Here is a 57671-nt window from a genome sequence, read left to right as displayed (position 1 = left end):
GAGCACTTCTCCTGCGCCCAGAGAGACTGGAGTTGCGCAAGGCCGGAACCGATGCTGGATTGCTGCGTGGAATTGTCCTGGACATGCATTTTCTTGGGAATACCACCGATGTCGTCGTGGATCTCGGACAGGGCGAGACACTTTCGGTCAAGCTGCCGTTCGGCCATCCGGTGCTCGCCGAAATCGGACCAGCCGCCATGGTGAATGTGACATTCGATGCCTCTGCCACGCATCTGTTCCGCTCGTAACGCTATCTCCCTTGAAGGAGATGGGATAGAGGGTCGTGAGGTTCACATGGACAGCAAGCTGCTGTGATCTTCGGTCGAGATCCCATCTCTCCATCTTTCGACAAAGCGTTGCGACGAGTGCTGCCAGATGGGGCAGCGCTCGTCGCTCTCGGCTCTGAGCCTCTGAAAGCAGCCGGATGATCAGCTCATGCCGGACCCGCTGGATGGCGGCACATCAGGGCAATCTCCTCCACCAGGCTTTCGACGAGGCTGCGCATGACGATCAGTTCGAACACGTCCGCCCCTGTCTGGGTGAGATGAACACCGATATGCCCGATCATCGTCGTTGCCGATCGTTCAAGGGCCACAGGGGCGCCATGAAGGTCGAGCCCGGTGGCTTGCGCCAGAACGGTCTGAACGTTCCGTCCCTCGAGTTCCAGCCGAACCCGGCCGTGGCTCTGGTCGACAACATCCATCCCTTCCCGCAGCGCTTCCGCAATCGCGGCGTGATCGAGCAGATGGTCTGAGACGAGCAACCACTGGCCGGGGCTGAAGGCTCTCAGATCTGCGGGCGATCTTGCATCGAGATGTTGCCCGATCCAGTCTTTGTCGACACAGCCAGGACGCGAGAGCAGCAGCAGCAACGTGCCTTCCGTCAGCACGTTCAATCGGGTGCCGTCGCCCAGTATGCGGGCAAGCTCCGCCAGTGGCAAACGGCGCTCGATGTCCATGGACCTCAAACGGTCCGGGGAGGTAGGAAATTCAGACATGAAGCTTCTCGTTCTGAGGATCTATGAAAATTGGGCTCACCAGTCGCCCCATGGCGAATTCGTTGCGCAGCCCGTTCCAGATCTGGACTTCCTCCCCGTGGCGGGATGCGCCACCCTTCACCAATGCCAAGCCAATGGTCGAGCCGACATGCGGCGAGAAGCAGCTTGAGGAGACGTAGCCTTGATCGTTTTCCAGCGTTGCGGCGGCGGTTTTCTTGAGGATATGGGCTCCCGTTCGGAAGCTTGCGGATGGGTCGAGTGGCACGATGCCGACGAGTTGGAGGCGGTCTGGATCGACCAGTCCCTCACGCAGCACCATGTGTTTGCCGATGAAGTCCGGCTTGGTCATGGAGACCATCTTTGCCATGCCAAGATCGGCCGGGACGACAGTGCCGTTGATTTCGTTGTGCGTGACGTGGCCTTTTTCGATCCGCAAGACCGACAAAGCCTCGACGCCGTAGGCACAGATGCCATGAGCCTCGCCTGCCCGCATGATGGCATCGGCGACGCTCTCGCCGAAATCGGCCGGGACGGCGAGTTCGTAGGCGAGTTCACCCGAAAAGGAAATGCGAAACAGCCGTCCTGTCAGCCGTCCGCCGAAGAGCGATACCTCCCTGGCGCCAAGGTAGGGGAAGGCATCATTGGAGATATCCGCATCGACAATTTGCTGCAGCACGGCGCGCGCCTTTGGTCCGGCTATGGACATTTGCGCCCATTGGTCGGTGACGGATGCCAACCTGACGTCGAGCTCGGGCCAGAGCGCCTGGGCACAGAATTCGAGATGGTTCATCACGCCCGCCGCATAGGCGGTCGTCGTGGTCATGAAGTAGCGGCTCTCGCCAAGCCGACTGGTGGTGCCGTCATCATAGATGAAGCCGTCCTCCCGCAGCATCAGGCCATAGCGGGCCTTGCCGACCGGCAACTTGAGGAAACCGTTGCAATAGACCCGGTTGAGGAATTCGGCGGCATCCGCCCCGCAGATCTCTATCTTCCCCAATGTCGAGACATCGCACAGGCCGACATTTTGTCGAACATTCCTGACTTCCCGGTCGACGCTTTCCCGCCAGTGGGTTTCACCTGCCCTCGGGAACCAGGCCGAACGATACCAGAGCCCGGTCTCGACGGAGGCTGCGCCTTGCTGTGCCGCCCAATCATGCAGTGGTGACTTGCGCACCGGTTGGAAGTGTTTGCCGGTCGATGCCCCGGCCAAGGCCCCGAAGGAGACAGGCGTATAAAACGGCCGGAACGTGGTGGTGCCGACCTCGGCGGGCGGGATGCGTCTTGCTTCGGAGAGAAGTCCGATCGCGTTGATGTTCGACAGCTTGCCCTGGTCGGTCGCCATTCCATTCGTCGTGTAGCGCTTGGCGAGCTCCACGTGCCCATAACCTTCCTGCACCGCTAGGCCGAGATCCTTGACATGAACATCGTTCTGGAAGTCGACGAAGGCCTTGCTCTTGATGCCGGGAATGGACCAGAGCGGTCGGGCCGGCGCGGATACCGTGTCTCCTTCAACCGCTGGGATATCGCAGGCCCGGGTAGAAATGCCAAGCTCGGCAAGAGCCTTTGTGGTCATCTCGTTGGCCGATTGCATGGCGGCCCTGATACCCGATGCACCGGCAGCGGCACCCGCGATCTGCAGATCCGCCAGTCCGTCCGGCGCGATGAAGGCTGCGTGGTCATCCGACCAGCGTGGCTTGCCGCCGCGATGGCAGGCGAGATGGATCACGGGTGAGAACCCGCCTGACATTGCAAGGCTGTCCACCGCAAACCGCTCGGTCTGCCCTTCGCGCCAGATCTCGATCGCTTCGACACGCTTGTTGCCCGAAACGTTTGCCACGAACCCGCCCTGCAAGCGCCGCCCGTTACCCTTGAAATCAATCGCAGCGTCGCGGCGGCTGTCGACGACCACGGCAACCTCGACACCGGCTTTTTCCAGGTCCGCAGCCAGGGCATAGCCACTATCATTTGTCGTAAAGATTGCGGTTTTCCGGCCGGGTGCGACGGCATGGCGGTTCAGATAGGTGCGCATGGCACCGGCCATCATGACGCCGGGAATGTCATTGCCGCCGAAGACCAAAGGGCGTTCTTCCGATCCCGTCGCCAGGATTGCCTTTCTAGCCGCAATCCGCCAGAGGCGCTCGACCGGGCGGTTTGCGTCCGGGCAAGCAACATGCTTCTGGACGCGCTCCACGGCACCGAACACCTGGCCGTCGTACCAGCCGAAAGCCGTCGTGCGCGGCATCACTCTGACATTGTCCAGCGAGGCAAGTTCATTGACGACACCGGCGACGAAGGCCGCTGCCGTCTGCCCACCGATGTTTGCCGTCTCGCTCAAGAGGAAACCGCCAATAGCGGCGTTTTCATCGACAAGGATGACGCGTGCTCCGGCGCGCCCGGCTGTCAATGCTGCCATCATGCCAGCGGCACCACCGCCGACAATCAGCAGATCACAATGGGCCCAGCATTTTTCATAGGCGTCAGGATCAGCCTCGTAAGTGGCACGGCCAAGCCCCGCCGCCTTGCGGATGACGGGTTCATAAAGCTTCTCCCAGAACTTTGCCGGCCACATGAATGTCTTGTAGTAGAAGCCCGCGGACAAAAAGGGAGACAAAAGGCCATTTACGGCACCGATATCGTAATCGAGAGAGGGCCAGCGGTTCTGGCTGCGCGCCTCGAGGCCTTCGTAAAGCTCCTGCATCGTGGCACGGCTATTCGGCTCGGTACGGCCGCCGCTGCCAATTGTCATCAGGGCGTTGGGCTCGGCCGATCCTGCCGTAAGAATGCCGCGCGGGCGGTGGTACTTGAAACTGCGTCCCACAAGTTGCCGACCATTTGCCAAAAGCGCGGAAGCGAGCGTGTCACCGGCGAAGCCGCTCATCGCGCGTCCGTCGAAGGTGAAGTTGAGCGGAGCGGTTCGGTCGATCAGGCCGCCATTGTCGAGACGGTGAGAGCTCATGCCGTCACCGCCTTTGCGTCGGATGCATCCCGGCAGGACTCGATCTCGTGCGTCGCCGTATTGCGTGCCACGACCAGCCAGCGTCGGCAGCCGGCCGTGTGGTGCCAGTATTCCTCGTACGCACCCCGCGGGTTGTCGCGCAGATACACATAGTCGTGCCAGGCTTCCGCTCCGGCCTCGGTACCAGGTCTCGTCAAGGCGGCGCCCTTCACGGTGAATTCTTCCTTGGGACGAAGCCCGCAATGCGGGCAAGGGATACGGCTGGCCATCGTCGTTGCGCTTTCGGAAAACTCAGTGAAGGTTCGGTTGGGCACCCTGGCCCTTTTCATCGATCAGATAACCGCGGCGGAAGCGATCAAGTCGGAAGGCCCGCGCGGTCTCATGCGGCTCGCCCTTTGCAATCAGATGGGCAAAGCAATAGCCGGAGGCCGGCGTCGCCTTGAAGCCGCCATAACACCAGCCAGCATTCAGAAAGAGGTTGTCGAGATGGACGCGGTCGACAATGGGCGATCCGTCCATCGACATGTCCATGATCCCACCCCAGGAGCGCAGCACGCGGATCCGCGAAAGGGCAGGGATCAAGGCTTTGCCCGCTTCTGCGACATGCTCGACGGTCGCAAGATTGCCGCGCTGTGCATAGGAGTTGTAGCCGTCGATATCCCCACCGAAGACAAGCCCACCCTTGTCAGACTGGGAGACGTAGAAGTGCCCGGCGCCGAAGGTGACGACTCCGTCGATAAAGGGTTTGAGCCCCTCCGAGACAAAAGCCTGAAGCACGTGACTTTCGATTGGCAGTTTGAGGCCCGCCATTTCGGCAACCCGCGAGGAGTTGCCAGCGGCTGCGACGGCCAGCTTGCCACAGCCGATGAAGCCGCGTGTCGTTTCCACGCCGATGGTCCTTCCACCCTCGCGGCGAATAGCGGTGACCTCGCAATTCTGCAGAATGTCGACACCCTGGCCGTCGGCACCGCGGGCATAGCCCCAGGCTACGGCATCATGGCGTACCGTTCCGCCGCGTCTTTGCAGGAGACCGCCCTGGATGGGGAAGCGGGCATTGTCATAGTCAAAAAAAGGCAACATCGAGCAGACAGCCGCACGGTCCAGGAGTTCTGCATCCACTCCGTGGAGCCGCATAGCATTGCCGCGTCTCGTATAGGCGTCGCGCTGCGCATCCGAGTGGAAGAGGTTGAGGACGCCACGTTGCGAAACCATGGCGTTGAAATTGAAGTCCTGCTCGAGGCCCTCCCAGAGTTTCATCGAAAACTCGTAAAAGGGGTTGTTGCCGGGCAGCAGATAGTTGGAGCGGATGATGGTGGTGTTTCGGCCCACATTGCCCGAACCGATATAGCCCTTTTCGACCACGGCGATGTTGCGGACGCCGAATGTCTTCGACAGGTAATAGGCTGTTGCCAGTCCATGACCGCCGCCGCCGACAATGATCACGTCGTAGTGCGGTTTCGGCTCTGGCTGGCGCCAGTGGGCAGCCCAATTGCGGTTGCCGAACAGCCCATTGAGAAAGATCGAAAGTGCCGAATATCGCATCCGTGTTTGCCCGGTTCGAAGAATGATGCTCAGCCTAGGGGTGCGTCGGAAACTTAAATTGCAGATTAGAGCCGTTTTGGGATAGATTAGAGACATGACGGTCTCCCTTTCCACCACCCAGCGCTACGGTTTCGTGCTGGTCCCGAATTTTGCGTTGATGTCCTATGCGTCGGCGACAGAACCCCTGCGGGCTGCAAACCTGCTCGCCCAGACCACACTTTACGAGGCTAAGCCGCTGTCGATCGGTGGCCGGCCGGTTCCATCCTCGTCAGGTTTTGAAGTTCCCTGCGGTGACCTCGCCATCGTCGGCACGCTCTGCCACACCGTCTTCGTGGTCGCCGGAGGCAATCCGGAAGACTGGAGCGAAACGGCCAACCTTCTGCCGCTGCTGCGCCGACTTGCCCGCCAAGGGGTGCGCATCGGGGGCATTTCCAGTGGATCCTTCATTCTGGCGGCTGCCGGCTTGCTCGATGGTCGAGATTTCACCATCCATTGGGAACACGCTCCGGCCTTGTGCGAAGCGTTTCCGAATTTGTCACCGCGTCAGGCGCGTTACGTCATTGATGGTGACCGGGTTACATGCGGCGGTGGCGTCGCGCCGCTCGACATGATGCATGCCGTCATCGGAAGTCGGATGGGCTCCGCTTTTGCCCGCCGGGTCAGCGACTGGTATCTGCATACGGCCGTTGCCGAACCGACGGCGCCTCAACGGGGATCTTCCAGCCAACGCTACGGTACCCATCACCCGGCTCTGATCACCGTTCTTGAGAAAATGGAAACGACAATCGAACAGCCGCTTGACCGTCGCACAATGGCACGTATCGCGGCCGTGAGCCCGAGACATCTTGATCGGTTGTTCGCGGAGCATATAGGCATCAGTTTCCACGCCACTTATCGGAGGATCAGGCTCGATCATGCCAGGCGCCTGCTGGAGCAAAGTCCGCTCTCGCTATCTGAACTTGCTTTCGCCACCGGCTTTTCGAGTGCCTCACATTTTTCCCGCGTCTTCAAAGACCATTTTGGCCTGACGCCAAAATCCGCTAGAGCAAGCAAGCATATGTCTTGAGACGTGCCGAGGCTGGGAGGAAGACAAAAGATGGCAAAGAGCGGGAAACAACAGGCGAACCCTGCCAAGGCGGCACTTGCCCAGGACCCGCACGCCGTCCGCGAACCACGCGCCAACAATCTGGAAATGGCGATCGGACACGAGGTGCGCATTTATCGCAAGAAACTCGGCATCACAGTGGCCGACATGGCGGTGGCGACCGGCATGTCGGTCGGCATGCTGTCGAAGATCGAGAACGGCAATATCTCGCCCTCGCTGACCACATTGCAGGCCCTGTCGAAGGCTCTGGGCGTACCGATTACCGCCTTCTTTCGCGGCTTTGAGGAACCGCGCAGTGCTAGCTTCGTCAAGGCCGGCGAAGGTGTGAACCTGGAGCGCCGCGGCACCCGTGCCGGTCACCACTACAGTCTACTCGGCCACATCGAGAACAACACCTCGGGCGTCGTCGTCGAACCCTATTTGATCACGCTGAACGCGGAATCGGACGTCTTTCCGACCTTCCAGCACGAGGGCATGGAGTTCCTCTACATGCTCGAGGGCGAGGTGATTTATCGCCATGGCGACAGCCTTTACCGGATGGCAGCCGGCGACAGCCTGTTCTTCGACGCAGATGCGCCGCATGGGCCGGAGGAACTGGTGAAACTGCCGGCGCGCTATCTCTCGATCATCGCCTATCCGCAACAGCGATAGTTGCCTTAAAAGAAAAATTTATTCTCTAAGGTTGATTTTGTTTTCGGCCACTGCTAGGTCTGTCTTCACGGAAAATTGGAGAAGACAGCCATGTGCGGCATCGTTGGTTTGTTCCTCAAAGACAAGGCGCTCGAACCGCAGCTCGGGACGCTGCTGTCCGACATGCTGATTGTCATGACCGACAGGGGGCCGGATTCGGCCGGCATCGCAATCTATCGCGGTGCGGCCCAAGGCAGGGCCAAGGTCACGATCCAGTCGGCGGAGCCGGCAGTCGATTTTGCCGGGCTGGAGGCCGATCTCGGCAAGGCTGGGATTTCCGCATCCGTCATTGTCAAGAGTACCCATGCGGTGGTCGAAGTCGACGTGTCTCGGCTTGCCGATATACGCGCCATCTTCGCCGGTATCCGTCCAAACGTGCGTATCATGGGCTCGGGGGAGAGTGTCGAGATCTTCAAGGAGACCGGCCTGCCGAAGGATGTCGTTGCCCGCTTTGATGTCCGCTCGATGTCGGGCTCGCATGGCATCGGCCATACGCGCATGGCGACCGAAAGTGCCGTCACCACGCTGGGCGCCCATCCGTTCTCGACCGGCGCCGACCAGTGCCTGGTGCACAATGGCTCGCTGTCGAACCACAACAACCTGCGCCGCGAACTGGTGCGGGAAGGCATGGCCTTTGAAACGCAAAACGACTCGGAAGTGGCCGCTGCCTATCTCACCGCTGAAATGGCCAAGGGCAAGGATCTCGGTCAGGCGCTGACCGGCGCGCTCGACGATCTCGACGGCTTCTTTACCTTCGTCGTCGGCACAAAATCAGGATTCGGCGTGGTGCGTGATCCGATCGCCTGCAAGCCTGCCGTCATGGCCGAGACCGATCAATATGTGGCCTTCGGCTCCGAATATCGCGCTCTGGTCAATCTGCCTGGCATCGAGACAGCCCTCGTCTGGGAGCCGGAGCCGGCCACCGTCTATTTCTGGGATCACGGCAAGGCTGCCTGATGCCTGAGCCCGTTACGTCAAGGAAGTTTGCCCGATGCCTATCTTCGATCTTTCCCAAACGCCGCTTCGCGAACTCAACAGTGCCCTGCATAAACTCGGCCAGGGCGCCAATGATACAGCCTTTGAGGTGATCAATCCGCGCGGCAGCCATTCAGTTGCCGTCGGCATCGACACACCGGTCACCGTCGAGGTCAAAGGCTCGGTCGGTTACTACTGCGCCGGCATGAACGATGGCGGAACCGTCACCGTGCATGGGTCTGCCGGCCCGGGCGTGGCCGAAAACATGATGTCGGGCACCGTGATCATAGAGGGAGATGCCTCGCAATATGCTGGCGCCACCGGGCGCGGTGGCCTCCTGGTGATCAAGGGCAATGCGGCGTCCCGCTGCGGCATCTCGATGAAAGGCATCGACATCGTCGTGCATGGCTCGATCGGCCATATGTCTGCTTTCATGGGCCAGTCGGGTCATCTGGTCGTCTGCGGCGATGCAGGAGAAGCGCTCGGCGACAGTCTCTACGAGGCAAAGCTCTTCATACGCGGCACGGTAAAAAGCCTCGGCGCCGATTGCATCGAAAAGCAGATGAAGCCCAAACATCTGGCAAAGCTTGCCGAGCTTCTGCAGCAGGCCGGCATCACCGACGTCAAGCCGGAAGAGTTCAAGCGTTACGGCTCGGCCCGCAAGCTCTACAATTTCAACATCGACAACGCCGACGCGTATTGAGGCGAGGAACAGCCATGAGCTATCACAACCCGTTCACCCCGCCGCGCAAGTCCGCCACCTTCGATGACCATACGCTGGCCGAAATCCGCCGTGCGGCCGCCACCGGCATCTATGATATCCGCGGCGGCGGCACCAAGCGCAAGGTGCCGCATTTCGACGACCTGCTGTTCCTCGGTGCCTCGATCTCGCGCTACCCGCTCGAGGGTTATCGGGAAAAATGCGATACGTCCGTGGTCCTCGGCACCCGCTTTGCCAAGAAGCCGATCCATCTGAAGACCCCGATCACCATTGCCGGCATGTCCTTCGGCGCGCTGTCTGGCAACGCCAAAGAAGCGCTTGGCCGAGGTGCAACGCTTGCCGGCACATCGACCACCACCGGTGATGGCGGCATGACGGACGAGGAACGCGGTCACAGCCAGACGCTGGTCTACCAGTATTTGCCGTCGCGCTATGGCATGAACCCGAAGGACCTTCGCCGCGCCGATGCAATCGAAATCGTGGTCGGCCAGGGCGCTAAGCCCGGCGGTGGCGGCATGCTGCTCGGCCAGAAGATTTCCGACCGCGTTGCCAACATGCGCAACCTGCCCAAGGGCATCGACCAGCGCTCCGCCTGCCGTCACCCGGACTGGACCGGCCCGGACGATCTGGAAATCAAGATCCTAGAACTGCGCGAGATCACCGACTGGGAAAAGCCGATCTACATCAAGGTCGGTGGCTCCCGTCCCTATTATGACACGGCCCTTGCGGTGAAGGCCGGTGCAGACGTCGTCGTGCTCGACGGCATGCAGGGTGGTACGGCCGCCACCCAGGACGTGTTCATCGAGAATGTCGGCATGCCGACGCTTGCCTGTATCCGACCCGCCGTGCAGGCGCTGCAGGATCTCGGGATGCACCGCAAAGTGCAGTTGATCGTCTCCGGTGGCATCCGCTCGGGCGCGGATGTCGCCAAGGCCTTGGCACTGGGGGCCGATGCGGTCGCCATCGGCACCGCGGCGCTGGTTGCGATCGGCGACAACGATCCGAAGTGGGAAGAGGAATACCAGAAGCTGGGCACCACCGCCGGCGCCTATGACGACTGGCATGAAGGCAAGGACCCGGCCGGCATTACCACCCAGGATCCGGAACTGGCCGCGCGCCTCGACCCGGTCGCCGCCGGACGCAGGCTTGCCAACTACCTCAAGGTCATGACGCTGGAGGCCCAGACGATTGCCCGGGCCTGTGGCAAGAACAAGCTGACCAATCTCGAGCCGGAGGATCTCTGCGCACTGACCATGGAAGCTGCCGCCATGGCGCAGATCCCTCTCGCCGGCACCAGCTGGTATCCCGGGAAGGGAGGCTTCTAACACCTGAATGGCCGCATCCTTCTCCCAGGGATGCGGCCATTTTTCTTTTCAACCGATGTGTCTCAATCCATAAAAACAGGGGAACGACGTGACACAGGATCTTGCAGGCTTCGCCGCCGAGCGCGGCATCAAATATTTCATGATCAGCTATACCGACCTCTTTGGCGCACAGCGCGCCAAACTGGTGCCGGCCGAAGCGATCGCCGACATGCAGAAGGATGGCGCGGGTTTTGCGGGCTTTGCCACATGGCTCGACCTGACGCCCGCACATCCCGACCTCTTTGCCGTTCCTGATGCCTCCTCGGTCATCCAGCTTCCCTGGAAGAAGGATGTTGCCTGGGTTGCCGCCGATTGCGTCATGGATGACAGACCGGTGGAACAGGCGCCGCGCGTCGTGCTCAAGCGCTTGGTCGCGGAAGCGGCAGAGCTGGGTCTGCGTGTGAAGACCGGCGTCGAACCGGAGTTCTTCCTGATCTCGGCCGATGGGGAGAAGATCTCCGATGAGTTCGATACGGCAGAAAAGCCCTGCTACGACCAGCAGGCGCTGATGCGCCGCTATGATGTGATTGCCGAAATCTGCGACTACATGCTGGAACTCGGCTGGAAGCCCTACCAGAACGACCACGAGGACGCGAACGGCCAGTTCGAGATGAACTGGGAATATGACGACGCGCTGAAGACGGCCGACAAGCACTCCTTCTTCAAGTTCATGGTCAAATCCGTGGCCGAGAAACACGGGCTTCGCGCCACTTTCATGCCCAAGCCCTTCAAGGGCCTGACCGGCAACGGCTGCCATGCCCATATCTCCGTATGGGATCTCGACGGCAAGATGAACGCCTTTGCCGACAGGGACATGCCGTTCGGCCTGTCTGCCAAGGGCAAGACCTTCCTCGGCGGCATCATGAAACATGCCTCGGCGCTGGCCGCGATCACCAATCCGACGGTCAATTCCTACAAGCGCATCAACGCGCCGCGGACAATCTCCGGCGCGACCTGGGCACCCAATACCGTGACCTGGACCGGCAACAACCGCACCCACATGGTGCGCGTGCCGGGCCCTGGCCGTTTCGAGCTGCGCCTGCCTGACGGTGCGGTCAATCCCTATCTGTTGCAGGCCATCATCATCGCGGCGGGCTTGAGCGGCCTGAAGAGCGACGCCGATCCGGGTCCGCATCACGACATTGACATGTACCGCGATGGCCACCTGGTGAAGGATGCGCCGAAGCTGCCGCTCAACCTGCTCGATGCGCTGCGCGCCTATGAGGCGGACGAGGATTTGCAGGCTGCGCTCGGGAGCGAGTTTTCCGCTGCCTATCTCAAGCTGAAGCGCGGAGAGTGGAATACCTATTGCTCACAGTTTACCGCTTGGGAGCACCAGACCACGCTTGATGTCTGACCTTTCTGTCTCAACCAAGGCCATGCCCGGACCTGTTCCGGGCATCGGCTTAGCCGAGACCTTACACTGTCCACGCAGACTGATCGTGACCGGGGGCGGCGTGCCGTGCCTTCCATCCGCATGGTCGTTTCCGGAGCATGACGATGAAATATATATTGACCGTTTCCTGCCAGTCGACGCGCGGGATTGTCGCCGCGATCTCTGGCTATCTAGCCGGCAAGGGCTGCAACATCGTCGACTCATCGCAGTTCGACGATCTTGAAACCGGCATGTTTTTCATGCGCGTCTCTTTCATCTCGGAAGAGGGCACCAGCCGTGCCGAACTCGACCAGGGCTTTGCGCCGATCGCCGAGAAATTCGGCATGACCGCCGAGATGCACGACAGCACGCATCGCATGAAGGTCATGCTGATGGTCTCGCGCTTCGGCCATTGCCTCAACGACCTGCTCTATCGCTGGAAGATCGGTGCCCTGCCGATCGAGATCGTCGGTGTCGTCTCCAACCACTTCGACTATCAAAAAGTGGTGGTCAATCACGACATCCCGTTTCACCACATCCCGGTGACCAAGGCCAACAAGCCGGAAGCCGAAGCTCGCATCATGGCCATCGTCGAGCAGAGCGGCACCGAGCTGATCGTGCTGGCCCGCTACATGCAGATCCTGTCCGACCAGATGTGCCAGAAGATGTCCGGCCGGATCATCAACATCCACCACTCCTTCCTGCCAAGCTTCAAGGGCGCAAACCCGTACAAGCAGGCCTTCGAACGTGGCGTAAAGCTGATCGGTGCCACCGCGCATTACGTCACCGCCGATCTCGATGAAGGTCCGATCATCGAGCAGGACGTCGCCCGCATCACCCATGCCCAGTCTTCCGAGGACTATGTCTCGATCGGTCGCGATGTCGAAAGCCAGGTGCTGGCGCGGGCGATCCATGCCCATATCCATCACCGCACCTTCATCAACGGCAACCGCACGGTGGTGTTCCCGGCAAGCCCCGGCTCCTACGCCTCCGAGCGCATGGGGTGAGGCATGACGATAGTTATCGATGGAAAGGCCGCCGCCCGCTTCGGCGATCGAAGCGGTAACTTTAGCGACAACCGGGCTTGAGGCCTTCGGCTAGCAGTCTGTGCTTGAGTTTGATCTGCTGTCATTGGCATGATTGGCCTCCAGAGAGTTTTCTAGCGACCTCACTCTGCCATTGTGCAGGCCGCTACTCACCCCTGATGGGGTCTAAAGGCGGTCACATGGTTCTGCTACGTTGGAGGACAAACGCCATGAGTTCAGAATGTCAGATGACGGCTTCGCCACCATCGACAACCAGGATCTGGCCGGTCATGTAGGATGAACGGTCGGAGACGAGGAAGAGGATCGACTCGGCGATTTCCTCGACCTGGGCCCATCGCCCCATCGGCACCTTTTCGCGCACATAGGCTTCGATCGCATCGCGCCCGCCCATCTGGGCGATGAAGGGGCCGTTGAACGGCGTATCGACCCAGCCGGGGCAGAGCGCATTCACGCGGATGCCGAAACGCGCATAGTCGCCGGCCATCTGCCGGGTCATGGCGATGACGGCGTGTTTGGTGGTGGTGTAGGCGATCATTTCGCGGTCGTAGAGCACGCCGGAAGAGGACGAGGTGTTGAGGATGACGCCGGACCCTTGCGCCTTCATCGCTGGCATGGCGAGGCGGGCGGCCATGAAATGGGCGCGCACGTTCAGGCTCCAGGAGAGATCGAAGCCCTCAACCTCCACCTGCTCGAGATCTCCGGCAATCTGCGCGCCGGCGTGGTTGTGGAGGATGTCGATGCGGCCGTGGCGTTTCAGAACGGAAGCAATACCCGCCTCTAGCGAAATGTCGTCGGTGACGTCGAAGATCAAGCTTTCGGCGCTGCCGCCAGCATCGCGGATCATCGACACAGTCTCTGCCGCACCCGGAGCATTGCGGTCGGCGACGGCCACGTGGGCGCCTTCGTGGGCCATAATCATAGCACCCGCCCGGCCGATGCCGGAGCCGGCGCCAGTAACGATGGCGATCCGGTCTTTCAGGATCATAGTCTACTCCCCGGCCTGCGCTTTTATTGTCTTGTCCCGCATCAGTACGCGGGCGATGAGGATGAGCAGAAGTGAGGCGACCAGAACCATGGTCGCGATCGCATTGATCTCCGGCGTCACGCCGCGGCGGATCGAGGCGAAGACATAGATCGGCAGCGTCGTCTTCGAGCCGGCGACGAAGAAGGCGACGATGAAATCGTCGAACGAAAACGTGAAGGCGAGCAGGAAACCGGCGAGCACCGATGGCAGGATCTGCGGTAGCACGATCTGGCGGAAGGTGGTGAACGGCGTGGCGTAAAGATCGCTCGAGGCCTCGACGATATCGCGGCCGAGGGTGGCGATGCGCGCCTTGACGATCATGGTCACCAGCGACAGCGAGAACAGCCCGTGGGCGGCAATGATCGATCCATAGCCGAGGCCAAGCTGCGGCGGCTTGTCGCCGGGCCAGGTCGAAGCCAGCGCCGGATTGAGGAAGGAGAAGACCTCGACCAGCGCCACCAGCGTTGCAATGCCGATGACGACGCCGGGCACGACGATGGCAGCGGCAAACAACCCGTCGAAGATGGCGCGGCCGCGGCTGCTCAGCCGCTGCATCCCGAGCGCTGCCATCGTGCCGAAGACGGCGGCGAGCACGGCGCTGGTGAAGGCGATCATCAGGCTGTTCTGCAAGGCGGTGATCAGGAAGGTGTTTCCGAGTGCCTTGCCGTACCACATGGTTGAGAAGCCGGTGAACTCGCTGGCGCTGCGGCCGGCGTTGAACGAGAACAGCACGACCAGGGCGATCGGCGCGTAGAGGAATAGGTAGACGAAGGTGACGAGCGCGCGCATCAGACGAGATCCACCTGTCTGGAGCCGGAGACTTTCCAGGCGATGCGCATGGCGACGCTGAGGACGATGACCACCACGACCACCAGTGTCACGGCGATCGCCGAGCCGAAAGGCCAGTTGCGCGATTGCAGGAAGAGATCGACCAGCGCATTGCCGATGAAAAATACCTTGCCGCCGCCGAGAAGCTGCGGGATCAGGTATTCGCCGAGGAGGAGAATGGTCACCAGCCCCACCCCTGTCATGACGCCGGGAAGCGATAGCGGTAGGGTGATGCCGAAGAAAGTCGAGACCGGCTTGGCGCCGAGATCGGCCGAGGCTTCGAGCAGGCGGCGATCGAGTTTTTCAAGGCTGACATAGATCGGCATGATCATCAGCGGCAGGTAGCCGTAGACGATGCCGAGCAGCACCGCGCCTTGCGTGTTGAGGAGCCTGACGTCTTCAATGCCGATCATGCCGAGCAGATTGGGAATGCCGCGCGAGCCGAGGATATACATCCAGGCATAGGTGCGCACCAAGAGGCTGGTCCAGAAGGGCACGACGACGAGCGAGACGAGCACCAGCCGGTATTTCTGATTGGACTTGATCGCCAGATAATAAGCGACGGGATAGGCGACGATCAGGCAGAGGAAGGTGCCGACCGGCGCGATCATCATTGTGTTCCAGAAGGCCGCCGCACGCGAGGGAAGATTGGCGAATTGGGCAAAGGTGAAGGCCGCCTGATAGCCGCCCTCCGGCGCCCGTTCGCCAAAGGCGAAGACCACCATGGCCATGAACGGCAGGACGAGAAAGACAGACAGCCACAGGCCGGCCGGCGCGACGAGTGCGGCGGTCGTAAGCTGTCGTTTTCTGTCCGGGGTGAGGGGCATGGAGTTGGTACTTTCGGTCGCTGAATCGTCTGTCGAGTATTTGTAGTGCACTGGGTCTGCGGCCTATCTCTTCTCCCCAGCGGGGAGAAGTGCCAAACGCAGTGAGGCGATGAGGGGGGCGACGGCGTAGCCGGAGGCGCACGTCATATTCGGATGATCGTCTTCGGCCCCCTCATCCGGCCCTTCGGGCCACCTTCTCCCCGCTGGGGAGAAGAGAAATCAAGCCGACTTGAAGCGGGCCATCAGTTCCGCGCGTGCCGGATCGGTCAGCGTCACGGCAGCGCCGAATTCGAGCTTGGTGAGCGATGCCTCGTCCGGATAGACGATCTTGTTCGAGGTGACGTCAGCTGGAAGCAAAGCGAGCACGCGGCTGTCGGTGGTTGGCGCACCGTTGGCGATGTGTTCCTTGACAGCGTTTTCCGGCGTCATCAGGTAGTCGAGCAGGGCATAGCCGGCCGGCTTGTTGGCGGCACTTTTCGGGATCGCGTAGAAGTCTGTCCAGATCTCGCCGCCGTCGGTGCCAAGGATATAGGCGATCTCCGGCATGTCGCGGTTGAGCTGGGCACCGTCATTGGTCCAGCACATGGTCATCCACGCATCAGTGGCACGCATGCCTGGCTGGTAGTCGCTATTGATGCCGTAGAGATGCGGCTTGACCTTGATCAGCAGTTCCTCGGCCTTGGCAAGCTCTTCCGGCTTGATCGAATTGAAGGAATAGCCAAGCGAAACCAGCGCGCTGCCGATCGTCGTCAACTGGTAATCGTGCACCATGACGCGGTTGTCGGCTTCGGTCATGGCGACCTCGAAGAAGTCCTTCCAGGAGGTGATCTTTGTCTTTATCTTTGAGGTGTTGACGGCCATGCCGGTCGTGCCCCAGTTCTTCGGCAGGGCATAGGTCGTCCCGTCGACGGCACCTTCCGAAGTGAAGCGGGCTGACTGTGAGGCTTGCGAGAAGGCCGGGAGCTTGGACATGTCGAGCGGATCGATCAGGCCGAGCTTCACATAGGTGGAGATCGTATAGTTGGTCGGAACGAACAGATCCCAGCCTGTGCCGCCGGCCTGGAGCTTGGCGAGCATTTCCTCGTTCGAGCCAAAGACGTTGACCTCGACGGCAACGCCGGTCGCGGCCGTGAAGACCTCGAAGGTTGCCGGGTCATGATAGTTCGGCCAGGTGGCGATCGACATGGTTGTTCCGAGGTCCTGAGCGTAAGCCGGCGAGCTGAAGATGCCCGGCTGGCGGGCAAGGACTGCTGCGGCAAGACCAAGTCCGGTGACGCCTAAAAAGTGGCGGCGGGTGACCGAGCCGCGCTTCAGGCGCATCCATTCTTCCGTCAGATTTTCTGCAGTGATCGGGGCATTTTCTCTGTACCACTTTGTCATGACTTCGTTCCCTTTTTTGTCTTGACGTGTACGGCCATTCCTCAGGCCGGAAAAACATGCACTTTGCCGGGGTCGAAACTCAGTACGACCCGTTCGCCCGGTTCGACGAGGTCGCTTTCCTGCACGCTGCGCCTGTCGGCCGTAACGAGGAAATCGCCAAGGCCGTCGACGCTGATCTGGTATTCGGCGGTGGAACCGAGAAAGATGCGGTGGGTGACTGTGCCGGCCAGTTGGCTGCTGTCGCCCGTTGGCTGCCGTCTCAGTTCGATCGCTTCCGGTCGCAGCGCTACGGTCGCCACGCCGGGTTTCAAACCGCATTTCGCAGCCAGCGCCATGCCGTTCGACAGGCGCAGCGTCGATCCATCCGCCTCGATGGTTGCGGCAATCCGGTTGGTCTTGCCGACGAAATCGGCGACGAAGAGATCGGCCGGCCGGTCGTAGATTTCCTGTGGCCTGGCCATCTGGACGATGCGACCGGCATTCATCACGCAGACCATGTCGCTCATCGACAGAGCCTCTTCCTGGTCGTGGGTGACGAGCACGAAGGTGATGCCGAGTTCGTGCTGCAAGGTCTGAAGCTCGATCTGCATGGCGGTACGCAGCTTCTTGTCCAGCGCCGCCAGCGGCTCGTCCAACAAAAGCACCGAAGGCTTGTTGACGATAGCACGGGCGAGCGCCACGCGCTGTTGCTGGCCACCGGACATTTCATGGATGCGGCGCTTTTCGAAGCCAACAAGGCGGACCATTTCGAGGGCTTCACGTGCCCGCGCCGAAATTTCGGATGCCGCCAACTTCGGGCGCGCCTGTTTCAGACCATATGCAACGTTCTGCTCCACATCGAAGTGTGGGAAGAGCGCATAGTGCTGGAACACCATGTTGACGGCGCGCCGGTAGGGCGGCACACCGTTCATCTCGCGACCGTCGATCAGCACCGTGCCTTCGCTGGGCTGCTCGAAGCCGCCGATCATTCGAAGGCACGTGGTCTTGCCGCAGCCGGAGGGGCCAAGCAGCGCTACGAACGCGCCCTTGGGGACGGCCAGATTGATGTCCGATACGGCGGTCACGCTACCATAGCGCTTGGTGACCGAACGGAACTCGATGTCGTTCGCTGGAGCGGCTGTCACGTATCAATTCCCCGCGGGTATTTTTAGAATACCGGACAATCCTGCGACTGCCCCGTTTCTCACCGTCTGTCATTAACCTATTCAAGCAGGCTGTTTGCGGTATATACCCCGAAAGAGGTATTTTAAGACGTTTGCTGCTGTGGAAGGTGTATGTGCCGGAGGCAATTGCCGTTCTTTTTTGCAAGGTTGGTGGGGCGCATGGGCATTGACCTGGAAGCGTTGTTCAAGACGATCGGTCCGATGATCGGCGCGGCCGGAACCAGCGACGACGAGGCAGGCGGCGGTTTCCACTCATTGATGCGAGCACTGGTCGCGTTCGACTATGCCGTGATCTTTGCCTATAGGGAGAAGGAGCGACCGCTCGATCTCTACAGCACGTTCACACCGGACGAACATGTCGTCTTCGTCAGCCTCTATCAGGCCGGCCCGTTCCTGCTCGACCCGTTCTATCACGCCGCCCGGGAGCCGAAGCCGGGCGTCTGGCGGATGCGCGAACTCACCCCGGATCGCTTTTTTTCCAGTGAGTATTTTCGTAGCTATTACACACAGACCGGCCTCGCCGAGGAGATCGGTTTTTTCATCGCGCTGGAGGACGGCATCACAGTGGTTCTGTCGCTGATGCGCCGGGAAAAGTCGGGCGCCTTTTCGGCGGCGGAGTTCGCGCTGGTCAAAAAGGCCGAGCCGATGGTGGCCGGATTGGTGCGCCACGCATGGGCAGACCTTGCCCGCCGGTTCGATGCGGCACTGAGGCAGGGCAAGGGCGGACGCAAACCACTCCACCCGGCGGCAGACCGGGTCTGGCGCAATCTCAACCTGACGGAACGCGAAGCATCGATCATCGAGCTTGTTCTGCAGGGCCATTCCTCTGAATCGATCGGCCTCAGGCTCGGCATCTCCACCGGCACGGTGAAAGTCCACCGCCGCAACGTTTACCGCAAGCTCGGCATTTCCTCGCAGACGCAGTTGCTGTCGATCTATCTGAAGAATTTGGAGCAGTAGGAAATGCCGACCTCGTTGCCGCCGTCCAGCTACAGCGTGTTGAAGGAGAGCATTGACAGCTTATGTTTGTCTGGTCTGGACATTGTGTGACCCCTGCCTTTGCGTAGGGCCGTCTTCGAGCCTGAGGTGGCTCCGCCCTACACCGGTCTTCCGAGGGAGTGCTCGGACGGGCCGAGCCGATCCTCATAACAGGAGGACGAGCCGTGGCAGATTATAGAGAAGCTTTTGTCGGAATCGATGTCGCCAAGCTGAAGAATGCGATTGCTGTTGCCGAACCCGGCCGGGACGGAGAGGTCCGCTATTTCGGCGAGGTTGATGCATCCGATACCAGCATGGGCCGCACAATCCAGCGAATAAACGCGAAGTTTGATCACGTACATTGCTGCTACGAGGCGTGCCCGACGGGTTACGGCCTCCATCGGCTGATCCCGTCGCTTGGTCATGGATGTATGGTTGTCGCCCCGTCGTTGATCCCGAGGAAGCCTGGCGACCGGGTGAAGACGAGCCGTCGCGATACGCTTGCGCTCGCCCGACTATTGAGCGCTGGCGAGCTAACGGCGGTGTGGGTTCCCGACGAGGGCCATGAAGCTATGCGCGATCTTGTTCGTGCTCGAGCTGCTGCTGTCGAGGCATTACGGGTTCACCGGCAACAGATAAGTGCCTTTGTGCTCAAACAAAGTCGGATCTATCCACGCAAGAAGGGCTGGACGATGCGCTACCTGCGTTGACTGTAGGAGCAACAGTTCGAGCATCTGGCGCATCAAATAGCACTTCAGGAAATGGTCGAGGCGGTGCGCGTCTCGAAAGAGCGCGTCGAATGGTTGGAGAAGGTGATCGAGGAGTTCATTCCGACCTGGTCGCTGGCCCCAGTCGTTCGAGCTCTGCAGACGTTGCGAGGGGTGGATTTGTTCGTCGCCGTCGCCGTCGCCGTCGCCGTCGTCGTCGCCACGGAGGTCGGAAACGTGACCCGATTTGAAAGCCCCCGCCAATTATGGGCTACCGCGGTTTGGTTCCTGGTGAGCGATCAGCGAGTGAGACGGTCAGACGCGACTCAATCACCAAGGCAGACAACGGTCGGGTTCGGCACATGCTGGTCGAGAGAGTGCTTGGACATATCGCCATCCGCCAAAGGTTGGCGCGAGGAAACTGCACCGTCTGGAGCAAGTGCCTCCGAAAGTGCGGGAGATAGCATGGAAGGCTCAGAGCCGGTTGACGGCTCGTTATCGAACGTTGACCGGACGAGGAAAGCGAACGACGGTGGTTTGTACCGCCATTGCCCGTGAGCTGAGTGGCTTCATGTGGGCCGTTGCGAGGGAGGCGCAGTCGATCAGGTCGTAGATCGACCCATCGAACTTGCACCTCGCGCATGGGCGGGGGCGGAACAACGGCAGGGGAACACCCGTCAGACGCTTTGTGGCCGGCATTCGACCGACGCCGGACTCTATGGTCTTCACCCGGGCCGGTGATCGAGGCATTTCCGGGTGAAACCCTTGATAGACTGATATCGACGCTTTCAAAAGCGGCGCAGTTCGGACGAGAGCTTTGGTTCTCGCTACATACGCAGGCGAAGCCAAGTATTTCCGGGCTGGTCCTTCGGTGGCAGGGTCTGTCTACGCCCACTGCCTTGGTCGCCTGGGGAGACGATCTGGAGGCTCTGAGGACGATGACGCAAATCTCCGATCGATTGGCTAACCCCGATGACCTGAGGAGGCCCGACAAGCTCGGCCTTACCTTGCGTGAGCTCCAGATCGTAGCTCTGATCGCCGAAGGGCATACCTCCGTCGAGGTTGGTCGGCTGTGTAGAATCGCCGATGCGACGGTGAACATCCACATAGCAAATGCCATGCTGAAGACCGGTGCCAAGAACAGAATGCATCTGATCGCCAGCACACTTAGGGCCGGCATTGTTTGACCGATGCAGGGATGTAATTGTTGCGCCTCGACGATAAATGATACATTCGGCGATCGAAGCCACGACACCTGTCGCTTATGCGAGAGGAGGGGACATGCGACAGGATCGGGCGGCGCATAGCGGCACCTTAGTTAAAGAGGATGAAATTCTTCAATGGCTGCTGGTCGGAACCCGTACCGAACTTAGCTTAGAGAAGATCTTTGTGGATTTGTGTGTCAAGCTAGCGAGTTCCGGTCTTCCGCTTGCGCGAGCATCTCTTCACTTTAGAACTCACAATCCGGAATGGTTGGGGTCTCGCATTCTATGGCAGGCGGCAATTCTGGGTTGTAGAACTGAAAGCGTTGCCTACGAAGTGGAAGAAACAACAGCTTTTACCCTCAGTCCTTTCAAAACGATAATAGACGGTGCGGACGAAGTCCGGCAGCATCTTGAAAAAGCGCTGCCTGGCTCAAAGGAATATCCCATCTACACGGGACTTCGGACGGAAGGTCTAACCGACTATATCGCGTTACCGCTCGATCACACGGGTGACAGGCGACATCTCGTTACCTTCTTGAGCGATGTTCCAGGCGGCTTTCGTTCACAGCACATCAGCACTCTCAGAGGACTGCTCCCGGCCCTGGCGCTCGTTACCGAAATTCGCTTGAAGAACCAGTTAGCCAAAACCCTGCTGGATACCTATGTCGGCCCCCGTGCAGGTAACCAGATCTTGGAAGGCGTCACGAGGCGAGGCAGTGGAGCTACCGTGAATGCGGGAATCATGATGTGCGATCTTAGAAATTTTACGGCACTATCCTGTAAGCTGAGCCGCGACGAGACGATCAGTCTTCTGAACGGATATTTCGACGCTCTGGCCGAGCCAATTCAGGCCAATGGAGGAGAGATCTTGAAATTTATGGGAGATGGGGTGCTGGCGATCTTCCCTCTCGAAAATGTCACTATCTGCCAAGCGATGATCAGGGCGATTGACGAAGCGAGAGTGTCGCTTGCGGCGATGAATGAGCGAAATTTAGAGTGCGGCCGAACTGTGGTCGGCTACGGTATCGGTGTCCATGTCGGCGAAGTCATGTATGGCAACATCGGGTCGCGGAACAGGTTGGATTTTACAGTGATCGGGCCTGCTGTAAACACGGCCTCCCGCATCGAGGGCTTGGCGAAGGAACTTAAATGCACGGTTCTATGCTCTGACGCCTTCGTCAGATTAGCGGGTTGCCAAGACCGTTCGGAATATATGGGGAATCATTTGCTTCGGGGCATCGACCAGCCAATCGGCGTCTATTCTCTCTTTAGGGAATAGGAAGCGAGGAGGCATCATCCTTTCTGCATTTAAAATGCTTATCAACCGGGTGTTCATCGGCAATCTGCGTATTCCAGTGATCGCACCGCCTGCCGCCTCGTAAGCCTCGATCCCGACGAACTGTATCCCTCCGGCGTGGACCGCCTTGCGAGTTTTTGGCGATATCGTGTTTTGCGCTCTTGAGAGTGGACTTAAGAGCGCAATGAGGAACTATGGCACAGGCCATTTTGCTGACGGGTCAAGAGCGGCGTCGTCGTTGGTCACCGGATGATCGACTGAAAATTCTTGAGGCAGCATTTGCCCCGGGGGCAAATGTCTCGGAAGTAGCGCGTCGTTTTGATGTTTCGACGGGGCTGCTTTACACGTGGCGGCGCCAAGCGCTGTCTGTGAAAGATGGTCCCGCTTTCGTGCCGGCGACTGTCTTGGACGTTCCTGGCAGCGGCGACGGTGGTGCGGCGACTATTGTTGTGGACTTTGCGAACGGTACGAGGGTGAGGGTTGCGTCCGGTGCGCCTTGTGATCTTGCCGCAGCAGTGATGCGAGCGCTCAAATGATCCCGATCAGTTCGAGCGTGCGCGTTTGGATTGCGAGCGGCCGTTGCGATAGAACGAGCGAAGCGGCCGAATTTCCAGACCACCTCTGTTTCGGCCGAAATACATAGCAGCCGGGCTCGGATTAGAGAACATTTAATTAGGCGGTGCGATACTTCGCCCTGATTGAATTGAAGATTCTGCGGCGTGACGCAGAGACAGAATGGACTGGGTCAGTTTGTCGGATGGTGAGGACGGAACTCGAGAAATCTTGGCTGGAATGTGGTTCCGGCGAGCCGCTTCAAGCACTCGCCCGCCTCCGATCCGTTGATGTTGTCGTGACTGCACAAAACGACCCGCAGTTGCTGTTTCGCTACGAGTGGCTACAGGGTTGGATTTTGTTCCAGCTGGGAGAGACCGAACAAGCCTTCGAACATGTCCAAACGGCACGCAGCCTATCGGAAACCCTTGATCACTCCTCGCAAGCGAGCGCATTGACACTGGGGGCGTGGATCCTGTCCAACCTCGGTCTTTCGGACGAAAGCTATTCGGTCGCCCGCGCGGCTGTCAATCTGGCTGAAACCGGCGACAACAACTTCGCGTTGGCGCTGGCCCTACACGTCTCCGCACTCATCGCCTGGATGGGAGGCGACATTCCACTGTCGCTGGACACTTCGCAGCGGGCTATTGCGATCGCCCGAACACTTGCCGACACCCATGTCCTTTGCTGGTGTCTGTTCGGGCGTGGGTGCATGGTGGCCGACGAGGCTAGGGAAGCGCGCCAAAACGGCGACGACACCATTTTCATTTCGGGTCACGAGGAAGCGATTGCGCTTACCGACGAATCTTTGGCGCTGTCACGCGACAATTCAGACAGCTGGGCGCGTCGCGTCTCCCTTACCAACAAAGCTGAATACTCTTGTTATATTGGGCGCTTTCAGGAAGCACACGGCGCCCTTGAAGAATGGACGATGGTGAAGGGACCTGTCTCCAATCGTCGCAGGATCCAGTATCTCAAGACTTATGCGGAAATCCTGCAGCGGGAAGGCCGCATCGGGGAGGCGCGCGAATATTGCGAGCAGGCCGTTCAGTTGACGGCCGACATTGGAACGGCCGATCTGAAACATCTGTGCACCAAAGCACTTTCGGAAATCCACGAAGCGATGGGTGACTTCGAGAAGGCGCTTCAACTTCATAAACGATTCTTCCGGGAGGTTCAGCAATTCGAGGGCGAGAAGGTCAAAAGCCGCGCGCGCGTGGCCGAAATCTTCTACGAGGCGGAAAAGCTCCGCCAATTGGCCGAAATGACCAGCCGGATCGCGGAGCAGTCCAAGCGGGACGCTTTGACGGACCCACTCACCGGCGTTGCCAATCGCCGTTGGATGGAACAGGACTTCGATGGTCTGATTGCCAGCGGCACCCCGTTCGCCGTGGTTTTCGCCGACCTTGATCACTTCAAAGCGGTTAACGACGAGTATTCTCATGCCGTTGGCGACGAAGTCATCAAGGCCTTTGCCAATATGGTCTCGACTTGCTTCCGCGCCAGCGATCTGGTCGCCCGTATCGGGGGTGAGGAATTTGTGATCCTGGTCAGCGACGCGCAGGAGCACGACCTGCCATTAATTGGCGACAAGCTCCTGCGATGCACGCGTAGCTATGAATGGACGCGCATCGCCCCCGGCCTCAAGATAACAACCAGCATCGGCCTGGCGTGTTCCAAGGAAGTCGTCGGACGGGATGCCTTGCTGGCCCTGGCGGACGCCAGACTATATCGTGCGAAGACCACGGGACGTGACCGCTATGTGTCCGAGGGAGAACTACCCTCGATTTTGCACGCAGTGTAGCACGGTGTTGGTTGTCGCGTGAGTTTAAGCAACTTTTCCATTTCGCTGTGATCCGGTCAGGAAGCGAAAAGGTGTTTGCAGACAGTTTATTGCAACGAATTCGGTGGGTGAACGCGAAACGGAAAATGGGTCAAATCCTGCTGAAACTCAACACACGGGCTCAAACCGTGGCGCCTGGTCGAAATAAAAAGGTGGCGTAGTAGAGAACATGGCCTTTCCCACCCTGCTGATCACGTTTCTGGCGCGGCTCGTCGTGAATGCTGATCAAGCTTGCTCTTAATTAATTATTTACCATACTTTAATATTCTAGGTAGAATTATTGTACGGTAACTAGGTGGCATTATGTCGATAGCACTTCGAAATATTACGGATCCAGGCCATCCGAAATCCAAAATGATGGATCTGGAAAAAGCTGCAGAATTGTTCTGGAGCATCTCGAACCCCATCAGACTCGGCGCGCTTCTTCGATTGATGGAGCGAGAGTGGTCGGTGAACGAACTGGCGACTGATCTAAACATCAGCCAGTCTGCGCTGTCACAGCACCTCTCCAAGCTGCGTCAATCTGACGTTGTGCGCGCACGAAGAAATAGGCAAACGATATTCTACCGCTGCTGCGATCCATTGGTTATGCACCTGCTCGCTGAAGTGGGTCTGTCTCGTTGACGGCTCATTTGTTTGGCGAGGATGCTCGGTAGCAATGAGTCACTGAAAGCCCTGGCCAATCTTGAGGTAGGTCGACCTGCTGCCGAGGCTCAAGCAGATTTTCACCTTTCTCGCGGCGACTATTTTCTTATCAATATATTGAAATCTCATTGGGACGTGCGTTTCGATGAACGCCGAAAATGAATAATTAGGAGCCTCTATCAGAGGTGGCTCGGTTTGTCTGAACAGTTTCGGGCGCTTTGCTAAGTGGATTTCCGCCTCGATTATGCCGCCACCATCATTGGCGTCAGCGCGTTGAAGAAGGCCTGATCCGGCGTCTTCCGGTCAAGGGATGAATGTGGACGTCGACTATTGTAGAAGTTCAGATATCGGCCGATGCCAGCGCGAGCCTCTGACACAGTCTTGTAGGCGTGGAGATAGACCTCCTCGTATTTGATCGACCGCCAAAGCCGCTCGACGAAGACGTTGTCTCGCCATGCGCCCTTGCCGTCCATAGAGATGGCGATCTCAGCCTTCTTCAGCACGGCAGCGAAGTCCACCGAGGTGAACTGCGAACCCTGGTCGGTGTTGAAGATGTCGGGCTTGCCATAACGGGCCAGCGCCTCCTCGACCGCCTCTATGCAGAAAGCGGCTTCCATCGTGATCGACAGCCGCCATGACAGAACCCTCCGGCTGAACCAGTCGACGACAGCGCAGAGATAGACGAAGCCCCGCGCCATCGGAATATATGTCAGGTCCATCGCCCAGACCTGATTGGGTCTGGTCACCGCCAGCTTGCGCAGGAGATAAGGATAGATTTTATGACCTGGTGCCGGCTTCGAGGTGTTCGGGCGACGGTAAATTGCCTCAATGCCCATCTTCTTCATCAGCGTGGCGACGTGAAGCCGCCCGACATTCAACCCTTCTCCTCTCAAAAGCCATTGCAACATCCGACTTCCGGCAAAAGGGTAGTCTTCAGATGCTCATACTGGACGCGCAGCCGCGGATCGGTGGCGATGGCAGGTGCGACCGCTTCCACGAACGCCCAGCGTAGCCACTTGTTGCCCTGCTTGATGATCTTGCCGTGGAAGGTCTTGCCGCCGGAGGAATAGGTCGACGGTACAAGCCCGGCGTAGGCGGCAAGCTTCTTGGCATTCCGGAAGCGGCTGATGTCGTCAATCTCCGCATCGATCAGCCGGGCGAAGAACTCACCGATGCCGGGGATTGTCTTCAACAGCTTCACATTGGCATTGGCCTTGGTCATCGCCCGGATCGTCGTCTCCGACTGCTTGATCCGTTCATTGATGTCACCGATGAAGTCGAGACCACGATCGATCTGGATGCGGTCGATCTCCGAGACTTTCACTTGCGCCAGCTGGACGCGGCCGGTCTTGCCGAACAGGTCACCGAGCTTCCTCAGCAGTGCTGTCTGCTCCGGATAGCGATCAAAGACGGTAACGACCCGGTTCTTCGTCATCGTGCGCAGCCGCACGTAGAACATCCGCTCGCGCAGCGCGACGCGAAGGTCGCGCGATCTCTCGCTTGGTGCCCAGGCTTCCGGAACCAGGTCGGCTCGCAGTAGATGCGCCAAGACCGTGGCGTCGATCTTGTCTGTCTTGATCTTGGCATCGGCAATTGCCTTCACCTTCAACGGGTGGGCGAGAACGACATCATCGCAAATGTCGTCGAGCCAGTCGTACATCACCATCCAGTTGCGCGTCGCCTCGACAACCGCGTGGCTGTTCTCGCGGTAGCATTCGAGAAAGCCGCCGAGCGACTGGCGATCGTTCTTCACCCGGCCGGATCTGAGCGTTTTACCCGCCGAATCCTGCACCACCAGATGGCTGTAGGATTTGTGGTAGTCCACGCCGATATGGTATTCATAAGAGGCAGTCATGCTTCCAACTCCCTTGTTGAGATCTTGCAAACCCCAATAGGATAAGCCGAAAGGCTGGAAGTGTGACTGTCCCTCGATCATCATCTGCATCTCAGGGATCTGTTCTCTCAACGGGCGCGGCCTCTTTCATGCCACCTCCTGTTCCCGGCATCTAAGCCGAAGTCAGGCAGAATTCCACTTATCCCCGCTGTGCAGATTTCCCGAGCCACCTCTAACCTCTTCTTGCGTCAGTTTCCTGGAAATCTCGTCGGCCGACATCGGCTTGCCGACGAGATAACCCTGGAACTGATCGCAGCCGATGTCTCGCAGTATCGCTGCCTGGTGCGGGTTCTCGATACCCTCGGCGGTTACAGGGATGTCGAGGGCCGTTGCCAAGGCCACCGTCGCTCGAAGAACTTCAATCCCGTTTTCGTTCTCCTCCAGGCCTGACACAAGCGAGCGGTCGATCTTCATGCGATCGAAGCCGAACTGACGCAACGCGCCGATGCTTGCATAGCCGCAGCCGAAATCGTCAAGCGCGAACTTGATGCCAACCTGCCGGAGCTGGTCTATCGACCGGCGCGCCTGCTCGGGATTTGACATCAGTACACCTTCGGTTATCTCCAGAGTAAGGCGGTTAGGATCGAAATCGCCCCCCCGGAGCACGGCAATCACATTCGCGGCAAAGTCGGGATTGCATAACTGGACTGGCGAGACGTTGACCGACAAGGCCAGGTCTGGCCAGTTCTTTGCGTGACGGATCGAGGTTCGCAGCATGTGAACGCCGAGCGCATCGATGAGACCGGACCTTTCGGCAAGTGGAATGAAGACCTCCGGACTGATGTTCCCGGCGGCGCCGCGCCAACGCGCCAACGCCTCAAGCCCAATGACCTCCCCCGTCAAAGCCGAAACGAGAGGCTGGAACGCGGGCTCGATTGTGCCGCTGTCTATGGCTGTTCGCAATTCGCTTTCCAACTCAGCGACGCGCTGGCGTTCTCGATCGAGCTCTATATCGTAGACGACTGCCTGTGCCTTCCCGTTCTCCTTGGCACGGTAGAGGGCCATATCGGCTCTGCGGAGCAGTTCCAACGCTGCCACATTCCCGGTTCGAGCGGCAACCCCAATGCTAGCTCCGACTTCGATTGTCCGTCCGGCGACCCTGAATGGCGCGCCAAAGAGTGCCAGGATGGCTTTTTCTATCTCGCGGTGGCCAACCGATCCGATCTGCACCAGCGCGAACTCGTCGCCACCGAGCCGCGCCGTGGCCAGGATTTCCGGATGGCAGGCCCGCAGTGCATTGGCGACAATTCGGATCAGTTCGTCCCCAACCGCATGCCCCCAGGCGTCGTTGACAGCCTTGAAGCCATCGAGATCGATCAGGTAAAGCGATACGGGCTCCGAGACCTCCAACTGTTCCAGCGCATTAAGCAGTCCGTGCCTGTTGAGCAGACCGCTCAGGCTATCGTGGGTTGCTTCAAAACGAGCGGTTTCCGCCAGTCGGCGAAGGCGTGTCGCCTCAGACGCGCCAGCGAGAAGGACAGCCACCAGAAACAGGGCGAGGATTGAAGCGGCTGCAACCACATCGGAATGAACTTCGTTCAGGACAGCGTTTCCAGGAGCCCCGCTCGGCCAGACGAGGTAGGCGATAGGAATACCTTTCTTGTCCTTGATCGGGGCGCTTAAGAGTCCTGGCTCGGGGGCTGATTGAAGCCGCAAGCCATCCAGTTCGTACTTGTCTGCCAACGCATCGAGGACTTCCGGCGTAATCTCCTTGTAAAAACTAAGCACGCTGAGTTGCGCAGGTTTGGTGCTGATCTCGAAGGGCTGAAGCGCGTGCGACGCGACCAGTGCGACACCGTTCTTTGTCTTGAAAAAATTGACTAGTGGATCCTGTCCCGGGCTTGCGGCGGCTTCGACCTGCCGTCTGAAGGCATCTCCAAAATAAACGCTCGGTTGGAATGGTTGCCCCTTGGCATAGGCAGAGATTGTGCCGCCGTCAGGTCCGACAACGATCGCGCCGTCATAGAGCGGGTAATTCTCGCTTGTTTTCCCCCAATTCTCGTAGGCAAAATCTGCGGCCTCGAGTGAACCGATGGCAGCATAAGCATCATCCCAGACCGCATTGTCTCTCGTCGTCGCGCCCAGTCGTTCTGAGAACTCAGCGATGGCCGTATCGGTCATGTTGATGGCGCGGGCGTCGTCGATATCGTTTGCCGAGAGGGTCATCGTGGCGATGACACGCGTCATAAGCCCGGTGAGCACGAGAGCGACGGCGACAAAAGAGACCGTCACCGCGATGACGGAATAAGTCTGGGCCCGAACGTGTTTGCGAGTCTTGTTGAACGGCATGAAAACTCCGGAAATGAAAAATGAAGATCGTGCCGTCATCTACCTGGCGGCATCAACGTTACCGCGACCGCGAGGGATTGATACTTGCCGTCTGCGTGGCGTTTGTCGGCGTGCTCGCGGCGACGATGGCCAGAGGCTGTCCGCCGCTGTTGGACCGAGCGAGTTTGGCGCACAATGCCTCCAGGAAATTGACTGCCCAGAGCATTTGCTCACGCTCACGTTCTAGCCGCGCTTGGATCTCGGCATCGCTGGATATCCCTGGGAGTTCAACTAAATCGCTGTCTTGCGACCGTTCACAAGGCGGACGTGCGGCGAGGTGAGGCATTTACGAATTCTCTTTCTCTTCAGGATGACGGATGCGATCGTGCGGGGGTGGTTTTAGGCGGCATTCGCCGTTTCATCGAGGCTGGCAAACATGTGATCGAGGTTGAGGAAGCAGACCATGCTGTGTTCGTGGGGGATGATCCCGTATGAGAACGCGGGGTCGAAGCTCGCGGCGAAATCGGGCACCGGCTGGATGCGGTCGGTGCCGATAGACAGGATATCCGAGACCTGATCGACCACCAGGCCGAGAACACCTTGCCCCACCTCAACAACGACGATGGCGCTACGGCTGGTATCGACGGCATTCGGTACGGCGAGTTTGGCTGCAAGGTCGATCACCGGAATGACGGAGCCGCGCAGGTTCATGACGCCGAGGACATGAGGCGGTGCGTGGGGCAGCGGCGTGGCCGCTGCCCATCCCCGGATTTCCCGGATCGAGGTCGTCTTGATGCAGAACTGTTGGTTGCCAAGATGGAAGGCGATGATTTCCAACGTCGTTTGCTGGCTGGAGGCCGATGTCGTCGCCGCCATCAGAACTCCTCCCACGAATCAACGGCTGCTGCTGTCGCGGTGCTTCCACGGAAGGCGCCAGCCAGCTTCTGCCCGAGCGCGCGTGCGGGAGAAGCGACCGGCTTGCTGTTGGCGCTGACGCCGCGTGGGCCTGAAGCACCATCGAGCTTGAAGCGGGCAATGAGATCGCGAAGCTTGGCCGCTTCCTGCGCCAGGCTCGAAGCCGCAGCGGTCGATTCTTCCACCATCGCCGCATTCTGCTGCGTGCTCTGGTCCATCGAGTTGACCGCCGTGTTGATTTCGGCAAGCCCGGTGGATTGCTCCTTGGCCGAGACAGCGATCGAGTTCATGTGGCCATTGATCTGGCCGATGAAGCCGCCGATCACATTCAGCGCTTGGCCGGTATCGCGCACCAGCTTGACGCCGCTTTCCACCTCGGTCGTCGAGGTCTGGATCAGCCCCTTGATCTCCTTGGCGGCCTGCGCCGAGCGCTGGGCGAGTTCCCGCACCTCCTGGGCGACGACCGCGAAGCCCTTGCCGGCGTCACCCGCGCGGGCCGCCTCGACGCCGGCATTGAGCGCCAGGAGGTTGGTCTGGAAGGCGATCTCCTCGATGACGCCGATGATGTTGGAGATCTGCTGCGAGCTTTCCTCGATGCGGCGCATCGCCTCCTCGGCATGCGACACCACTTCGGCGGACTTGGCGGCGCTATGGTTCGCTTGGGTCGCAACGTCGCGCGCCTCTTCCGTCAGCTTCGTCGACGAGCCGACATTCGCAACGATCTGGTCGAGAGCAGCGGCAGTTTCCTCCAGCGCGGCAGCCTGCTGTTCCGTACGCTTGGCGAGGTCCTGGGCGCCGGAGGCGATCTCGCGGGTGCCGTTGTCCATCGTGCCGATGCTTTCGGCGATGGAGGACAATGCGGCGCCAAGCTGACGGATCGACTGGTTGAAGTCCTGGCGCAGCGGCTCGAAATCCGGCGCAAAGGTCTCGTCGATCTGGAAGGCGAGGTCGCCGCTCGCGAGCCGCTTCAGGCCGGCAGCTAGATTCTCGGAGGCGAAGCGCAACTCTTCGGCTTCACGCTCGGTGCGGCGCTGCACCTCGGCGCGCTCCGCTTCCTGAACGCTGCGGGATTGGTTGGCTTCCTGTTCGAGACGGGCATTGGCAAGCGCATTCTGACGGAACACCTCGACGGCCTCGGCCATCGCACCGATCTCGTCCTGACGACCGCCGAAGGGAATGGCGCTTGCCGTATCGCCGGAAGCAAGATTGCGCATGGCAGCGGTGATGCGGCTGATCGGGTTGGCGATCCCGGCAACGGCGAAGGCGACGGCGCTCATCGCGACGAGAAGGGCGATACCGCAGAGGACGTAGACGAGATTGAGCGCATTCTCCAGAAGCTGCTGGATAGTTGCGCCGGATTTGGCCGCACCCTCCTTGTTGATGCCGACGATTGTGTCGATCGAACTGGCGATTGCAGCGAAGCGCGGCGCCATTTCCTTGGAAATGATCCGCTTTGCGTCCTCGTCCCTGCTCTCTCTCGAAGCCGCGATCATCTTGTCACTGGCCTCGATCAGCGCACCGGCCGTGTTGCTGATTTTCGCTAGTTCCGCCTTTTCCTCTGTATCTTCGTCGTCAATGAGCGCGGCGTAGTTGTCAACCGCCCCAAGGAACCGGGACTTTTCCTCCTCGATCGTCTTTTCCGACGCAAGTTCCTCCTCATCCGTTGCGGCCAGGACATGCATGTTGAAGGCGATGCGCAGGTCGGACGCAGCCGTATCCATTTCCTTCGAGCGCTCGACGCTCGGCATCCAGTCCTCGATGATCTGGTCACTGTTGACGTCGATCGTCGACAGCGAACTGATCGATACCCAGGAGAGAATACCGGTTAAGAGCACCATCCCGGCGGCGGAGGCGATAAGGGACAGTTTTACACTTGGTCGTTTCATTTCATTTTTCCTTCATTTTCCGCATGACTATTCGCGCCCGACCTCAATCAAAGCCGTGATATTTCCAGCATCGTGTGTTGATTGACGCCCGAATCATTCAAGCGGTGAAGACGGTTTGATGGTGCGGCTGACACCCTCATGCTGCAGGGCGTACCGAGCGAAATCATGCTCGTCATGTGCCTGCGCACGACGACTAAAGAACTCCAAAGGTTAACGGATCCGTCAGATTCCTTGCACGAAAGACACTTGTTGCGCTGATTGGATAAGTGGCGCGGAAAAGGGATGGCTTTGCCCGTCTCAGGTAGACATTTCTGGTCAGGCGTTTGCCGACCGTCTTTTCGTTTCGGATGGATTCTCGTCATGAGTCGCCAGGGCTGAATCCAGCTTAACATACGAGAATTGCAAGGATTTCGCTTAGGTAGCCGTTGTTCCGACCGGCTCGTTTTAGGTGAGCCAATGACCGCGCACGGTCTTTGCCGCTGTTGGTGTGTCTAGTTAGGCCGACGCGAAGACGTGTCCGACCACTTACGCCCGCACGGCCCCAAGCGTATCATGTGTAGACACCGGACTGAGTTGCCGCCTCAATGATCACAAAAAGTTCCATAATACCTGTTATGCGACATTATCTTGTAAGGTGGGTGGGTTCAAGGATGAAGTGCGACTTGCGAATGATACCAATGGGTTGTCACTCGCAAGGAAGCTGCAATGAAACGCACCTACTCCCATATTGATCTCGATGAGCGTCGTAAGATTGCCCGCTGGCGAACGGCTGGGCTGAGTGTCGAGGTCATCGCCGAGAAACTTGGTCGACATCGCTCGACGATCTTTCGTGAGATCAAGCGCAACACGTTCGCCGACAAGGTCGTCCCCGATCTCAATGGCTACTACTGCGTGACGGCGCACGAAATGGCTTGCGAACGGCGGGCCAAGCTCCGGAAGCTGGTGCGCTTCTCGACTGTGAGGCAGTCCGTTATCGACCGGATCATCCATGGTTGGTCGCCGCAGCAAATCGCTGGCCGGATGCGCTTGGAACGGCACCCGATCTCAGTCAGTCACGAAACGATCTACAAGTTCGCATACTCGTCCGACGGACATGCAATCAAGCTGTGGCGTCATCTGCCTGAGCATCGGGCTCGACGGCGACCGCGACATGCAAGACGCAAGTATGGCCAAAGGTTTAGCCCTGAACTGAACATTCTACGCCGTCCGGATGTCGTTGCCGATCGCAAGCAGTTTGGGCATTGGGAATGCGATCTGATCCAGTTTCGCAAGAAGTTCGGCAAGGCCAATATGACGTCCCTCGTGGAGCGAGTCAGCCGCTTTGCCATCTTTCTGCGCAACAATGATCGGCAGTCCCGGCCGGTTATGAACGGACTTGTGCAAGCGCTACAAGCGCTGCCCCACCTCGCCCGCCGCTCAATCACATTCGATCGTGGCACTGAGTTCACCGACTGGCCCTATCTGCAAGCCAGCATCGGCACACAGACCTGGTTTTGTGACCCGCAGTCACCCTGGCAGAAAGGCACGGTTGAGAACACCAACAGGCGAGCGCGGAAATGGCTTTCGAGAGAGGTCGATCCCTTATCCGTGACTGATGCCGATCTGATCGCCATCTGCAATCAGCTCAATGCCACACCGCGCAAATGTCTCGGCTATCGAACGCCGGCAGAAGTCTTCCGCAAGAAACTGCTCGCACAGCTGAGGCATGCCGGATAGCTTCGCCATGCCCGCAAGTCGCGCTTCAACATGAACTCACAGCTAAAGCCGAAGCGGTGTGTCCCACCCGCCCCGATCTGATCTTGCAAGCGGGATCAGCCGCTCAGATCGGGGCTGATCGTCGTGTCGTAGCAAGCCGACCGGACACTTTAGCTTTGCACAATGGCGGACATTCCAACCTTGCCGCCACATATCTGTAGAGAGGGGTACTCGAAAGACCAAAACTCATAACTCCCCTCCGTTTGCCGGAGCGGACCGTCATTCCTTGCCAGGCTACCCGTCAACTATCATCGCCATGTTCCCACAGCGTTCTTCAGTTGGCCAAAATCGTAGCTTCGGGCCGACTGGGCCTCTTAGGGACACAACACCTTCAGCTTATCTGCATGCTATCCGCCTTCGCGGGGCCCGTGGGGATCTTCTCGGTCCTTCAAATCAAGAGACCGTGAAAGACATATGCTTGAAATGGGGCTTCTTTCACTTCGGCCGTTTTTCCGGTGCCTATCGGGAAGCCTATGGGGAAAAACCGTCGGACACTAAAAGACGAACAGCACGAACCTAGTCAAATCGACCCAATATCCAATTTCAGAAGAATTGTCCGAAGTCCGCACCCTTTGCTACCCTAAGGTGGTAAAGGTTAGGCGTTGTTAAGCTTTACAATTGACTAACGGTAACAAGCCTAGTGCTCGCCGACAGGCATGCAACGTCTGCCTCGCTGAGCCTGTCCGCCCCTCGAATGATTCGAGCGGCCATTCCTCAAAATTTTGACCTGGAAGCATGAGGCCTTCCTATCACGGGCCTACAGGAAAACTCGAATGAAACTATCATCCTTTTCACTCAAAGCGTCCCTGACCGGTGCATTCTCGCTGCTGCTCCTCCTGCTCTCCGGCCAGGGCCTTTTCGCGCTTTCGTCGATAGACGGCGTTTACGGCGAGGTTCAGACTTTGGCGAGCAAATGGGTGCCGAGCGTCGACATCGCCAACAAGATCAACATAACGATGGCGGATCTCAGAGGATCGCAGACACGCCTGCTCCTCGCGTCCGATGCATCTGCCGTGGAGAAGACGGAGCATGCCATTGGCGAGGACACGGCCGCGCTTCGCGAGCGAATGTCGACCTATGAAGCCCTGGTTTCTGCGCCGGAGGAGCGAACGACGTACGAGGCGTTCAAGAAAAAGGTGGACGTCTACCTGAAGCTCAATGAACGTGTCGTTGCACACTTCAAAGCTGGGCAACGCGAAGAGGCTGGCAAGCTCGTGTTGGGGGATGTACGCAATGCCTATCTTGTGATGGAGGACCTTATCCAGCACCTCGTTCGGATAAACACCGCCGGAACTGAAAGGAGCCTCGACGACAGTTCCGGCGACTACGCGACCGCCCGCATCGCGGCCTTCGCGTTGCTCGGCATCGCCTGCGTGGTGGGCCTCGGCGCGATGGCCTTTGCGATCGTCGGCGTTTCCCGTCCGATCAATCGGACCACCGACGTCATGCGCATGCTCGCCGACGGCGATCTCTCGGTTGAAATCCCCTTCACCGACAGGACGAACGAAATCGGCGAGATGGCCCGCGCCGTCGAGGTGTTCAAGCAGAACGGCATCAAGGTGCGCGAACTGGACGCGGCGGGCACGGCCAAGCGCCTGAAGGTGACCGAAATGCAGGAGAGCTTAGACGCAGTCATCGCAGCGGCGGCAATGGGTGATTTCTCGCGTCGCGCGTCGGAAGACTTCGGCTATCCGGACCTCAACCGTATCATCGTTGGCCTCAACCGGCTCGTCGCTTCCGTCGATCGCGGCGTTGCCGAAACGCGGCGGGTGGTCTCGGCGCTGGCCGAGGGCGATCTAACGGAAAGCATGCGCGGCGAATTCCAGGGCGCCTTTGGTGAACTCAAGGGCAGCGTCAATACGACGATGGCCAACCTGCGTTCGGTACTCGGCGAGGTCCGTTCTGCCATCGACACGATCAATGGCGGCGCCGGCGAGATGCGCACCGCCTCCGGCGATCTGTCGAAGCGCACCGAGCAGCAGGCAGCCTCGCTGGAGGAGACCTCCTCGGCGCTGGAGGAAATCACCGTCGCGGTCAAGAGCTCGACCGAACTGGCGACAGAGGCCAGCCACATGGTCGACGAAGCGCGCCGCTCGACCGAGCAGTCGAGTGCCGTGGTGAAAGATGCGGTCTCGGCGATGGGGCGGATAGAGCAGGCTTCCGGCGAAATCGGCCGGATCATCAACGTCATTGACGAGATCGCCTTCCAGACCAACCTTTTGGCGCTGAATGCCGGCGTCGAGGCGGCGCGTGCCGGTGATGCCGGCAAAGGTTTTGCCGTCGTCGCCCAGGAAGTCCGTGAACTTGCCCAGCGCTCGGCAGGCGCTGCTAAGGACATCAAGGCGCTGGTCTCCCGCTCAAGCGGCGAGGTTCAGTCGGGCGTCAAGCTGGTAATGGCGACAGGCGAAGCCCTCACCCTAATCCAGAGCCATGTCATCAAGATCAACGAGCACGTCCATTCGATCGCCACTGCTGCCAAGGAACAATCGACCGGCCTTTCCGAGGTCAGCACCGCTGTCAATCAGATGGATCAGGTGACGCAGCAGAATGCGGCGATGGTCGAGGAATCCACCGCCGCCACCAATCGGCTGGCCGAAGAGGCCTCCGGCCTCGCCCGGCTGATCGCCCGCTTCAAGCTCGACGGGTCGGCATCCGCCCCGCGCACCGTCGTCGCCGACAGCAGGCCGGTCCCCTCCCCCGCTCGCGCGCTTGGCCGCAAACTCGCAGGCGCCTTTGGCGGGAAGGGAGCGACCGCGGCTGCCATAGATAGCTGGGAGGAATTCTGATGGAGGCAACAGCCATCGCCCGAGGCCAAGCGACGATGCTGGAGATCATCGCTTTCCATCTCGGCGACCAGCAGTTCTGCATCAAGACCACATCGATCCGGGCAAACCAGATTCAGCCCGTGCCGGATCTTGGAACGTCTTTCGATCCGACCTTCTCCCACGGCATCATCCCGCTCGAACACGGCCTCGACCACATGTTCGAGCGGTTCGAAGACGGGGCACACGCGGCATGAATAACGATCCCGGCCGGAAACGGCCGGGCTCTTCTTAGAAGCATCGAATATTCCAGAAAGACCTTCCGATGAATGGGCTCATCGCATTCCCTCACCTTTAGCCAGCCAACACAAATGGCCCTTCGCAAGCCTCCATTGATTTCGAGACAAACGCGACGCTGAAACAGCACCGACACAATATGCTGCACATTACCAACTATATGGAGGCGCTCTATGCGCGATTGCTCGTATCGGCGCATGGGCGTTCATCAGTCGTGACGATCGGTGAAACAGACTGATCCAAGCGCCTGAGTGTGGGTCCTCCGACCGTGTGAACATTTTGCACGCACTTTCAATCTACCTCTTGAAGAGCTTTGAACCGCACCGGCTTTCCCGGAGACCGTTTGGTTTAAGTTATGCGGCCATCGCGGGCGCGTCCAGCACGGCGTAGTATCTTTCTTCTGCCTCGGCGGGCGGCATGTTGCCGAAGGGTTCCAGAAGGCGGCGATGGTTGAACCAATCGACCCATTCGAGCGTGGCGAACTCCACGGCTTCGAAGTTGCACCACGGTCCTCGCCGATGGATGACCTCGGCCTTGTAAAGACCGTTGATTGTTTCGGCGAGAGCGTTGTCATAACTGTCGCCAACGCTTCCGAAGACGGCTCAATGCCCGCCTCCGCCTCCGCCTCCGCCTCCGCCAGCCGCTCAGAATAGCGAATGGACACGTATTGGGCAGATTCAACCGGTCGCCGCAACACCGCCAAACTAGGAGGTGTGAATGGCTACGGGAAGACGGAAATCGGAGCGTTCAACGCGGCAGAAATTATCCTCGCCTGGCCGGCCACCTGTATGGCAGCGTGAGAACCTGTGTCGGTTCTGGCGAGAAGTAGCGGCTGGCTTGTCCAGCGAGGATGCCGCTGTGGAAGCCGGCGTCTCTGCCCCCGTTGGGAACCGGTGGTTTCGGAGTTCAGGCGGCATGCCTCCCACAAATCTTTCACCCTCGGCAACACCACTCAAAAACCGCAGCCTGACGTTCCGAGAGCGAGAGGAAATTGCTTTGGAATGTGCTAGAGGCACCGGCATCCTTTGGCTGGGATAGTTCGGCAAGCGCGTTATCGGGATCGCGATCGGCGAGCGCCCGCCACACCGGCATGCACTGCTTGATATTGCATGCTTCACGCAGCACGGTGATGGGATTGCGTTCGATTGCCCCTGTTTCCTGAAGGTGATCGAGGAACCGGTCGACGATCCGGGTACGGTGTAGCCGCGTCGTCGGCGCCCTGCCTGGAGCTACACGCAACCAGGCCACCAGCATATTCTTGTCGAGCGTGGCATAGCGCTCGGCGACATCCTGGAATTTGTTGAGCGCCTGCCTGTAGTAGATAGGGCTGTTCGTGGTGCGTAGGTTGAGGCTTGCAATGTACCGGGCGATCAACGTGCGCTCAGGGTCGGGCCACTTCGTCATGACCGCACCTCCTTTCCCGGCACATCGAGCGCGATGGCACGGAGATCTTCGGTGGCAAGCTTGAGATAAGGGGCCGTAGACTCGGCAGAACGATGCCCGAGCAGGTCGCCGATCACTTTCTGGGGCACAGCGGCGCGCAGCATTTCGACTGCACGTGCGTGGCGGAAGATATGAGAGCCGTTCTTGCCAGCCGGTTTGACCCCGGCATCTTTAAGTCGTCGCTGCACTATGTTGGCGAGCATGCTGAGTTTGCGATAGGGCGCTCGTGTACGGATGAAGATTTCTCGGGCATCGGTCATAGGCCGCCCCGTCTGCAAATAGGCGAGCACCGCTTCGCCGACTGGCACCATCAACGGCAGATATGAGGTGGCGTGAGTCTTGGTGTGCCGGATGCGGATCGTTTCCGCCCGCCAGTCGATATCCTTGGCCCGAAGGTTAAAGATTTCGCCGGACCTGAGGCCGTGGGTGGCAAGCAATTGCAGAATTGCGTGGTCCCGTAACCCCGCGGGCGTCTTGTCCGTGCCCGAGGTCTGTAGAACCGCGGCGATCTGGTCTGGCGTAAGGATCGAAGGCACCCCCTCATAAGCATAGAGCAAGGGGGCGACGACGTGCGGCGACAAGTCGATTGCAGTGCGACCCGTCCGATGGAGATAGCGCAGCATCGAACGAAGGCGCTCCGCCACATCCTTTATGGACTTGCGCGTTTGGTGAGGGCTGCGTGTGTCCATATAGCCATCGATGTCGCCCACGGTCATTGTCATAAGACTATCGATGCCATGCCGATTGAGCTGCCAGGCCAGGAAGTTTCGACCCTCCCACATCAACGCGTCGATGCTGGCCACAGCAAGACCTCGTTCCTCGCGCAGCCAGGTCTCGTACTCCTCGCAGATGGCCAAGCGTAGTGCGTCAGTAGCGCAGGTCGCTATCGGCGTGGGTGGCCATTGCCCCTGTGCGAGCCGCAGCAATGCATGGATTCCCGAGCGAGGGATCGAGTGCCAGTATGGCCCCGGAGATCGACCATGGCGTTCCTGGAACAGCGCGATAGCGTCACGCAGGTATTGCGCGACCTGCACTTCGCTCACATCCGCAACCGGGGTATTCTGGCGTAAAAGGTAGTCAAGGAATCCGCGCGCATAGGCACAATAATTGTCGACGACCGCCCGGCTGTACTGCTGGCGGGTTAGTTCGGTCCTGAGTTCTGTGATCAGGTGGTCACTGCTATTCGGCATGGATGGCTCCTCTGCTGGTCAAAATGACTGTAGAAGTTTGCCATCGGAACGCCGAGACGCTCACCTCTCGACTTTACTGTGGTCTTTTGTGCCCGCCTTCAGCAATGACGGCCTGCGGCCCGAAGCAGCCATGCTGTTGGTCGCAAAACGCCGAAGTTTCGGACTGGAACATCTATGGTGCCCCAAAGGCTCTCAAGGTGTTTGCAGATTGCGAAAGGTACGCGGGGCCATCCCTACCACTTGGCGGAAAACTGTCGCAAATCGGCTGGCGCTACTGAACCCGCTTAGGCGTGCGACATCGCCCAGCATCAGATCCCCTCGCTGAAGCAGGCGGGCCGCTTTTTCTATCCGCCGCGTTAGCAGATAGGTGTGGGGCGGAACACCCATGCTTTGTTTGAAGCAACGCGCAAAATGCCAAGCGCTCAATCCGGCGATGTTCGCGAGTTCCGCCAACGAGATCGGGCTTCCATCCCTCTCTTCCACAGCATCCAGAACGCGCCGCAGACAGTGGCTCGACAACCCGCCGCTAACACCGTGGGTGGCTTCGACAATGGCTTCAGCCATACTGCCGGGTGAGCTCAGCACGCCATAGAATCCCAAGGGCAGGTTGCGGTGGAACCAGCCTCGACCAGTCGCCGCCCGGCGTGCAAAGTCCGTATACAGGGACGCCGATGGGTCAATCGAGTGTGCCGAGCAGTGGAGATAATGGCGCGGAATGCCTGCCAGCGCATCGTCTCGCGTCAAAAGGTCGGCAGGTTCGTCGAAGCTCGCAAACGGCTGCGGTGATATATGGCCCGCCACGAATGAACGGTCGCCAGCATTCCGCAGTTCCGGTGTATGCCCACGAGCGGGCAGGATAACAGGCAGGCCGCCGTCCAAGGATCGGCGGGCGCGATACGTATTGGCGAACTCCACAGGAATCGTTTCGAGCATCGATTTTCCATGCTCGGGGAGAACGGCATCAATATAGATCAGTGCTGCCACTTGAGAACGTACCCGTGCAGCCGCGGCAGTCGCAACAAGGCCGCCGTAGCTCTGTGCGACAAGGACTACCTGGGTTTGCGTCAAGTGCGAAAGCAGACCAAGAAGCTCGGCCACATGAGACGACAAAGTTGCACCATTCCCCGCCCGACAGGAGGCGAAGGAGGGAGTGACTGCCTTGTGGCCCATCTTGATGAGGTGATCCGACACACGGCTCCAAACCCAATCGCCATGGAACGCTGCGTGGATCATGACGAATGTGGTCATTGCTTCCCCGGTGACAACAGGCGGAACATAACCCGCATATCATAGTCAGGCAGGTCCGACATTCAACCATCACACCTACGGGCGGGTTTACGTTTCTTGCTGCAATCGGCAAAGCGGACGATACCAAGGGTTGTCACGGGCCGGGTTGCCAAGCAACTGTTCTCCAATCTGCAAGCCATTGGGGATAGGATTATGCCGACCGGTCTATATAGAATCGCCGTCATCGCGGACATTCACAGCAACATTGCCGCTCTCGATGCTGTCTTGTCGGATGTTGCCGAGCGGAATTGCGACATGATCGTCAATCTGGGGGATATCGTTTCCGGACCGCTCTATCCGCGCGAAACGGCCGCTCGGCTCATGCCGCTTGGCCTTCCTACCGTGAGCGGTAACCATGAACGCCAACTCTTGTCACTTCCCAGATCGGAGCTGGGCCTGTCGGATGCGTTTGCCAGGGATACGCTATCCGCCGAACAGATGGCGTGGATCGGGGGTATGCCCGAGCAGCTGATGCTCAGCCATGGAGTTTTCCTGTTTCATGGAACGCCTGCAAGCGATCTTGAATATCTCCTGGAAACCGTCGAGCCGGATGGCCGTCGTGTGGCCACGACCTCGGAAGTTGAAGGTAGGCTCTCGGGCGTCGATGCAGCGGTCGTCTTGTGCGGGCATACGCATCTCGCGCGTGAAATGCGCCTTGCCGATGGGCGTCTCGTCGTCAACCCAGGGAGTGTTGGCCTGCCGGCCTATGAAGAGGCTCATCCTTATCTGCATCGCAATGAAGCCGGGGCGCCGCATGCCCGATATGCAATCGTCGAAAAACAATCTGGCTATTGGCGTACTGAGTTTCTGTCCATTGCCTATGACTGGGAAAATGAGGCCCTTCTTGCCGAGAAGCGAGAACGCTTCGATTGGGCACGTGCGCTTCGAACTGGCTGCGCATGAACCATATTGTCCCAAATTTATGCGGGTTGAGTTGCATCACATACTCGTTCTCGATGTGGCGGCGAAGAATGCACGGTGGGTAACAACAGTGTAAGGGCTATAGCAACCACATCGGCAAAAGAACGCCACTCCTTTAGCGTGAGCGCAATTGGCGCATTCCGGCCGTTTGCCCGAGCAATATGAGCCGCTACCCTAAGCGTCTGGCTGGATACCCTCTGAAATAATGCGGAGGAACGCGGCCTAAAACCCCAGACTTGAGCCAATCTGGTGGCGTTCCTTCGCATTATGAGCTGCTGCGGATAACTGCGCGTCCTTTCGGACGACAAGCGTGCCATCTTTCAGGCGGCGGCACATGCGCAGCGCGGCGTGAGTTTTCTTCATGACCTGCAGGGGGCAGCGGAAGGCGGTAGCAGGGCGGCTTGAGGCCAACCAGACGATCAGCGACGGCCTTCGTCCCCGCCGGCGGCCGTTTCCTCTAGCAGGACCCGTTCAACGTGCGGATCCTGCATCGTGAGATCCAACTTTCCCCAGGTCGAGGGCCAGTTGCTATCGGATTTGAGTTTACCGGACGATTTTCGCTCGACGGTGAACGGCTTTGTCTGCTGGCGCATGGATTTTCCGAACGACGATTCGCTGACAGACGATAGCGCGCGTAGTCGTGGCCGCAACTGTGTTTGCGCCCGGCAAGCGTTTCGGCTGGGGATGAAGCGCAATCAACGGGCGGTTTCAGGCGATCACGCTTGTGAGCCGCTATCGAAATGGGCGTTTCATGCGGCGCGGCCATGTCCCTTCCCCCAGTTCCTGGCGCTCCATCTGCGGGCTCGATGGGGCATGTCTGACCGGGGAGCGGCTGGGCCTCGATCGTCTTCCCGCAACGGCAAGTCGCAGATTTCTTGACCCCGGCTGGCTGTGCCATCCTCCTCGCCGACTCACAAATCTGCGACTTGCCGTCCTCCATTGCATTGCGGCCCTATGCCATTCGGCGGGTGCGGTCCGATCGTCCCCGGTCTTTGCGACTGCCATCGAGGCCGCAATGGTGCGGCTCGAAACAGAAGATAAGGAACATCACCATGGCGACCATCGGCACTTTCACCTCCACGGAAACCGGCTTCACAGGCTCGATCCGCACCCTCGCCCTCAACGTCAAGGCACGCATCGCCCGCGTCGAGAACCCCTCCGACAAGGGCCCGCAGTTCCGCATCTACGCCGGCGCAGTTGAGCTGGGCGCCGCCTGGCAGAAGCGCTCCACCGAGAGCGACCGCGACTACCTCTCGGTCAAGCTGGACGACCCGAGCTTCCCGGCTCCGATCTACGCAACTCTGACCGAAGTCGAAGGCGAGGATGGCTACCAGCTGATCTGGTCCCGCCAGAACCGGGACTGAGACGTAGAGGCTCTGCCCATCGGGCGGAGCCTTCTCCTTGCTTGTCGTCCCCATCCCTTTTTCGGATGAAATTGGATGGAAGAACGGATATCGATGTGTCATACCGTTTCGGATGGAAACGGATGGGACATTGGATGCCGGCTCTCGACCTCTCGACATTGCGGATCACACCCGAGATCCTGTCACTCATCGCAGAGATCGACGAGTTTAAGGGCGCGTGGCGGGCCCTTGGCCGCATTGCGCCCGACCGCCTGTCGAGCCTGCGCCGGGTTGCGACGATCGAAAGCATCGGATCGTCGACCCGCATCGAGGGTGCCAAGCTAAGTGACCGCGAGGTCGAGCGGCTGCTCGTCAACCTGCGGATCGGCTCTTTCTCGAGCCGCGACGAACAGGAAGTCGCAGGCTATGCCGAGGTGATGGAGACGATCTTCTCCGCCTTCGACGCGATCCCTCTCAACGAAAATCACATACGCCAGCTTCATCGGGATCTGCTCGCCCACTCGACCAAGGACGAGCGACACCGGGGCGACTGGAAGACCCTTTCCAACAATGTCGAGGCATTCGACGAGAACGGTGTGAGCCTTGGCGTCGTCTTTGCGACAGCCTCTCCATTCGATACGCCGCGTCGCATGGCGGAGCTGGTGGCCTGGCAGCAGACACAGGAAATGGATGGCACGTTCCACCCTCTCTTGATCGTCGCCGTCTTCGTCGTGGTCTTTCTGGAGATCCATCCGTTCCAGGATGGCAATGGCCGCCTGTCACGGGCGCTGACAACCCTGCTGCTCCTTCGCGCCGGCTATGCCTATGTGCCCTACAGTTCGCTCGAAAGCATCGTCGAGCAGAACAAGGAAGCCTACTATCTGGCACTTCGCCGCACACAAGGGACGATCCGCACGGATCGACAGGACTGGAATCCCTGGGTTGAGTTTTTCCTGCGAAGCCTGCAGCGACAGAAGCAGCGCCTCGAGCGGAAGATGGAACGTGAGCGCATCCTGCTCGGCGATATGCCGGAGTTGTCGGTCTCTATCCTGGAACTGGCGCGAGAGCGTGGGCGCGTGACCGTGATGGACGCGGCCAAGGCCACGGGTGCAAGCCGGAATACCGTTAAGGATCATCTGCGCGCGTTGACCGATGAGGGACACCTGATACTGCACGGAGCAGGTCGCGGAACCTGGTACGGTCTGAGCTGAAGCGGGTGCAAGGTGACGACCAGCGCACCGGTACCGAGCAGTTGCTGTCCGTGCACGACCGCCATAGCCATGTCCCTTCCCCCAGTTCCTGGCGCTCCATCTGCGGGCTCGATGGGGCATGTCTGACCGGGGAGCGGCTGGGCCTCGATCGTCTTCCCGCAACGGCAAGTCGCAGATTTCTTGACCCCGGCTGGCTGCGCCATCCTCCTCGCCGACTCACAAATCTGCGACTTGCCGTCCTCCATTGCATTGCGGCCCTATGCCATTCGGCGGGTGCGGTCCGATCGTCCCCGGTCTTTGCGACTGCCATCGAGGCCGCAATGGTGCGGCTCGAAACAGAAGATAAGGAACATCACCATGGCGACCATCGGCACTTTCACCTCCACGGAAACCGGCTTCACAGGCTCGATCCGCACCCTCGCCCTCAACGTCAAGGCACGCATCGCCCGCGTCGAGAACCCCTCCGACAAGGGCCCGCAGTTCCGCATCTACGCCGGCGCAGTTGAGCTGGGCGCCGCCTGGCAGAAGCGCTCCACCGAGAGCGACCGCGACTACCTCTCGGTCAAGCTGGACGACCCGAGCTTCCCGGCTCCGATCTACGCAACTCTGACCGAAGTCGAAGGCGAGGATGGCTACCAGCTGATCTGGTCCCGCCAGAACCGGGACTGAGACGTAGAGGCTCTGCCCATCGGGCGGAGCCTTCTCCCCCATATTGGGCAGCGGGAGACGGGCGTCGAACCCGCCTTCGGCTGTATTGGTGGCATACGAGAACGGGGATAGCTGCTCAGATCGCGCGAGGATGCCGGGCCGCAATGACGGCCTCAAGGACGAGCGGTTCCTCCAATTTTGCGTGAACGCTTGGCCAGCGCCCACACGAAATCGCCTCCCCCACTCGCCGCCGCTGGCGGTCGCATCCGCGATCCCTGACCCCGCCATCCCGCCCCGTCTCGCGGGATCGTCTTTCACAAACTCAAGGAGATGAGGCGATGACGATCGAACAGCACATCGAAGAACTGCGCGCCGAGCTGAAGAACGTATGCAACGCTGCGGAGCGCCGAGAAATCCAGACCGAGTTGGAACTGGTTCAGGCTGAGTTGAGGGTTGTTGCGGCAGAGCAAGACGGTTGCGCCGATGCCGAGCCGCCCTTCTGAGGGCGGTAGACAACACAGCCAGCCATTGGCTGTTTTCTGTGCCGAAAGGCGAAAGACCTTCCACGGTGTCCTTGCCGAGTGAGGTCGTCGACCTGGGGGATGTTGCAGTCCGGTCGTCGGGCAGAGACTGACCGCCATCAGAATTCACCGAGGCGCTTCGCATCTCGTCGCGCTCTAAAACTAAGATTTAGATAAGTCCTCCGCTTCGCTGCGACCGTACCAGTGCAGTCCTGCTTGTCCCGGCATGCGGCCCATCCCCGCAATGTCAGCAATCGACAAGGAGAAACCACCATGCAACGCCTCGCAGCCACAGGCCGCAAGCGTTCCTCCCTTGGCAGGGTGATCTGACACTTTTCGGCAAGGGTAAACTCGGCCTGAAGCTCGCGATCAATCCTGTTCTTCGTCGCGTCCGCGCCGTGCGCGAAGCTTGAAGGGACCCCGATTGACCAATAAGATCAGGCGCTCGTTTGTGCTACTTCCAAGCGCTAGCTCGGATACGCATTTCGGCTCGCTGATCTCGGGAGCGTGGATATCGGCAATACGGACTTTCATTCCCTCAATCCAGGGCGTATCCGCGTCCACGACGCAGGTGAAGCGATCACCACAGAAACATTTCCGATGTGTCGTCTCCAGACTGATGAGCAAGCTCGCAGCTTCGGCGACGGGAGCGATCCCAAATCCGACAACGATCTCCCCATGACAGCGGAAGCGAGTTTTGAACTCACCCGTGGCCTGCTTGAAGCAGGTGAGTTGCCGGACGCCATCCACTACCTCAATGCGGTTAAACTTTGTGCTCCTTCGCGACCTCGCCGCGCTCGTCTGTGGTATGATCTGGCCCTATCAACAATTGTTTAGCCAACAGCGTTTTAAGGCGAAGGTTCTCCGCGGTCAGCGCATCCAGTTCCTCAATCGACACTTCCACGTCAAAGGCTGACGAGCCGACATTGGGTCTCTCGGTTATCATCCTGCCTGGACTGCGACCGCTTGGTTTGCGTGGTGCCTTTCCGCCCCTTTGATAGGAGCCCCGTTGCTTGGGTAGTGCAGCGGCAGAGGATGCTGCGCCACAACCGTCCGCGGGAGCGGCCGGCTGTTTTAGCGCGATCAAAGGCTCATCGACTGGCTGAACCCCTTTGAAAGAAGTCTCAGGTGCAAGAACGGGCGGCATCGCTGCCCCCAGCTCGGTGGCGATTGGTTGGACGCCGATGGCCACAGCGGTTGGTGCGTCGAACAGATGCGGTGCGTCTTCTTTTGCCGCCCGCGCAAGCGCCTGAAGATCCGTATTGCCCCAGATTGAGGTGACACGCGTCTCTGACCGCCGGCGTCCCGCTTTGAATTCGACGACATAGTCTCGTTGTGGTTTCTTCATCGGTCCCGTCTTTGCAATGGATGTCAACGTCAAACACCATCAAAGCGCTCGAACAAAGCCATCATTCGCGCATTCTACATATGCTTCTGGTCTCCGGGTTCGCGATGCGAACCCGGCATTGCTACTTAGGCGACATATTCGGGGCAGGACAAGTCTCACCACGTCGCCGGTTGTCCTCCAATATGCGATCAGGTGATGCCAAGCCGCTTGCGAAGGTCGGAATTCTCTTGGCGCAGTTTGTCTGCAAGCGCCTTTCGCAGTGTCTTGTTTTCCTCCTCTAGCTGGATGAGGTCTGCAAACTCGTCACCAGCGTTAGCAGGGGCCGACGCCGTTGCTGACGTGCCGGTCTGCTTACGAAGCGTTGCCATGACGACGGCTTTCGCTGTGCTCTTCGGTGTGCCTAGCTTCGCGACATCCACATCTGCGCGTTTGTGTCGCTTAGTCGATGAGGCCACAACTGTCGCAGGTTCGGCTTTGCTGGCCTCTGACTTTGGCTTGTTCGGGCCACGCGTCTTTTTTGCCTTTACCGGCGCATCTGGCACCGCAATTTCGGCAACAATTTCAGAACTGGTTTCGTCAGCCATCAGTATCTCCCTTGGTAGCAATATGAGTTTTTGACCGTGGCGACGGCACTGTCAACTCGCGGATTTCGGCGCAGCTTTCGGATAAGGCGAATCTGGACGATTTCATCTGACAGAGCGCACTGAAATTGTCAGTGTCAGATGATGGCGGCGGCATGTCGGCTTCCGTCCAATGATCCCAGCCAGCCAGAACAGCATCCGAGCAGAGGCATTCACAGCATATGCCAAAACCATCTTCGTCAAATTCGCATGCCAACTTTCGCTTTCGACAACAATCACAGGCAATCACTTCCTGACTACGCGCGCGTGATGGCGGCAAGATCTCGAACACAGTGTCGCTCACATCTCTGGCGACGTGCTCTGCCATTGCAATTGCTCCGATGAAGTGATCGCACCCTACATGGGATCGAAATCAGTCCTTTTTCCAGATGGCACTGGCATCGGGTCATGCGATATTTTCGCGGAGCCTAAATTCTCATTTCAAAAGCACGCATGCCATTCTTTACTATGGCCCCGAATTTGTATTGGGCTCTCGCCTGCGACGAGCGGTCGCGGCCCATCAATGAGCAATTGCAGGGCGCGTGCGACGCATCTCCGGCCTGCCAATCGGAAGAGAGCTATACTCTCGGAAATACAACGACCCTTCTGCCAGGGACTGCACACACGCCGATATGTCGGTCGTGCGCTTTGCGAAACCGTCGGCAAATATCCGTTTGAAACTCCTCTGCCGGACGCAGGGAGAGCACGTTGTCACGAAATCCTCCAAGATGTCTGGAGCAGGAATACGGTGAATCGAGTTCAGGTTTGAGCGATGAACTTGAGCAAGCTGGAGGCAGGCCCGTACGCTTTTTGGCGCAGATGCCCCGACTGCGCTCGCCTACTGCGCCCTGGATGCGTGGCTGGATGGCGAGGAAGTAGAGTTTTGTGCACTGGCGGACCTGTTTCGAAGGCTCAAAAACCAGTTCGGAATTTCCAGTATATAGCCCCGAGCCCGCACGGTCCGGATCAGATCTGTTCCCGAGTCCAAGAGCGCGCGACGCATATGACTGATGTGAATCTCAACAGTGCTCTGTTCAACTTCGGCGGATTATGGCCAGCAGGCTTCGATAGGCTCATCGCGCTCACAGACCGCTGAAGGGTCCTGCAAGAGACGGCGCAAAAATCGACGTGGGTCCGGATCGATCCCCGTTTACAGTACGATACCATAGCTGTGGCATAAGCTTTTACAAATTCGGCATCTGATCTCAGGCGAGTATTTAGCTCTTTGTCGACTGAGTGGCGGTACGGTTCAAAGCGCAGAAATACTTCCTCGGAAATCATTGCATCAATATAAACGTCTGCTTCATGACGTCATGTGTACGGGTACTCAGAGACCCGGAGTTCTAATCCCTATTCCCAGGGAGCTACAATCGACCCGGGGCATGAAATCTTCCTTCGACTCCTTCTCGGCCGATCCCTGATGCGGCAGGACCTTCGGGAATTACTCAGGTCGTGCACAATTTAAGAGAGCATAAACGAAGAATCTGCAAAATGTGACAGCTGAAAGCTTGTTTCTAGTTTCGCAAGCTATGTCGCGTAGACTGACAGAGTTGGGGCGAGATCAGCAGTTGAAGAGATTACGATGAGATCTGTGTGGCAATTGACTGATGGCTGATGACGCTTGTCATGTACAACTTTCTGTTGCCGCCGCTGGACCGCGAGCCTTGTTGCGGTTCCTGCGCTCGGGCGTTTCGCGGCTGGTAGCCTGGAATCGCTCGCTGCTTTCCAAGATCATCATCGTGTTTCTCGCCGTCGCACTACTTTCCTATAGTTTAGGCGCATGGGTTGGCTGGTCGATGTTCGTCGACGCAGCAAAAGAGCAATGGAACAACCAGGCACGCATCAACACCCAGATCGCCAGTTCGACCCTGCGTAGTATCTATACCTATGTGGCGATCAAGACCGACACGGGCGGCCAGGTGGAGGGGATCGTCACCGGGCAGCCGATCGGCGACGACGACTCTATCCTCTTCACCGGCTTCACCCCGACTGACGTGCTGGCCTTGGTGGCCGCACAGACCAAGAATGAGGCATGGCTTTTCCGCCTCGACCCCAAAACCGGAAGTTTTGCGGATGTGGCGGCGTCATCGGGTCTCTCGCCTAGCGAAACGCCCTGGGTAGCGCCGGATGAAGTTATTTTCACCGGCGAGGCGCTGGCAGGGCGGGTCGCCAGCGGGTTCGCCACAATTGCGGGAGAGCGCTACTTTATCGGCCTGCTGCCGATTGTCAGCCCAGATAACGCGCTGCTGGGCGCGGTGGCAGTCTCGATTGGCAAGGCCTCCATCCTCAATCGCGCGCAGGAGGAGTTGCTTCGCAATTCGCTGGTCATGGTCTTAACGATCCTGCTTCTGACCGGCGTCGTCGCCACCGTCCTGGCCAGGCGGTTGTTCCGGCCAGTGCCGACGCTTGTTCAGGCCACGCTGCAGATTGCCAGTGAGGTGACCGACACGGTGACGCCCTTCCAGAACCGCAGCGACGAAATTGGCGATATGGCGCGCGCCATCGAAGCCCTGCGCGAGGCGGTCGTCGAGCGCGCCCGGCTGCGGGAAATCCGTGACATGGCGGTAGAGCTCGAACACATGGCTCATCACGACGCCTTGACCGGGCTCGCCAACCGGGCGCTCTTGATGAAAACGCTGGACACAGCGCTCGAAGATATCGACCACACAGGTGGGTTCAACGTCCTCCTGCTCGACCTCGATCGCTTCAAGGTGGTCAATGACACCTTGGGTCATGGCTGCGGCGACCAGTTGCTGGTCACGACAGCGCAGCGGATCCGCGAGGTGCTCGACGACGGCGACCTGGCGGCCCGGCTTGGCGGCGACGAATTTGCAATCATCCAGCGGGTGCGCACGGACGCCATCAACGAGGCGCGCGGACTTGCTGCCCGCATCTTGGAGACATTCTCCGCCGGCTTTATGCTGGAAGGCCACGAGGTAGTGGTGGGCACCAGTATCGGCATTTCCTGTGCGCCAGCCCATGGCACAAGCGCCGGCCATCTGCTTCAGAACGCCGATCTCGCGCTCTATCGCGCCAAGGCCGCCGGACGTGGCACCCTCATCGTCTTCGAACACGGCATGGACATGGTGGTCCAGGACCAGCATGCCCTGGAGATCGACCTCAGGCTCGCACTGCAGCGTGGTGAATTCGAATTGCATTACCAGCCCTTTGTCAATATCGTCGATGGCCTCGTCTGCGGTTTAGAGGCGCTGGTGCGCTGGCGCCATCCTCAGCAAGGCCTGATTGCGCCGGACCGCTTTATACCACTGGCCGAGGAGACTGGGATGATCGTTCCGCTCGGTGCCTGGGTGCTGGAACGCGCCTGCGCTGACGCGGTCACATGGCCTGGCGAGATACGGCTCGCCGTCAATCTGTCGCCCGTGCAACTGCGTCATGGCGAGATCGTCGAGACGGTCGGCGCGGCCCTTCAGGCGTCCGGTTTGCCGGCCGCGCGGCTGGAACTTGAGGTAACCGAAACGGTAATGCTGGCCGGAATAGACAGCCGCCAAGCCCTACAGGCGATTGGCGACATGGGTATTTCCATCGTGCTTGATGACTTCGGCACTGGTTATGCCTCCCTCAGCTATCTCGCCGACATGCCCTTCAGCAAGATCAAGGTCGACCGAGGTTTCGTCGCCGACTTGCCGACGCATGCGACCTCAAGGGCGATCGTGGCAGCCATCACCAATCTCGCCCGCGAACTGGGCATGGAGGTTACCGCCGAAGGCGTTGAGACAGAGGAACAGCTGCTGATCCTGAGGGCAGCCGGCTGTACCAACGCGCAAGGCTACTATTTCGCCCGACCGCGCCCGATCGCCGACATCGAGCTCAGGCCGCAAGCGGAAAGGCGCGAAACGTCGTCGAAATGAACAACACTAAGAACGGCCATAGTGGAACCACCAGGCGCCCCAGATGGGAGAAACGACATGCATAGACTGGCACCTACAGTGTTGTGTACCCTGGCCTCGCTTGCGCCCTTCGCGCTGGCCATGGCAGACGAGACGAGCAGCACGTTGAAAAAAATTGCCGAAACCGGCGTCATCTCGGTGGGATATCGGGAGGCCGAACCGCCGTTCTCCTACAAGACACCGGACGGCAAGATCATCGGCTTCTCGATGGATCTCTGCAACCGCGTGGTGGAAGCGGTCAGACAGCACCTGAAGCTAGACGAATTGACCGTCGAATACGTTGCTGCCACCTCCGCCACGCGCTTCGTGCTGGTTAAAAGCGGCAAGATCGATATCGAATGTGCCGCCACGACCAACAATGCCGAGCGGCGCAGGATCGTAGGTTACTCTTATCCACATTTCACCACTGCCACCCAGTACATGACGCGGCGCGAGGACGGCATCGTCAAAATAGAAGATCTCTCCGGCCGCTCGGTCGCGGCGGCCTCCGGCACCGTCAACATAGACCAATTGAATACAATCAACCGCGAGAAACAGCTCAATATCGGCGTGATACCGACCAAGACAAATTCTGAGTCCTTCGGCCTTGTGGCCGATGGACGCGCCTCGGCCTTCGTCTGGGACGGCATTCTGCTCGCCGCCATGATCGCACAGGCGCCTGATCCATCGAAATTCGTGCTGTCGGAAGAAACGCTAAGCTTACCGGAACCCTACGGCCTGCTCGTGCGACACGGTGACGAAGAGTTCCGAAAAGTCGTCAACATGGCACTGAAACAGGTCTTCACCAGTCATGACATCGACACGATTTACGAGACCTGGTTCATGTCGCCGATCCCGCCCGACGGCATGAACCTCAACTTGCCCATGTCCCCTGCCCTGAAAGCCGCCTTTGCCGCTCCAAGGGATTATCTGGATTGAAGAGGACTGACGCATGAGCCAAGAAACTCCACGGCAAACGCCGATACCGCAACTGCTTCTAGGTACCATCACGGCCCTTTCGATCTTTGTGACGACTGTACCAGGCCATGCAGAAGCGCCGGCCTCGACGCTCAAGAAGATCGCTGAGACAGGCGTCGTTCGCATCGGATACAGCGCGGAAGATTTCCCGTTCTCTTTCCGCCAGCCCGACGGCACCGTTGCCGGGTATTCGACTGAACTTTGCCTTGATGTCATCGAGAACATCAAGAGCACCCTGAAGCTTGCCGCAGTGAAGATCGAATATGTCGAGCGCACACCGCGCAACCGCGTCACCATGCTGCGCAAAGGCGATCTCGACATCGAATGCGTGGCCAGCACCAACAATGCCGAGCGGCGCAAGAGTGTCGGCTTTTCCTATCCGCATTTCGTCACCGGCACGCAGTTCGTGTCGTTGAAGAAAAACAACCTCAAGACAATCGCCGATCTCGCCGGCCGCACGGTCGCCGCCACATCAGGCACGACCAACATCGGCCAACTGAACACCCTCAATCGCGAGCGTGCCTTGCACATCGCCGTCATGCCGGTTGAGACCCACAAAGATGCCTTCCAACTGGTGAGCGAAGGGCGTGCAGCAGCCTTTGTGATGGATGGTATTCTCCTCGCGGCCATGGTGGCGAAATCGAAAAATCCCGAGACTTTTAAAATATCAAGCGAAGCACTCGGCTGGCCGGAGCCTTATGGGCTTATGGTCAGGCTGGAGGATACCGAATTTAAAGACGCCGTGAACGCCGCTCTGCGAGAAATATACGCGAGCGGCAGGATCGAAGCGCTTTACGAGAAGTGGTTCAACGCACCTGTTCCTCCAGAAGGCATCAACATGCGTCTGCCGATGTCGGCCGAATTGCGCGCGGCCTTCGCAAAGCCGTCTGCCCCAGTCGATTGAGCGAGGTGCGCCACACCCAGTGACCCCACATTTTCGTGTGCTTGCGCCAGCGGAAAATCCGAAATGCGTGCCACTCGCACAATCGAGACCACGCCCGACGAACTGTTTGCCGAATTTGATGGCGTCGTCGCGGTTTACGTCGATAGTGATGCGTGGAGTCGATGAGCGGATACGACGAGATCCAGACGGCTGCGGTCATCCGGTATCCTTTCTTGTGAAGCCGCTAAGCGGGCAAGGGGGAAACGGAGGATCACAAGAACCGTCCGGTAGCTTCCCACTATGACAAAGCAGCCGGAACGCATCCGGTTCGCCGTGCAAATACCAGCGATCGAAAAACGCCGCGCCGACCTCGATTTCGTTTTGCGCCTCTGGATCATCCTTGACGAGTTCAATGGCGACGTCAAAGAACGGCCGTTCTACCTTGAACCCGAACCGCCGCTCGGTCGCTTCAGCAAGGGATTCTTCCTGCACCTCCTGAAAGAGTTCGTTGCGCGCCGGGCGTCTTTATCCGAGATAAGCCGCACAAGATAGTGCATCCTGCGCTCGGCCCTCCTCCTCGACATTGGCCAGTTTCTGGTATTATTGCTTTCTGGTTACGTCAGTTTCGCGGAGGCGCGTATGGCCGCGTTCCGGCGCCTTCGGTCGGTATCCTCTTGCGCGCTTCCGGCGAACGAGATCGAGAAACAGGACCACTGCTTCTTCTTCCCTCGTGAAATGATGGATCATCATTTGTCCCGTTGTCCCAATGCGGCCCCAGCGGCGGGTCAGGCATATTTCTCCGAACAGATTTGGCTCGATCGCCATCGCATAAAATCGGGCCATATTTTTTTCTGTGTCTCTGCGTTCGATGTAGAGCTGGAAGCGTTGTGTGAGCATCGCGGCAGAATCGCGCGCACGAACCGTGGTGTCCAACGACTGTTTTGAATCGGTCGTTGGACACCGATTCATATTCTTGATGAATACCAGCTAAGCCCGGGCGTTCCGTCTTCTATATAGGGCTCTATTCGCTGTTGCGAACGAAGCCCAAGGCGGTCTTCGCCCCTTCGGGTGGCGATCCTCCAGTAGCCGCGCCGTGGCTGTCGGTCCCGCAAAGTGACGCCCCGCATGGATGAGCTACGCACCGGCCTTCATGAACAGATTGGCATCGACGCAGCTTTTCATGTCCTCTCGTCGGAACCAGATCGCACGACCACATCGAAGTGGCGGATTACCTGCCGTGAATATGATCTGCTCGTCGGCGCGCATGCACAGAACTTCATGAGGCTGGATCAGTGGTCGGGCTGCCAACTGTTTTGAACGTGTCCGAGACGAACCCCGTGATTGAAAACTGCGACTGACCTGATCGATCTCGACTGTCGTCATGCCGCAGCGCCGGGAGATGTAGTCGGCCGTCTCTGGATCATTGATAGCGGCGAAACTGATCCAGCTTGCGCTCTCGAACCATTTGCTCGATGCATCTCGGCCGCCGTAGGTTTCACGCAACTGGCCGATGGACTGGTAGATCATCGTCAGTGTGATGCTGTACTTTCGACCGGCGTCCCGTGCGGTCTCAAGGATGCGCATGTAGCCGAGCCGGGCCACCTCATCGAGAAGGAACAGGGCTCGACCTTCCATTGCGCCATCGCGATTGTAGATCGCATTGAGAAATGATCCGATGACGACCCGCACCAATCCGGCATGGGTCTCCAGCGTCTTCAGATCGATGTTTATGAACACGTCGGTCGTTCCGGAAGCAATGTCGTCGGTCTGGAATGTTGAACCCGAGACCAGGGCAGCATAGTTCTGGTATGAAAGCCAGTGCGTCTCCTTGATCGCATTGGCATAGACACCGCTGAAGGTTTCCGGCGTCATGTTGACGAAGGCGGCCACGTTCTCCTTCACGAAGTCCGATCCCGAAGTGTCGTAAATATCCTGCAGGCGCTGACGGAGCTTTGGCTCGGGCTCGGATAGATTGACACGGACCTGGCGTAGCGTTTGCTGTTCCTCGGGCGTGTGGCCGGAGAGGCAAACGTCGGCAATGATCGCCGTCAAAAGCTGCAGGGCCGATGCTCGGAAGAAGTCGTCGCGGACCCCAGTCGGACGACCGCTGTCGCTCATGATCCATGACGCGACCGATGCAATATCCTCCTCCTTCGTTCCGCCATATTGGCCGACCCAATCGAGCGCATTGAAGCCGGTTGCGGGTTCGCGCGGATCGAGGATCCGGATCCGTCGGCCGGCGTCTTCGCGGTGTTTCGACACCATCGGTGCGACCTCGTTGGAGGGATCGAGCACGATGAGGGAACCGCCCCATTTCAGTGCCGTCGGGATTGTCACGGAGGTCGTTTTGAAACCGCCAGATCCGGCAAAGACGATGCCGTGAGAGGAGCCAAACGAACCATCGAAGCAGAGAAGCGGCGATTGGCCCCCTGCCCCCCATGTCTCCTTGTTTTCAGAGCGGAACGATACACCTGCAACGCTGTCGCGGTCGACGCGATATCGTTCGCCAATGACAATCCCGCCGGCTTGAGAAAACAGCCTTTCCGCCTCGGCGAGTTTCATCCAATCGGCTTCGCCGTGGAGGGCACGCTTGCCGACAATGCGCTTGGGTGCTGCGCGGGCGAAGGCAGCGTTGCCGACCATCGCCACGCGCATTGCAAAGCAGCCGGACATCAATGCCGCCGCTGCGCCGATCATCGTTGCTGGATCGAGGTAGGATAGTGCTGACTGCCCCGCCGGCACCTGCGATGAAAGCGCTGCAAGTCGGAGACCCTCTCTTGCACAAGCCGTCAGGATGATTGTGGCATTTCCGGTCGCCGCGCCCCAGCCTGCAGCGCGGATACTCGCCGATCCCGCCGCCGCGAACAGAAAAATCAGTCCGAGTGCCGCAGCCGCCATGTAAGGTGCCGCGACCCCTGCCCGCCCCAGTCCAAGCTTCGCCGCTTCTGTCTTGCCAAAGCCGGCAAGCCAAGTGTCGATGCCGGTCACAACGAACACAGTTGCGATCATCATGGCCACGGGGAGAATGAGGAGCACGATCCTATTCGCTTTCATTGCCGAACGCCTCCGCTCCGATCGCTGTCAACCGCGCTCGCTCGCTGTCGTCGGACTTCAGCCGCTGCTGCAGTTCGATCAGAGCTCCGAGAAGGAGCGCGCGTTTCTCGAAGCGAAGACCCGCTTTGACGATCAGGCCGCCAAGCGCGATCTTTTCGCGGGTGTCCTTCTTCCGGGTGTCGGAGGTTGCGTTCCTGCTCATCCGCTCAATCCTCGCCAACGCTGCCCGGAGCCGCGCCAGACGCGGCCGTCTCGGACTGTCCGCCGCTCGATCTGCTTTCCCCTGACCCCTTCCTTCCGATCGCACCTGGCTTGCCTGCGCGAAAGCGTTTCGCCAGCTCTTCGAGCGCCGCGTGTAGTTCCGTCTCATCGATCTCGATCTCGCCGAGACCTGCCCGAAGCGCAATGCGGCCAATGCGTTCGGCTTCTCTCGTTTCCGCGTGCTTGAGCTGTTCTTGGAGCTTAGCGATCTCTTCGCGGATCCTGGAGGATGGCTTCTTCATCTCTGGATTGTCCTTTGATGTTGCTTGTCTTGGTTCACGACACCAGAGTCCTTCAGATCGGCATGCCGATCTACTAGCAGAAATGCGAGTAGGCGGAGCCTACGCTTTTGAGCATGATCCCGACCGCTCGATGAGAGCGGATCCGAAGGGCGCAATTATACGTCGCTGATGCGACACTCTGCTTTTGCCCCCTGGCAGGGTCGTCCGCTCTCGATGAACACTTTGATTTTGTTCGATTGAAGGAGCTTCGTCGCAATGGCCGTGCCGCATTTCTCAGTCAGCATCGTCGCCCGTGGCTCCGGCCGCAGCGCCGTGTTGTCGGCGGCGTATCGGCACTGCGCCAAAATGGACTACGAGCGGGAAGCCCGGGCGATCGACTATCGCGCCAAGCAGGGACTGCTGCACGAGGAGTTTGTCATCCCTTCGGATGCACCGGAATGGCTGCAATCGATGATTGCCGATCGTTCGGTGTCGGGTGCTTCGGAGGCGTTCTGGAACAAGGTCGAGGACTTCGAGAAGCGTTCCGATGCGCAGCTTGCCAAGGATGTGACCATAGCGCTTCCAATCGAACTATCCCCCCTGCAGAATATCGAGCTTGTCCGGGATTTCGTAGGCAGGCATATCACCGCAGAGGGGATGGTCGCGGACTGGGTTTTCCATGATGCGCCGGGCAATCCGCATATCCATCTGATGACCACATTGCGGCCACTGACCGAAGACGGTTTCGGGTCGAAGAAGGTCGCTGTCACCGGCCCGGACGGCCAGCCACTCCGCAATGACGCGGGTAAGATCGTCTATAAGCTTTGGGCCGGCGGGCTCGAAAACTTCAATGCGTTC

At 59.2% G+C, this 57671-nt stretch carries 50 protein-coding genes and 7 pseudogenes (2 of these 57 cut by a window edge); 30 read left to right on the top strand and 27 right to left on the bottom strand.

The window, feature by feature from the left end:
- Nucleotides 1-248 carry the end of an ABC transporter ATP-binding protein gene (locus IM739_RS23120; RefSeq protein ID WP_237371981.1) on the top strand. The gene continues 832 nt to the left of window position 1, outside the view, so 248 of the gene's 1080 nt are visible here — the last part of the coding sequence; the start codon falls outside the window, past its left edge; its stop codon occupies nt 246-248.
- A 185-nt stretch (nt 249-433) separates the two neighbouring features.
- Here IM739_RS23120 and IM739_RS23115 read toward each other — a convergent pair whose 3' ends face one another.
- Genes IM739_RS23115 through IM739_RS23100 form a run of 4 tightly spaced genes read right to left on the bottom strand, consistent with a single transcriptional unit; the run spans nt 434 to nt 5495 of the window.
- Nucleotides 434-997 carry a sarcosine oxidase subunit gamma family protein gene (locus IM739_RS23115; protein WP_237371979.1) on the bottom strand — a complete coding sequence of 188 codons (564 nt, stop codon included), beginning with the start codon at nt 995-997 and terminating at the stop codon, nt 434-436.
- Nucleotides 990-3953 (bottom strand): sarcosine oxidase subunit alpha family protein, encoded by a 2964-nt coding sequence (locus IM739_RS23110; RefSeq protein WP_237371978.1) that lies wholly within the window; start codon nt 3951-3953, stop codon nt 990-992. The genes IM739_RS23115 and IM739_RS23110 overlap by 8 nt, the downstream gene beginning before the upstream one ends.
- Nucleotides 3950-4222, bottom strand: a complete 273-nt coding sequence (locus tag IM739_RS23105; RefSeq protein ID WP_237371977.1) for a sarcosine oxidase subunit delta — start codon at nt 4220-4222, stop codon at nt 3950-3952. Before IM739_RS23105 ends, IM739_RS23110 begins: the two co-directional genes overlap by 4 nt.
- Nucleotides 4223-4244: 22 nt before the next feature.
- On the bottom strand, nt 4245-5495 hold the full coding sequence (locus IM739_RS23100) for a sarcosine oxidase subunit beta family protein (RefSeq protein ID WP_237371976.1): 1251 nt from the start codon (nt 5493-5495) through the stop codon (nt 4245-4247).
- A gap of 94 nt (nt 5496-5589) precedes the next feature.
- Between IM739_RS23100 and IM739_RS23095 the strand changes: the two genes are divergently transcribed.
- From IM739_RS23095 to purU, 7 genes are all read left to right on the top strand, one after another.
- Nucleotides 5590-6561: a GlxA family transcriptional regulator gene (locus IM739_RS23095; RefSeq protein ID WP_237371975.1), complete on the top strand. Its 972-nt coding sequence runs from the start codon at nt 5590-5592 to the stop codon at nt 6559-6561.
- A gap of 30 nt (nt 6562-6591) precedes the next feature.
- Nucleotides 6592-7251, top strand: a complete 660-nt coding sequence (locus tag IM739_RS23090; protein ID WP_237371974.1) for a helix-turn-helix domain-containing protein — start codon at nt 6592-6594, stop codon at nt 7249-7251.
- Nucleotides 7252-7341: 90 nt separating this feature from the next.
- Nucleotides 7342-8247 (top strand): class II glutamine amidotransferase, encoded by a 906-nt coding sequence (locus IM739_RS23085; RefSeq protein WP_237371973.1) that lies wholly within the window; start codon nt 7342-7344, stop codon nt 8245-8247.
- A 34-nt stretch (nt 8248-8281) separates the two neighbouring features.
- On the top strand, nt 8282-8968 hold the full coding sequence (locus IM739_RS23080) for a GXGXG domain-containing protein (RefSeq protein WP_237371972.1): 687 nt from the start codon (nt 8282-8284) through the stop codon (nt 8966-8968).
- A 14-nt stretch (nt 8969-8982) separates the two neighbouring features.
- Nucleotides 8983-10311 (top strand): FMN-binding glutamate synthase family protein, encoded by a 1329-nt coding sequence (locus IM739_RS23075; RefSeq protein ID WP_237371971.1) that lies wholly within the window; start codon nt 8983-8985, stop codon nt 10309-10311.
- Between the two features lie 88 nt (nt 10312-10399).
- Nucleotides 10400-11707 (top strand): type III glutamate--ammonia ligase, encoded by a 1308-nt coding sequence (gene glnT / locus IM739_RS23070; protein WP_237371970.1) that lies wholly within the window; start codon nt 10400-10402, stop codon nt 11705-11707.
- A 143-nt stretch (nt 11708-11850) separates the two neighbouring features.
- The gene (gene purU / locus IM739_RS23065) at nt 11851-12732 is read left to right on the top strand and encodes a formyltetrahydrofolate deformylase (protein WP_237371969.1); all 882 of its coding nucleotides are present in this window, start codon (nt 11851-11853) and stop codon (nt 12730-12732) included.
- A gap of 262 nt (nt 12733-12994) precedes the next feature.
- On the opposite strand, the gene IM739_RS23060 is transcribed toward purU, so the two are convergent.
- From IM739_RS23060 to IM739_RS23040, 5 genes are all read right to left on the bottom strand, one after another.
- A complete protein-coding gene (locus tag IM739_RS23060; protein ID WP_237371968.1) occupies nt 12995-13756 on the bottom strand; it encodes an SDR family NAD(P)-dependent oxidoreductase in 762 nt (253 codons plus the stop codon).
- 3 nt (nt 13757-13759) lie between these two features.
- Nucleotides 13760-14584 carry an ABC transporter permease gene (locus IM739_RS23055; protein WP_237371967.1) on the bottom strand — a complete coding sequence of 275 codons (825 nt, stop codon included), beginning with the start codon at nt 14582-14584 and terminating at the stop codon, nt 13760-13762.
- Nucleotides 14584-15450, bottom strand: a complete 867-nt coding sequence (locus IM739_RS23050; RefSeq protein WP_237371966.1) for an ABC transporter permease — start codon at nt 15448-15450, stop codon at nt 14584-14586. The genes IM739_RS23055 and IM739_RS23050 overlap by 1 nt, the downstream gene beginning before the upstream one ends.
- Nucleotides 15451-15669: 219 nt before the next feature.
- Nucleotides 15670-16830 carry a polyamine ABC transporter substrate-binding protein gene (locus tag IM739_RS23045; protein WP_237371965.1) on the bottom strand — a complete coding sequence of 387 codons (1161 nt, stop codon included), beginning with the start codon at nt 16828-16830 and terminating at the stop codon, nt 15670-15672.
- A gap of 41 nt (nt 16831-16871) precedes the next feature.
- Nucleotides 16872-17954, bottom strand: coding sequence for an ABC transporter ATP-binding protein (locus IM739_RS23040; RefSeq protein ID WP_237371964.1), 1083 nt, complete (start codon nt 17952-17954; stop codon nt 16872-16874).
- 198 nt (nt 17955-18152) lie between these two features.
- Here IM739_RS23040 and IM739_RS23035 point away from each other — a divergent pair, with 198 nt between their 5' ends.
- From IM739_RS23035 to IM739_RS23005, 7 genes and pseudogenes are all read left to right on the top strand, one after another.
- Nucleotides 18153-18953 carry a LuxR family transcriptional regulator gene (locus IM739_RS23035; RefSeq protein ID WP_237371963.1) on the top strand — a complete coding sequence of 267 codons (801 nt, stop codon included), beginning with the start codon at nt 18153-18155 and terminating at the stop codon, nt 18951-18953.
- 203 nt (nt 18954-19156) lie between these two features.
- Nucleotides 19157-20291: pseudogene (locus tag IM739_RS23030) on the top strand (IS110 family transposase).
- A gap of 325 nt (nt 20292-20616) precedes the next feature.
- Entirely contained in the window at nt 20617-20865 is a 249-nt protein-coding gene (locus IM739_RS23025) for a helix-turn-helix domain-containing protein (RefSeq protein WP_237371962.1), read from the top strand.
- Nucleotides 20866-20959: 94 nt separating this feature from the next.
- The gene (locus IM739_RS23020) at nt 20960-22162 is read left to right on the top strand and encodes an adenylate/guanylate cyclase domain-containing protein (RefSeq protein WP_237371961.1); all 1203 of its coding nucleotides are present in this window, start codon (nt 20960-20962) and stop codon (nt 22160-22162) included.
- A gap of 212 nt (nt 22163-22374) precedes the next feature.
- Nucleotides 22375-22716, top strand: a complete 342-nt coding sequence (gene tnpA / locus IM739_RS23015; protein WP_237371960.1) for an IS66-like element accessory protein TnpA — start codon at nt 22375-22377, stop codon at nt 22714-22716.
- Nucleotides 22717-23030: 314 nt separating this feature from the next.
- Nucleotides 23031-24536: a sensor domain-containing diguanylate cyclase gene (locus IM739_RS23010; protein ID WP_237371959.1), complete on the top strand. Its 1506-nt coding sequence runs from the start codon at nt 23031-23033 to the stop codon at nt 24534-24536.
- Between the two features lie 342 nt (nt 24537-24878).
- Nucleotides 24879-25199: an ArsR/SmtB family transcription factor gene (locus tag IM739_RS23005; RefSeq protein ID WP_237371958.1), complete on the top strand. Its 321-nt coding sequence runs from the start codon at nt 24879-24881 to the stop codon at nt 25197-25199.
- A gap of 263 nt (nt 25200-25462) precedes the next feature.
- Here the strand turns inward: IM739_RS23005 and IM739_RS23000 are convergent.
- The 5 genes and pseudogenes from IM739_RS23000 to IM739_RS22980 all read right to left on the bottom strand — a co-directional run.
- Nucleotides 25463-26152, bottom strand: a pseudogene (locus IM739_RS23000) (IS3 family transposase); the annotation flags it as partial.
- Nucleotides 26152-27075 (bottom strand): annotated as a pseudogene (locus tag IM739_RS22995) (IS110 family transposase); the annotation flags it as partial. The pseudogenes IM739_RS22995 and IM739_RS23000, both read right to left, overlap by 1 nt.
- A 162-nt stretch (nt 27076-27237) precedes the next feature.
- A complete protein-coding gene (locus tag IM739_RS22990) occupies nt 27238-29403 on the bottom strand; it encodes a bifunctional diguanylate cyclase/phosphodiesterase (RefSeq protein WP_237371956.1) in 2166 nt (721 codons plus the stop codon).
- A gap of 378 nt (nt 29404-29781) precedes the next feature.
- Nucleotides 29782-30258 (bottom strand): chemotaxis protein CheW, encoded by a 477-nt coding sequence (locus IM739_RS22985; RefSeq protein WP_237371955.1) that lies wholly within the window; start codon nt 30256-30258, stop codon nt 29782-29784.
- The gene (locus IM739_RS22980; RefSeq protein WP_237371954.1) at nt 30258-32183 is read right to left on the bottom strand and encodes a methyl-accepting chemotaxis protein; all 1926 of its coding nucleotides are present in this window, start codon (nt 32181-32183) and stop codon (nt 30258-30260) included. The genes IM739_RS22985 and IM739_RS22980 overlap by 1 nt, the downstream gene beginning before the upstream one ends.
- Nucleotides 32184-32888: 705 nt before the next feature.
- Between IM739_RS22980 and IM739_RS22975 the strand changes: the two genes are divergently transcribed.
- From IM739_RS22975 to IM739_RS22960, 4 genes and pseudogenes are all read left to right on the top strand, one after another.
- Nucleotides 32889-33899: an IS30 family transposase gene (locus IM739_RS22975; RefSeq protein WP_237368082.1), complete on the top strand. Its 1011-nt coding sequence runs from the start codon at nt 32889-32891 to the stop codon at nt 33897-33899.
- 355 nt (nt 33900-34254) lie between these two features.
- Nucleotides 34255-34458: pseudogene (locus IM739_RS22970) on the top strand (helix-turn-helix domain-containing protein); the annotation flags it as partial.
- Between the two features lie 253 nt (nt 34459-34711).
- Nucleotides 34712-36724 carry a HAMP domain-containing methyl-accepting chemotaxis protein gene (locus IM739_RS22965; protein ID WP_237371953.1) on the top strand — a complete coding sequence of 671 codons (2013 nt, stop codon included), beginning with the start codon at nt 34712-34714 and terminating at the stop codon, nt 36722-36724.
- A complete protein-coding gene (locus IM739_RS22960) occupies nt 36724-36957 on the top strand; it encodes a hypothetical protein (protein WP_237371952.1) in 234 nt (77 codons plus the stop codon). Before IM739_RS22965 ends, IM739_RS22960 begins: the two co-directional genes overlap by 1 nt.
- Nucleotides 36958-37350: 393 nt before the next feature.
- Here the strand turns inward: IM739_RS22960 and IM739_RS22955 are convergent.
- A pseudogene (locus IM739_RS22955) lies at nt 37351-37670 on the bottom strand (integrase core domain-containing protein); the annotation flags it as partial.
- Nucleotides 37671-37714: 44 nt separating this feature from the next.
- Between IM739_RS22955 and IM739_RS24165 the strand changes: the two are divergent.
- Nucleotides 37715-38020, top strand: a pseudogene (locus IM739_RS24165) (IS30 family transposase); the annotation flags it as partial.
- Here the strand turns inward: IM739_RS24165 and IM739_RS22950 are convergent.
- The 3 genes from IM739_RS22950 to IM739_RS22940 form a co-directional block, all read right to left on the bottom strand.
- On the bottom strand, nt 37931-38401 hold the full coding sequence (locus IM739_RS22950; RefSeq protein ID WP_237371951.1) for a hypothetical protein: 471 nt from the start codon (nt 38399-38401) through the stop codon (nt 37931-37933). The pseudogene IM739_RS24165 and the gene IM739_RS22950 sit on opposite strands and share 90 nt — an antisense overlap.
- Complete coding sequence (locus tag IM739_RS22945) at nt 38398-39630, bottom strand: site-specific integrase (RefSeq protein WP_237371950.1); 1233 nt, start codon at nt 39628-39630, stop codon at nt 38398-38400. The genes IM739_RS22950 and IM739_RS22945 overlap by 4 nt, the downstream gene beginning before the upstream one ends.
- Before the next feature lie 192 nt (nt 39631-39822).
- Entirely contained in the window at nt 39823-40878 is a 1056-nt protein-coding gene (locus IM739_RS22940; protein WP_237371949.1) for an alpha/beta fold hydrolase, read from the bottom strand.
- A gap of 192 nt (nt 40879-41070) precedes the next feature.
- Between IM739_RS22940 and IM739_RS22935 the strand changes: the two genes are divergently transcribed.
- Entirely contained in the window at nt 41071-41820 is a 750-nt protein-coding gene (locus IM739_RS22935; RefSeq protein WP_237371993.1) for a metallophosphoesterase family protein, read from the top strand.
- Between the two features lie 437 nt (nt 41821-42257).
- Here IM739_RS22935 and IM739_RS22925 read toward each other — a convergent pair whose 3' ends face one another.
- On the bottom strand, nt 42258-42431 hold the full coding sequence (locus IM739_RS22925) for a hypothetical protein (RefSeq protein ID WP_237371948.1): 174 nt from the start codon (nt 42429-42431) through the stop codon (nt 42258-42260).
- A 459-nt stretch (nt 42432-42890) separates the two neighbouring features.
- Between IM739_RS22925 and IM739_RS22920 the strand changes: the two genes are divergently transcribed.
- From IM739_RS22920 to IM739_RS22905, 4 genes are all read left to right on the top strand, one after another.
- The gene (locus IM739_RS22920; RefSeq protein ID WP_237371946.1) at nt 42891-43202 is read left to right on the top strand and encodes a DUF736 domain-containing protein; all 312 of its coding nucleotides are present in this window, start codon (nt 42891-42893) and stop codon (nt 43200-43202) included.
- Nucleotides 43203-43324: 122 nt separating this feature from the next.
- Nucleotides 43325-44392, top strand: a complete 1068-nt coding sequence (locus IM739_RS22915; RefSeq protein WP_237371947.1) for a Fic family protein — start codon at nt 43325-43327, stop codon at nt 44390-44392.
- A gap of 357 nt (nt 44393-44749) precedes the next feature.
- Complete coding sequence (locus IM739_RS22910; protein ID WP_237371946.1) at nt 44750-45061, top strand: DUF736 domain-containing protein; 312 nt, start codon at nt 44750-44752, stop codon at nt 45059-45061.
- A 317-nt stretch (nt 45062-45378) separates the two neighbouring features.
- On the top strand, nt 45379-45543 hold the full coding sequence (locus IM739_RS22905; RefSeq protein WP_237371945.1) for a hypothetical protein: 165 nt from the start codon (nt 45379-45381) through the stop codon (nt 45541-45543).
- 781 nt (nt 45544-46324) lie between these two features.
- Here the strand turns inward: IM739_RS22905 and IM739_RS22900 are convergent.
- From IM739_RS22900 to IM739_RS22885, 4 genes are all read right to left on the bottom strand, one after another.
- A complete protein-coding gene (locus IM739_RS22900; RefSeq protein ID WP_237371944.1) occupies nt 46325-46909 on the bottom strand; it encodes a hypothetical protein in 585 nt (194 codons plus the stop codon).
- Nucleotides 46910-47097: 188 nt separating this feature from the next.
- On the bottom strand, nt 47098-47493 hold the full coding sequence (locus tag IM739_RS22895; RefSeq protein WP_237371943.1) for a SyrB-like regulator: 396 nt from the start codon (nt 47491-47493) through the stop codon (nt 47098-47100).
- Nucleotides 47486-47857 (bottom strand): hypothetical protein, encoded by a 372-nt coding sequence (locus IM739_RS22890; protein ID WP_237371942.1) that lies wholly within the window; start codon nt 47855-47857, stop codon nt 47486-47488. The genes IM739_RS22895 and IM739_RS22890 overlap by 8 nt, the downstream gene beginning before the upstream one ends.
- 510 nt (nt 47858-48367) lie before the next feature.
- Nucleotides 48368-48532 (bottom strand): hypothetical protein, encoded by a 165-nt coding sequence (locus IM739_RS22885; protein ID WP_237371941.1) that lies wholly within the window; start codon nt 48530-48532, stop codon nt 48368-48370.
- A gap of 661 nt (nt 48533-49193) precedes the next feature.
- Between IM739_RS22885 and IM739_RS22880 the strand changes: the two genes are divergently transcribed.
- The 4 genes and pseudogenes from IM739_RS22880 (at nt 49194) to IM739_RS22865 (ending at nt 53829) form a co-directional block, all read left to right on the top strand.
- A complete protein-coding gene (locus IM739_RS22880; protein ID WP_237371940.1) occupies nt 49194-51398 on the top strand; it encodes a putative bifunctional diguanylate cyclase/phosphodiesterase in 2205 nt (734 codons plus the stop codon).
- A 57-nt stretch (nt 51399-51455) separates the two neighbouring features.
- A complete protein-coding gene (locus tag IM739_RS22875) occupies nt 51456-52355 on the top strand; it encodes an amino acid ABC transporter substrate-binding protein (RefSeq protein WP_237371939.1) in 900 nt (299 codons plus the stop codon).
- 13 nt (nt 52356-52368) lie between these two features.
- Nucleotides 52369-53298 (top strand): amino acid ABC transporter substrate-binding protein, encoded by a 930-nt coding sequence (locus IM739_RS22870; protein WP_237371938.1) that lies wholly within the window; start codon nt 52369-52371, stop codon nt 53296-53298.
- A 161-nt stretch (nt 53299-53459) separates the two neighbouring features.
- A pseudogene (locus IM739_RS22865) lies at nt 53460-53829 on the top strand (hypothetical protein).
- A 48-nt stretch (nt 53830-53877) separates the two neighbouring features.
- On the opposite strand, the gene IM739_RS22860 reads toward IM739_RS22865, so the two are convergent.
- The 4 genes from IM739_RS22860 to traC all read right to left on the bottom strand — a co-directional run bounded on the left by IM739_RS22860 (nt 53878) and on the right by traC (nt 56834).
- On the bottom strand, nt 53878-54174 hold the full coding sequence (locus tag IM739_RS22860) for a WGR domain-containing protein (RefSeq protein WP_237371992.1): 297 nt from the start codon (nt 54172-54174) through the stop codon (nt 53878-53880).
- A gap of 237 nt (nt 54175-54411) precedes the next feature.
- A complete protein-coding gene (gene traG / locus IM739_RS22855) occupies nt 54412-56331 on the bottom strand; it encodes a Ti-type conjugative transfer system protein TraG (protein WP_237371937.1) in 1920 nt (639 codons plus the stop codon).
- Complete coding sequence (traD, locus tag IM739_RS22850; RefSeq protein WP_237371936.1) at nt 56318-56533, bottom strand: type IV conjugative transfer system coupling protein TraD; 216 nt, start codon at nt 56531-56533, stop codon at nt 56318-56320. The genes traG and traD overlap by 14 nt, the downstream gene beginning before the upstream one ends.
- Before the next feature lie 4 nt (nt 56534-56537).
- Entirely contained in the window at nt 56538-56834 is a 297-nt protein-coding gene (gene traC / locus IM739_RS22845) for a conjugal transfer protein TraC (RefSeq protein WP_237371935.1), read from the bottom strand.
- Nucleotides 56835-57089: 255 nt separating this feature from the next.
- On the opposite strand from traC, the gene traA reads away from it, so the two are divergent.
- On the top strand, nt 57090-57671 hold the beginning of the coding sequence (gene traA / locus IM739_RS22840; protein WP_237371934.1) for a Ti-type conjugative transfer relaxase TraA. Its footprint extends 2727 nt past the window's final position; the window shows 582 of its 3309 coding nt (coding positions 1-582); its start codon is at nt 57090-57092; its stop codon lies beyond the right edge, outside the window.

Source organism: Rhizobium sp. SL42, from assembly GCF_021729845.1.
GTDB lineage: Bacteria > Pseudomonadota > Alphaproteobacteria > Rhizobiales > Rhizobiaceae > Allorhizobium.
Note: the sequence above shows the minus strand (reverse complement) of the source record. Positions and strands in the feature narration are given on the sequence as shown.

Coding starts and splice junctions, on each gene's coding strand:
- IM739_RS22950 (WP_237371951.1), bottom strand. CDS start 38,401: ATGACGAAGTGGCCCGACCCTGAGCGCACGTTGATCGCCCGGTACATT.
- IM739_RS23025 (WP_237371962.1), top strand. CDS start 20,617: ATGACGCAAATCTCCGATCGATTGGCTAACCCCGATGACCTGAGGAGG.
- IM739_RS22945 (WP_237371950.1), bottom strand. CDS start 39,630: ATGCCGAATAGCAGTGACCACCTGATCACAGAACTCAGGACCGAACTA.
- IM739_RS23020 (WP_237371961.1), top strand. CDS start 20,960: ATGCGACAGGATCGGGCGGCGCATAGCGGCACCTTAGTTAAAGAGGAT.
- IM739_RS23055 (WP_237371967.1), bottom strand. CDS start 14,584: ATGCGCGCGCTCGTCACCTTCGTCTACCTATTCCTCTACGCGCCGATC.
- IM739_RS22980 (WP_237371954.1), bottom strand. CDS start 32,183: ATGAAACGACCAAGTGTAAAACTGTCCCTTATCGCCTCCGCCGCCGGG.
- IM739_RS22965 (WP_237371953.1), top strand. CDS start 34,712: ATGAAACTATCATCCTTTTCACTCAAAGCGTCCCTGACCGGTGCATTC.
- IM739_RS22895 (WP_237371943.1), bottom strand. CDS start 47,493: ATGGCTGACGAAACCAGTTCTGAAATTGTTGCCGAAATTGCGGTGCCA.
- IM739_RS23085 (WP_237371973.1), top strand. CDS start 7,342: ATGTGCGGCATCGTTGGTTTGTTCCTCAAAGACAAGGCGCTCGAACCG.
- traC (WP_237371935.1), bottom strand. CDS start 56,834: ATGAAGAAGCCATCCTCCAGGATCCGCGAAGAGATCGCTAAGCTCCAA.
- IM739_RS23075 (WP_237371971.1), top strand. CDS start 8,983: ATGAGCTATCACAACCCGTTCACCCCGCCGCGCAAGTCCGCCACCTTC.
- IM739_RS22975 (WP_237368082.1), top strand. CDS start 32,889: ATGAAACGCACCTACTCCCATATTGATCTCGATGAGCGTCGTAAGATT.
- IM739_RS22925 (WP_237371948.1), bottom strand. CDS start 42,431: ATGCGCCAGCAGACAAAGCCGTTCACCGTCGAGCGAAAATCGTCCGGT.
- IM739_RS23035 (WP_237371963.1), top strand. CDS start 18,153: ATGGGCATTGACCTGGAAGCGTTGTTCAAGACGATCGGTCCGATGATC.
- IM739_RS23050 (WP_237371966.1), bottom strand. CDS start 15,450: ATGCCCCTCACCCCGGACAGAAAACGACAGCTTACGACCGCCGCACTC.
- IM739_RS23005 (WP_237371958.1), top strand. CDS start 24,879: ATGTCGATAGCACTTCGAAATATTACGGATCCAGGCCATCCGAAATCC.
- IM739_RS22960 (WP_237371952.1), top strand. CDS start 36,724: ATGGAGGCAACAGCCATCGCCCGAGGCCAAGCGACGATGCTGGAGATC.
- IM739_RS22885 (WP_237371941.1), bottom strand. CDS start 48,532: ATGCGTCGCGCGCTCTTGGACTCGGGAACAGATCTGATCCGGACCGTG.
- IM739_RS22990 (WP_237371956.1), bottom strand. CDS start 29,403: ATGCCGTTCAACAAGACTCGCAAACACGTTCGGGCCCAGACTTATTCC.
- IM739_RS23095 (WP_237371975.1), top strand. CDS start 5,590: ATGACGGTCTCCCTTTCCACCACCCAGCGCTACGGTTTCGTGCTGGTC.
- IM739_RS22890 (WP_237371942.1), bottom strand. CDS start 47,857: ATGGCAGAGCACGTCGCCAGAGATGTGAGCGACACTGTGTTCGAGATC.
- IM739_RS23110 (WP_237371978.1), bottom strand. CDS start 3,953: ATGAGCTCTCACCGTCTCGACAATGGCGGCCTGATCGACCGAACCGCT.
- IM739_RS22875 (WP_237371939.1), top strand. CDS start 51,456: ATGCATAGACTGGCACCTACAGTGTTGTGTACCCTGGCCTCGCTTGCG.
- traD (WP_237371936.1), bottom strand. CDS start 56,533: ATGAGCAGGAACGCAACCTCCGACACCCGGAAGAAGGACACCCGCGAA.
- IM739_RS23115 (WP_237371979.1), bottom strand. CDS start 997: ATGTCTGAATTTCCTACCTCCCCGGACCGTTTGAGGTCCATGGACATC.
- traG (WP_237371937.1), bottom strand. CDS start 56,331: ATGAAAGCGAATAGGATCGTGCTCCTCATTCTCCCCGTGGCCATGATG.
- IM739_RS23045 (WP_237371965.1), bottom strand. CDS start 16,830: ATGACAAAGTGGTACAGAGAAAATGCCCCGATCACTGCAGAAAATCTG.
- IM739_RS22920 (WP_237371946.1), top strand. CDS start 42,891: ATGGCGACCATCGGCACTTTCACCTCCACGGAAACCGGCTTCACAGGC.
- IM739_RS23100 (WP_237371976.1), bottom strand. CDS start 5,495: ATGCGATATTCGGCACTTTCGATCTTTCTCAATGGGCTGTTCGGCAAC.
- IM739_RS22900 (WP_237371944.1), bottom strand. CDS start 46,909: ATGAAGAAACCACAACGAGACTATGTCGTCGAATTCAAAGCGGGACGC.
- IM739_RS22905 (WP_237371945.1), top strand. CDS start 45,379: ATGACGATCGAACAGCACATCGAAGAACTGCGCGCCGAGCTGAAGAAC.
- IM739_RS23090 (WP_237371974.1), top strand. CDS start 6,592: ATGGCAAAGAGCGGGAAACAACAGGCGAACCCTGCCAAGGCGGCACTT.
- IM739_RS22860 (WP_237371992.1), bottom strand. CDS start 54,174: ATGCTCACACAACGCTTCCAGCTCTACATCGAACGCAGAGACACAGAA.
- IM739_RS23060 (WP_237371968.1), bottom strand. CDS start 13,756: ATGATCCTGAAAGACCGGATCGCCATCGTTACTGGCGCCGGCTCCGGC.
- tnpA (WP_237371960.1), top strand. CDS start 22,375: ATGGCACAGGCCATTTTGCTGACGGGTCAAGAGCGGCGTCGTCGTTGG.
- IM739_RS22985 (WP_237371955.1), bottom strand. CDS start 30,258: ATGGCGGCGACGACATCGGCCTCCAGCCAGCAAACGACGTTGGAAATC.
- IM739_RS22910 (WP_237371946.1), top strand. CDS start 44,750: ATGGCGACCATCGGCACTTTCACCTCCACGGAAACCGGCTTCACAGGC.
- IM739_RS23080 (WP_237371972.1), top strand. CDS start 8,282: ATGCCTATCTTCGATCTTTCCCAAACGCCGCTTCGCGAACTCAACAGT.
- IM739_RS23105 (WP_237371977.1), bottom strand. CDS start 4,222: ATGGCCAGCCGTATCCCTTGCCCGCATTGCGGGCTTCGTCCCAAGGAA.
- IM739_RS22940 (WP_237371949.1), bottom strand. CDS start 40,878: ATGACCACATTCGTCATGATCCACGCAGCGTTCCATGGCGATTGGGTT.
- IM739_RS22915 (WP_237371947.1), top strand. CDS start 43,325: ATGGGACATTGGATGCCGGCTCTCGACCTCTCGACATTGCGGATCACA.
- IM739_RS22935 (WP_237371993.1), top strand. CDS start 41,071: ATGCCGACCGGTCTATATAGAATCGCCGTCATCGCGGACATTCACAGC.
- purU (WP_237371969.1), top strand. CDS start 11,851: ATGAAATATATATTGACCGTTTCCTGCCAGTCGACGCGCGGGATTGTC.
- IM739_RS22870 (WP_237371938.1), top strand. CDS start 52,369: ATGAGCCAAGAAACTCCACGGCAAACGCCGATACCGCAACTGCTTCTA.